Here is a 56,005-nt window from a genome sequence, read left to right as displayed (position 1 = left end):
CGGTGCTGCTGGTGACGATGTATCTGCGCGGGCTATGGCTCTCGCTCGCCGACAACCTGCCGCATTACGGCGTTTCTCTCGACGAGCCCGGCCGCGCGCGCGATTTTCGCGTGCCGCGCGGGGTGGGGGTGCTGCTCATGAATCATCATCTGCATCGCCAGCATCATCTGCATCCGACGCTGCCGTGGGTGGCGCTGCCCGCACTCGGGCGCGCCGAAGAGGCCGCGTCAATGCACGCGCGCATACCGTATTGGCATGCGGCGCTGCGGCAGTTCAGGGGATTGCAACAGGGTGTCGGGGCGCGCTGACGGCAGTCGCAAAGACGCGCGGCCGGCAGCGAACGCAGACGGATAGCGAATAGCGAGTGGCGGCGCAGCGTCGTGGCGCTACATCAGAGCGGGCAGCGTTTCGACCAGCACAACGGCGCACATCGCACCGATCAGCGCGCCGATTACCCGCAGTGTGTTGTGCTTGAATTCGGTTGCGCAGGGCACCGCGCCGAGGAAGAGCGCACCGGCGAGGGCCATCGGGATGATCATCAAGAAGTCGCCGATCGTGAAATAACCTTCCATGCTCGTCTCCTGTCCCATGCAAGTGGGTCATCTCGGCCATTGTGCGGGCCTCAATCGAGTATAGGAGAGGCTAGCGAAGAAGGCGGAACCCGTGCGTGGCCACGGCGCATGCATTGCGTCTCGCAGCCCCGTCTGGCGGCGCTTTGCGGTAGTGTGCGCGATGCGGCGCGCAGAACATGGGTGGCCCGGAAGTATTACGTTCAGCTTTCGTTTGATGGCGCAGAGACCCAGATGCGCGGCCAGGCTCCAGTCTCAGGCCGCGCCGGCACGCTCCCGGGCGCGCAGCCTCCGTGCCCCGGCCAGTCCGGCCACGAGCAGCGCTGCGACGAGCCCCGCCACGCCGCCCCAGCCCAGGCTGGCCCAGAAGTGCCCGCCGATCGACCCCATGATGCTCGAGCCGAGGTAGTACGCGAGCAAGTAGAGCGCCGCGGCCTGGCCCTTCGCCTCTCGCGCGAGGCGGCCGACCCAGCCGCTGGCCACCGCATGCCCCGCGAAGAAGCCGATGGTGAGGCAGCAGATGCCCGCCACGATCATGCCGAGCGACGTGAACATCGTGAGCACGACGCCCGCGAGCATCAGCACGATTGCGGCGATCAGCACGGGCGAGCGGCCGAACTTGTCGGCCATGCGGCCCGACCACGGCGAGGCCACCACACCGGTCAGATAGACGACGAAGATTGCGCCGATGGCGGCCTGGCTCATGTTGTAGGGCGGTGCGATCAGCCGGTAGCCGATGTAGTTGTAGAGCGTGACGAAGCTGCCCATCAGCACGAAGCCGAGTGCGAACAGCACGGGCAGGCCCGGCCGCGCGAAATGGCGCATGAGCGCCGCACGGTGATGGGCGAAGCCGAGGCCGCTTCTCGGCGCGAAATGGCGCGAGGGCGGCAGCAGCGCGCGAAACGCGAACATCGAGGCGAGCCCGAGCACGCCGATCACGGCCACGGCCACGCGCCAGCCGAACAGGTCGGTGCAGATGCCGGTGATCACACGCCCCGCCATGCCGCCGATGGCTGTGCCGCCCACGTAGAGGCCCATCGAGAGGCCGAGGCCGTCGGGGTGCATCTCTTCCGCGAGCCAGGCCATGGCGACCGCGGGCACGCCGCCGAGCGCGATGCCTTCGAGCGTGCGCAGCACGAGCAGCGTGTGCCAGTGGGGCATGAACGCGACGGCGAGCGTGAGCAGCGAGGAGAGCGTGAGCGAGGCGGTCATCATGCCGCGCCGGCTCCAGCCTTCGGAGACGAAGCCCGCCACGAAGATCGCGCAGGCGAGCGCGGCTGTGGTGAACGAGAGCGCGAGGCTGCTTTGCGCCGGGCTCACGCCGAACGCCTGCGAGAACGCGGGCAGCAGCGGCTGCACGCAATAGAGCAGCGAAAACGTGGCATAGCCCGCGAACAGCAGCGCGAGGCTAGCGCGCCAGAAAGCGGGCGTGCCGCGCTCGATATAGGGTATGGCGGATGATGCGGCGCTGGGCGCGGCGGTGTTGCGCCCGGCGCCCGGTGATGCAGTCACGACTCGAACTCCTCGTGCAAATTGGCAAAAGCGGGCAAAGGCGCAACGATACGCCTTCCGCACGATCCCTGCCTTGCCCGATTGCAGGCCCAATTGCAGGCCCGCCGCCGCGCCGCTTTATGGCGGTGTGCCGCCGCTCGCGGACTCGTGCGGATGCACGAGTGCGTCGTTGGTGGGCAGCGCCGCTGTGCTCCAGCCGCCGCCCAGCGCCTTCACGAGCGCGACGCTCGCCGCGAGGCGCCGGCGCGCGATGCTCACGGCCTGGCGTTCGTTGGTGAGCGCCGTGGTTTGTGCGGCCACCACGTCGAGATAGGTGATCGCGCCGCTCTTGTAGCGGTTCTCGATGATCGCGAGCGTGCGCTTCGCGGCGTCCACCGCGCGGTCCTGCGCGACGGCCTCCTGTTCGAGCACGCGCAAGGCCGCGAGGTTGTCCTCGACCTGGCCGAACGCGTCGAGCACGGTCTCACGATATTGCGCGACGTTCTCGTCGTATTGCGCGCGCGCCGCGTCGCGCACCGCGGCACGGCCGCCGAAGTCGAGCAGCGTGCCGGCGAGCGTCGGGCCGAGCGACCAGAAGCGCGCGGGCGCGACCAGCCACTGGCTGAAGTTGGTCGCCTCCAGGCCGCCCGTGACCGCGAGCATGAGGCTTGGGAAGAACGCCGCCGTGGCCACGCCCACTTGGGCATTCGCGGCGGCCACGCGGCGCTCGGCGGCGGCGATGTCGGGGCGGCGCTCCAGCAGCGTCGACGGCACGCCGGGCGGTGCGACCAGCGCCTGCGCCGTGAGCGGCGCGCCGGGCAGCACGGGCAGCGCGAAGGTGGACGGCGATTGCCCCGTGAGGATCGCAATCGCGTGTTCGAGCTGCGCGCGCTGCACGCCCAGATCGATCGCCTGCGCCTCGGTGGTCTGCAATTGCGTCTGCGCCTGGCCCACGTCGGCGTCGGTGGCGATGCCGCCGTCGTAGCGGTGCTGCGTGAGCGCGAGGGATTCGCGGTAGGCGCCGATCGTGTCTTCGAGCAACTGACGCTCGCGGTCCAGGCCGCGCAGCTCGAAGTAGTCGGTCGCCAGTTCGGCCTGCATCGAGAGCAGCACCGCCTGCATGTCGGCGGCGCTCGCCTGGGCGTTGGCCTGCGCGCTTTCGACGCCGCGCGCGACGCGGCCCCAGACATCGGGCTCCCAGGTGGCGTCGAGGCCGACGAGGTAGTCGTTGATCGTTTGACCCGCCGTCGACTTGAACTCGATGTTCTGCGAGGTCCGCGTGCGCGAATAGCCCACGCCCGCAGTGACGGTCGGGAAAAAGGTCGAGCGCTGCTGGGCGACGTTCGCGCGCGCGGCGCGAAAGTGCGCCTGCGCGGCCTGCACGTTCTGGTTTGCCTGCTCGACCTGCGCTTCGAGCGCATCCAGTTGCGGGTCGCCGTAGATCGACCACCACGCGCCGCGCGGCGCGGTGTCGGCCGGTTGCGCGTTCGTCCAGCCGGTGCCTTCGAGCTCCTTGTAGGTCGCGGCGACGCCGATCTGCGGGCGCACGTAGTCGGGGCCGACTTTGCAGCCCGCGAGCGCGGCGCTCAGCGCAACGCAGAGCATCGCGCGGCGCAGCGGGCCGCGCCGCGCGAAAGCGTTCGGGGCTGGAGTGCCGATAGCGTGCCGCACAGCCGCTTTCAAGCCGATCGATCTCACGACGCCGCCTTCCCGACGATGCGCACCGGCGTCCCATCGACGATCGAATCCTGCGGGTTCACGATCACGCGCTCGTTCCCGGTGAGCCCGGCGGCCACTGCCACACGCGTGCCGAAGTCGGTGCCGAGCGTGACATTGACGAGCTTCACGCGCCCGTTCTCGGCCACCGTCGCGACCTTCACGCCATCGGGCCGGAACAGGAATGCGTTGCCCGGCAGCGTGAGCGGCGTGGCGCTGCCATCGAGCGCGAAATGCACCTGCGCATAGGCGCCGGGCAGCAGCTCGCCGTCAGGATTGTCGACATCCACTTCCACAAGCAGCGTGCGCTGCTGCGGATCGACCGCGCCCGCCGTGCGCGCGACCACGCCCGGGTAGCGCTTGCCCTGCGTCTCGTTGAGCGTGAGGTACGCGTGTTCGCCCGGCCGGATCTGTTGCGCGTAGGCCTGCGGCACGTTCGCGTAGACGCGCAGACGGTCGGCCTGCGCGACATGGAACAGCTCCTTTTGCGTTCCGCCCGAGCTGCCCGCGTCGATCAGCGCGCCCACATCGGTGTTGCGCGCCGTGACGATGCCGTCGAACGGCGCGTTCACCTTCTCGTACGACTGCAGCTGCGAGAGCCGCGAGACGTTGTAGCGCGCCGCGTCGAGCGTCGCTTTTTTCGCGAGCATGTCGGCTTGCTTTTCGTCTGCGTCCTGCTTCGCCACCGAACGGGTCTGGAGCATTTGCGCCCAGCGATCGGCGGTCGTTTTCGCGAGCGCGTAGTTCGCCTCGGCATTCGCGAGATCGGCGCGCGCGGCGCGCAACTGGTCGTCGACTTCGGGCGCGTCGATTTCGGCGAGCAACTGGCCGGCCTTCACATGCGCGCCGATATCCGCATACCACTTGCGCAGATAGCCATTGGTGCGCGCGTAGATGGGCGTGTCGAGAAACGCCTGCACGTTGCCTGGCAGCACGAGATCGAGCGCGTGCGCGGAGCGTTGCGGCGTGACCACCTGCACGCTCAGCGTGCTCGCGCGCTGCGCTTCGCGCTCGAGCGCCGCGTGCGCGTTGAAACGCGACCAGATGCCCTGCGCGGCCAATGCGATCACCACGAGCGCCGCGAGCACGAGCGGCCAGCGGCGCGCACGGCGCGGGCCGCGTGGATCGCGTGGATCTTGCGGCGGCGTGTCAGCGTGGCCCGGCTGCATGGCGGCTCCGCGTCGAAGGAGAAAAGAGAATCGTCGTCATGATTTGGGCACTACGTTTTCGATGGCGCGCTGGCGGTGCTCGCCGAGCTTGCGGTACACGAGCGAGAACACCACGGGCACGAAGATGAGCGTCGCGAGCGTGCCCACCGCGAGCCCGCCGATCACGGCGCGCCCGAGTGGCGCGTTCTGCTCGCCGCCTTCGCCGAGACCGATGGCCATCGGCACCATGCCGATCACCATGGCGAGCGCCGTCATCAGCACCGGGCGAAAGCGCGTGAAGCCCGCCTCGATGGCGGCGCGAGCGGCGTCGCCGTGCTCGCGCAACTGCTCGCGCGCGAAGCTGATCACGAGAATCGAGTTCGCCGTGGCGATGCCGATGCACATGATGGCGCCCGTGAGCGCGGGAATGGAGACCGTGGTGTGCGTGAGGAACAGTATCCAGACGATACCCGCGAGCGCACCGGGCAGCGCTGAAATGATGATGAGCGGATCGAGCCACGACTGGAAGTTCACGACGATCAGCAGGTAGACGAGCACGATGGCGAACACGAGTCCGCCCAATAGTCCGGAGAACGAATTGTTCATCGTGTCGACCTGGCCGCGCAGGGTGACCGTCGAGCTCTTGGGCAAATCGGCATGCGACTCGGCGATGATTTTCTGGACGTCGTCGGAGACCGCGCCCAGATCGCGGCCATCCGCGCTCGCGTAAATGTCGATCGTGGTCTGCGCGTTGTAGTGCGTGACGACCGCGTCGCCGGACACGCGCCGCATGCTCGCGAGCGAGCCGAGAATGTTGCTGCGCCCGTTCGCGGTGAGCGGAATGTTCGCGAGCGACTGCAGCGAATCGATCGTGTATTGCGGCGCTTCGGTGATGACGTTGTAGCTCACGCCGTTCATGGGATTGAGCCAGAACGTGGGCGTGGTCTGCTGGCTGCCCGAGAGCGTGATGAGCAGGTCGCTCGCCACGTCTTTCTGCGTGAACCCCGCTTGTTGCGCGCGCGTGCGGTCCACGTCGATGAAGATGCGCGGCAGGTCGGCGGGCTGCTGGATGCGCGCGTCGGCGAGACCCGGCACGCCGCGCAGCTTCGCGAGCAGGCGCGCGGCGTACGCGCGGTTGGCGTCCACATCGCGGCCCATGATCTGCACGTCGATCGGCGCGGGCATGCCGAAGTTCAGCGTCTGGCTCACGATGTCGGCGGGCAGGAAGGCGAACTGGACGCCCGGGAATTCGTCGTTGAGCGTGCGCCGCAACAGGCGCACGTAGTCCGCGGTCGGGTGGTGGTCTTCGGCGAGCGAGATCAGCACGTCGGCGTCCGAGGTGCCGATCGTGCCGGTGTTGCTGTACGAGAGATTGATGCCCGAGACCGGCAGGCCGATGTTGTCGATGATCGAATGCAGCTCGCGCGCGGGAATCAGCTGGCGGATACGTTTGTCGATGCGGTCGGTGATGACGGCGGTTTCTTCCACGCGCGTGCCGGTCTTGGCACGCAGATGCAGCGCGATCGTGCCCGCATCCACTTGCGGAAAGAAGTCGCGGCCGAGGAAAGGCAGCAACAGCATCGAGACGCCGCAGCAGGCGAGAAACGCCGTAACGAACCACACGGGATGCGCGACGCGCGCCGCGAGAAACGCGCGATAGCGCACGCGCGTGTGCTCGAAACCGCGTTCGAACGCGAGGTGGATGCGCATGAACGGATTGCGCGTGCCCGCGTGCATGTGATGGAGGTCGGCGGGCTTGTGGTGGTAGCGCAGCAGATACTTCGCGAGCGTGGGCACGAGCGTGCGCGAGAAGAAGTACGACGCCAGCATCGCGAACACCACGGCTTCGGCGAGCGGGATGAACAGATAATGCGCGACGCCCGTGAGCAGGAACATCGGCACGAACACGATGCAGATCGAGAGCGTGGAGACGAGCGTGGGCACCGCGATCTGGTGCGCGCCGTCGAGAATCGCCTGTTCGAGTGTCTTGCCCTGTTCGAGCTGCTGGCTGATGTTCTCGATGGCGACCGTTGCGTCGTCAACAAGTATGCCGACGGCGAGCGCGAGGCCGCCGAGCGTCATGATGTTGATGGTCTCGCCGAGCGCCGCGAGCGCGATGATCGAAGTGATCATCGAGAGCGGAATGGAAATGGCGATGATGAGCGTCGCGCGCCAGTTGCCGAGAAACAGCAGGATCATGAGCGCGGTGAGCGCGGCGGCGATGAGCGCCTCGCGCAGCACGCCCTGCACGGCGGCGCGCACGAACAGCGACTGGTCGGCGACCGGGTCGATGTTGAACGAGGGCGGCACGAGATTGTGCAGCACCGGCATCATCGCCTTGATGCGGTCGACGATCTCGAGCGTGGATGTGTTGCCGCTCTTGTTGATGGTGAGCAGCGACGCGCGCTGGCCGTTCACGCGCACGATGTTGGTCTGCGGCACGAAGCCGTCGCGCACGTGCGCGACGTCGCGAATATAAATCGTGCCCGCCGCCGTGGTTTTCACGGGGATGTCGTTCAGCCCTGCTATGGTGCTGGGGCTCGCGTTCATCAGCACCGAATATTCGGCCGCGCCGATCTTCGCCGTGCCCGAGGGCAGGATGAGATTCTGCGCGCTGATGGCGTTCACCACGTCCATCGGCGAGAGGTTGTGCTGCTGCAGCGCGCGCTGGTCGATGTCGACCATGATCTGCCGCTGCTTGCCGCCATAGGGCAGCGGTGCGGAGGCGCCCGGCACCGTGGCGAGCTGGGTCTTGAGGAAGTTGTTGCCGTAGTCGAACAACTCCTGCTCGGTGAGCAGCGGCGAGGACAGCGACAGGCGCAGGATCGGCACCGTCGAAGCGTTGTAGCGCAGGATGAAGGGCGGGGTGATACCGGGGGGCAGCGAGCGCAGTTGCGCCTGCGAGAGCGACGTGACTTCGGCCAGCGCCTCGTCCACGTTGGCGTGCGGCTGGAAGAAGATCTTCACGACCGTCACGCCGTTAAGCGAGGTGGACTCGGTGTGCTCGATGTCGTTGACGGCCACCGAGAGCCCGCGCTCGTAATTGATGGCGATGCGCTTGGACATCTCGTCGGCGGGCAGGCCCGTGTAGGTCCAGATGACCGAGAGCACGGGAATGTCGATGTTCGGGAAGATATCCGTGGGCGTGCGCAGGATCGTCAGCGGGCCGACGATCAGGAGCAGCAGCGCCAACACGATGAACGTGTAGGGGCGCTTGAGTGCGAGCCTGACGATCCACATGAAACGGCAGCTTCCTTCGCGGGTGGCGGTGTTATGGCCGATATCAGCACACAGCTATCGCGCGGTGCTCGCGCAGTTGTCATGCTGTTACCGGATCGGGCGGCGGGCGAACGCGCGGGGCGCGTTGCGGCGCAATGGGCTGGCGGCGGCCTGTGTATCCAGCACGCGCCGTTTGTCTCCGTGTGTAGCCTTTTGGCAGGACTATAACGCCTGCCCGTAATAGTCAGAGTACTTTTGCAGCCGGCCCCCCACAAGCGTACCGGGCCGTGTTTACCATCTGTTACAGTCAGGATTTCGTAAGTCGAACGGGGGGCGCGAGCCGCCCCCCTATTTTTGCTTTGCGCAAGTTGCCAAAATGAGGCAAAAATGTGTAAACCGGTTGGGGCGCAAGCGCGAAAGAAGTGTGGGAGAAGCGTGAAAGCGGCTCGCCGGAGCAGGTTGGATGTGTGCGCAACATCGAAGGCACACCAGTTTTTGTCAGCACACTGACTGGCCTTTCCTGGGAGGAGGCCAGCAATGGAATGGGAACGGGGAAACATCATGCAAGTCGGTTCTATCGTCCGCACCGTGCATATCGCAGTGCCTCATGGCGCGCGCGGTATCGTGATGCGCATTCTCGGCGACATGGCCATGGTTACCTGGTACATCGGGGAACCTGGCGCGTCGAAGCAGCTCAACACCGAACCCTTTTTTCTGGTGGACCTGATAGACACGGGCGAACACGTCATGCCCGCCGGCGCGAACCTGCATTGAGCGCGCCCTGAATTTGGCCTGAATTTGCGCTGACCTCGCCGCAGCGGCGCTGCACGATGCACAATGCGCAGATGAACGATCCAACCACATTTGCATCCGGCGAGCCGCCGGACGCGGGCCCGGCCGCACCGTATGCTCGCCTCACGCCCGAGTGCGTCCTCGACGCCGTCGACGGCATCCTGATGCCCGCGGGCCGTCGCACCGACGGCCGCATGCTGGCGCTCAACAGCTACGAGAACCGCGTCTACCAGATCGGCGTGGAGGACGAAGCGCCGCTCGTCGCGAAGTTCTATCGTCCCGAGCGCTGGAGCAACGAAGCCATTCTCGAAGAGCACGCGTTTGTGGCTGAACTTGCCGCGCGCGAGATTCCCGCGGTGCCCGCCCTCGTGCTCGAGGGTCGTACGCTGCACGAGCACGAGGGCTATCGCTTCGCGCTGTTCGAGCGGCGCGGCGGCCGCGCGCCCGACCTCGACCGCAGCGAGACGCTCGAATGGCTCGGGCGCTTTATCGGGCGCATTCACGCGGTGGGCGCCACCCAGCCGTATCAGGCGCGGCCATCGATCGACATCGAAAGCTACGGCTACGAGCCGCGCGCGTACCTGCTCGAACACGGCTTCGTGCCCGCCGACGTGCGCGAAGCGTGGGAAGCGGTCGTCGCGCTCGCGCTGCAAGGCGTGGAGGCGGCGTTCGAGCGCGCCGGCGACGTGCGCAAGCTGCGTCTGCACGGCGACTGCCACCCGAGCAACGTGCTGTGGACCGAAGCGGGACCGCATTTCGTCGACTTCGACGACAGCCGCATGGGTCCCGCTATCCAGGATTTGTGGCTGCTGCTGCCCGGCGATCGCGCAGACGCCTCGCGCGCACTCGCCGATCTGCTCGCCGGCTACGAGGACTTCTGCGAATTCGATCAGCGCGAATTGCATTTGACCGAAGCGCTGCGCACGCTGCGGCTCATTCACTACTCGGCCTGGCTCGCGCGGCGCTGGGGCGATCCGGCCTTCCCGGCGGCGTTCCCCTGGTTCAACACGCAGCGCTACTGGGAAGAGCGCATTCTCGAATTGCGCGAGCAGATCGGCGCGATGCAGGAAGGGCCGCTCTGGCCCGTGTGAGTTGCGCGTCACTACATACGTGGCACGACGGTCTGCGGCTCCTCGATCTCCATTACGTTGGCAGCCGGTTTCGCCGCAACGGGCTTGACGATCAGCGGGGCGCGCAGGTCGCGCGCCATCGTTTCGAAGGTGGGCCGCATCTGCGCGAAGTCGGCGGGACTGCACACGTCGCTCGGAAAATGCGTGTTGCCCGTGCGCATCACGCGCAGCACGTTGGCGTGGGTGTCGAGCGTGTATTGCGAGCTGTAATCGATCAGCGTGGTTGCGGCGCGCTGCGGCGAGGGCATGTCGAGCACGCGCAGCCCCGGCGGCAACTCGATCCTCGTGCGTTCGGTCACGGCCACATTACGGCACACGAACGGCTGCGTGCGGCGCGTTTCGCCGAGCCAGTAGCGCAGATTGGCGTCGATGCCGCCCACGAGGCTCGTGAGCGTGGGCACCGGCGTGGTCATCAGCGGGTCGACGAAGCCGTCCAGCGTGCCCGTGAGCGTCACCACGAGCGGTCCTGAGGTGGCGTCGAGCGGGCTCGATGCGAGCATGGCGCTGCCGCGCAGGTTTGCGTTGCGCAGTTCCCATTGCAGCGATTCCTCGCGCTGCGCGGGCGTTTGCAGGCGCAGCACGCTGCGTGTTTGCTCCGCGGCCCAGCCCTTCGATTCCAGACGATAGACGAAGCGCGCCGTGCCATCGGGCGCGACGGTGATGTCCAGATCGCTGTCGCGCGCGGTCAGTTCGGTGGCCGGCGTGCGCATGAGCGTGCCGTCACCGGCGAGCACGGTCTCGCGGTTCATGTCCGTCGAAGGCAGATAACCGAACTCGACGTTATTCGCCGTGGAGTCCGAGAATAGCGCCAGGTCGGGCAGCCACGTGATGACGTGATTGATCACGCCGAAGCCCGGCACGGACGGCAGCGAGTAGATCGTGCCGCTGTTCAGGAGCGCGGGCACATTGCGCACGCCCACGGCGTCGAGCAGCGCGCCATAGAGCGCGACGTGGTCCTTGCAGTCGCCGTAGCGGTTCGCGAGCACCTCGGTCACGCGATGCGGCACGATCTCGCCGCGCCCAACATTGACCGCCACGTAGCGGATATTGCGGCGGACCCAGTCGTAGAGCGTTTGCGCTTTCGCGCGCGGCGTGGCATCGCGCGCTGTGAGCGTTTGCGCCAGCCGCACGATGGCCTCGTCGCGCGCATCCGGGTCGACGGCGGCTTCGCGGTACACCTTCGCGAATGCCGCGTAGTCAGGGAAGGTTGAGACCATCAGCCGGTCGCCGTAACTTACGTAGGAAACCGAACCATATTCGAGGCGCGCGAAATTCGCCTTGTCATAGCGGTATTCATAGCGCGTGCGGCCGTTCGCCGTGACCGGTTCGAGCACGGTGAAGCCGCGCGCGTCGGCGTAGAGCGGCACCTTCGCGGGCAAGTCGTAGATCACGCGGAAGTTGTGCGTGGGCGCCATGTCGGGCGGCGTGAAGTCGCTGAACCAGCCGGGCACGAGCGGCACGCGCTGGGTCTTGCGCCACGTGAGATGCACGCGCGCGCCGGGCTCGACGGCGGGGAACACGATGACCTTGTCCTGCACGTCCTGGAACATCGGGGCATCGAAGGAGCGCACTTCCTGCACGTCGCGAATCTGCTCGGGCCGCACGTCGTGGCGCTGGCCCTGGGCGTCCTCGGTCCATGCCTCCAGCACGTCGACGTGCGCCATGCCGCGGTTGAACCACACGTAATACTGGCCCGCGCGCGCGATGCCGGCTTCGGTGTTAATGCGAAGCGTGAGCGAGTCGACCTTGGTGAAGGAGCCGTTGGCGTTGATGGTGAAGGTCTGCGTCTCCGACTCGTTGGTGTAGGGTGCCTGGTCGGCGGCGTTGCGGACCGTGGCTGCGTCGGTCTCCGCAGTGGTCTCGATGGGCGCGGACATCTCCGCCGCATGTGCGCCGCAGGCCGGGCCGAGGACTGCCAGATAAAGAACGAGGACGTGGCGCATGACGGCGTTCCGTGAGCGGCGCAGCGGTTATGGGGACGGCTCTCGCAGGTATTCGGCGCAATACCTTCACTTAAAAGTCATGCAATTGGCTTGTCAAGCGGATCCCGCTCATTGCGCACGCCTTGTCTTTACGTTTTGCCTTCTATTTGTGTAATAATAATTATTCTCATTTTCAATCATTGGACTGGCACACGACTCCCGTGTGCCTCATCTGGAGTCGTGCCTTGAACGCCCGTCTTGACGAGCCTCTGATCGAACCCGCGAGCGCCGAAGCCGGTGCTGGCGTTCGCATCGATCCCCCGCACCGCGCCGCCCAGCCCTTCGACGCCGCCGATTTCGCCGAGCGGCGCAAGCGCTCGCGCCGCGCGACCTTCATCAAGTGGCTGCGCAAGGTGCATGGCTGGGTGGGGCTGTGGGGCGCCGTGCTGGGACTGCTGTTCGGCGTGACGGGCTTTCTGCTCAACCATCGCGCCGGGCCACTGCATATTTCGACGGGCGCGCCGCAGGTCACGCAGATGAAGCTCGCACTGCCCGCCGAGCGTCCCGCCACGCCCGAGGCGCTCGCGCGCTGGCTCCAGCAGGAGCTTGCGTTCGACGGCAAGCCTGGCAAGATCCGCCGCGAGCGCGCACATCCGGTCGCGTGGGGCGAGCGCAGCGTCGTGCAGCCCGAGTCGTGGCAGCTCATGCTGATGGGGCCGCGCCAGAGCGTCACCGCGGAGTACTGGGTGGGCGACAGCACCGTCGCCGTGCGGCGTACCGAGGGCTCATTCCTCGCGACGCTCACCAATCTGCACAAAGGCGTGGGCATGAGTATCGGCTGGGTGCTGCTCATGGACACCATCGCGGGCAGCCTCATCCTGCTTTCGCTGACCGGCGTGCTGCTGTGGACCGAGCTCAACCGCCGCCGCACCACGGGTGTCGTGCTCGTGGTGGGATCGGTGGCGGCTGCGCTGGCGTTCGGGCTGGTGTAACGCTCATTTGGCCCGCTTGCACCCGCCTGCACCCGCTTTCGCACACTTGCGCCCGCAACCGAAAACCCGCTTTGCGTGTACGCACTGCGCACCTTGATGGCAGACACGCGCCGGTGGGGCGTAGCATCGCACTCGTGAAAACCGCCAACGCGGAGTGAACGATGGTGCGGCTCATGATGATCCTGCTGGGCGTCGATTACCTGCGCGCACGTTGGCGTGGGGTGCTGGTCGTGGGCGCGGTGAGCGCCGCGATCGGCGCCGGGCTCTTCATCGACGCGCTCGATGGCGTGCTCTATTTTCGCGTCGCGCCGTTCGGCTGGCTGCTGCTCGTCGAAGGGCTCGCGACGCTCGCGGTTGCGTGGACCGGCATGGGCGGCCAGCGTACGCTGCGCTACGTGAAGGGGCTCGCGTTCTGCCTCACCGCCGGGCTCATTCTTTCGGGCTACCGGCATGCGTCGTTCATCCTCTCGATGGTGTTCGCGACGCTCTTTCTCGCCGATGGCCTGCTGCAAATCGCTTCCGCCTGGGTCGTGCGCTACCGCACCTGGAAATACGCGGTGGCGGGCGGCGTGCTCGAAATCGCCATCGCGATCTTTCTTTATCAGCCGTATCCCACGCATTACAAGGGCACGGTGCCGTATTGCCTCGGCCTCGCACTGTTCTTCACCGGCTGGAACCTGCTGCTGCTCGCCTTGCGCGCGCGGCGGCTCGGCGTGAATCCGGCGGTGGCTCAGGGCGGCGCGGCGGCGCTCGCGGCGAGCGCCGTGGGCGTGAAGGGCGGGGTTGGCGCGCGGCTCACGCAGACCGTGTTCGACGGGCCGCCCGGGGACCACGAGCGCGCGCTTACCGTGCACGTGTGGACGCCCGTGGGCACCTCGAAGGCAGAGGCGCGGCGTCAGCCGGTGATCGACCGCTATATCGCGGCCGTGGACCGCGACGGCGTGATCTCGACCGGGCACGCGGCGCTGGAGACACCCGAGAACGTCTACATCAGCCTGTATCCGGCCGTTGAGATCGACCGCTCGCCCGACGAGTTCTCGCGCCTCCTGCGGGCGACTGCCGAGAACGACGTGCCGGGCCTGTTCCAGCCCGATTACGCGACCGAGTCGAAGGCGTGGTGCCCGTCCACGCGCAAGGTGCGCATCCGCAACTACGATGCGCAGCGGCTCGCGCGCTTCTGGCAGCACTATCGCGCCGATACGACCTACAACCTCACGCACCGCAACTGCTCGAGCACGGTCTCGCACGCGCTGGAGGCGGCGCTTGAAGGCGCGACGCCGCGCGTGTGGGGCGGCGGCTGGCTCGCCTTCGTGCGGATGCTGGCGACGCCGGAGCTATGGGTGGCCGCGCAGGTGCGCAAGCGCGGCCAGACCATGGCGTGGACGCCCGGCCTGACGCTCGACTATGCGCGGGCGCTGAGCATGCTCGCCGACCCACGCCCGGCAGGGTGGACGCGCGCGATGCGGCTGGTGCGCACGCGGCTCGGGCGTGGGCTCAAACCGCACGGCGCACGCGAACGTAGCGGGAACTCCGGGGATGGGCGCGGCGCGGGCTCGCACGGCGCTTGAAGCGTCGTGCCTGCCGCGCCGAGCGGGGATCTTCAAGCGTCGCAGCTCGACCCGACGCTCGCGGCCTGCTCGCGCGCGGCCTTCGCGCCTTCGACCTGGAGCAGGGTGGGCAGCGAAACACCGTTCTTCGCCGCCGTGACTTCGGCCAGGATCGACACGGCGATCTCGGGCGGCGTGCGGCTGCCGATGTAGATGCCCACCGGCCCATGCAGCCGCGCGAGTTCGGCATCGTTCAGATCGAACTCCTTGAGCCGTTCGCGCCGCGCCGCGTTGTTGCGCCGCGAACCTAGCGCGCCCACGTAGAACGCGCGCGTCTTGAGCGCTTCCATGAGCGCGAGGTCGTCGAGCTTGGGGTCGTGCGTGAGGGCGATCACGGCGCAGCGCTCGTCGAGCTTCATGTCGAGCACGGTGTCGTCGGGCATGGTGCGCACGAGCGTGGTGCCGGGCACGTCCCACGTGTCGGTGTATTCCTCGCGCGGGTCGCACACGATCACGTGATAGTCGAGCCCCACCGCGATCTGGCACAGGTAGCGCGAGAGCTGCCCCGCGCCGATCACGAGCATGCGGTAGCGCGGGCCGTGAATGGTGAGCAGGCGCTTGCCGTCGAAATCCACGCCGTCGGTGGCGCTCGCGGGGCCGAGCGACGCCTGGCCACTGGCGATGTCGAGCGTGCGCGCGATCAGCTCGCCGCGCTCCACCGCTGCGAGCAGCGCGCCGATGCCCGACGCCAGGGTGAGCGGCTCCAGCACGAGCTGGATCGTGCCGCCGCACGGCAGTCCGAAGCGATGCGCCTCTTCCGCCGTGATGCCGTACTTCACGGCCTCGGGCTTGACGATGCCGATGCCTTCGCGGCGCACGCGGTCGATCAGGTCGTCTTCGATGCAGCCGCCCGAGACCGAGCCCACCACGAGGCCGTCGTCGCGCACGACGAGCATCGCGCCTTCCGGACGCGGCGACGAGCCCCACGTCTTCACCACCGTCACCAGCAAGGCGCGGTGGCCTTCCTCGAGCCAGCGTTCGCTGGATTTCAGGACTTCGAGATCCACGCTGTCCATGATCGTTTCCTCTTTTGCGGTTCATCGCCGTCCGCGCCTTCGGCGTCGCTGGCGGCTTGTGTTTCGGGGTTCTCTTGCGCGGCGGCTTCATCGTTTTGCGCGCCTCCACCGAGCTGCTCGGTGAAGCGCTTGAAGAACTCGGCGGCGATCTTGCGCGCCGCACCATCCACCAGACGCGAGCCGATCTGCGCGAGCTTGCCGCCCACCTGTGCGCTCGCGGTGTAGCTGAGCGTGGTGGCGTCGTCGCCGGCGGGTTCGAGCGTCACGCGCGCATCGCCTTTGCCGAAGCCCGCCGCGCCGCCCTGTCCCTCGAACTGGATCGTGTAGCTGCGCGGCGCGTCGATGTCGGCGAGCTGCATGCGGCCCTTGAAGCGCGCCTTCACGGGCCCGACCGCCGCAGTAAGGGCGACAGCATACGCGTTCTCGCCATCGGCATCGATGCTTTCGCAGCCCGGAATGCACGCCTTGAGTATCGCCGTGTCGTTGAGGGCTTCCCACGCGCGCTGCTGCGGCACCGGCAGCGTGTGGCTTTCGCTCAGCTCCATTGTCTCGCTCCTTGAATTGATCGGTGCGTTGATCCGTGCGGTGCGTCCTGCAGGCTGCGGCCGAACGCTTCCAGGCTCTCCAGATTGTGAACCCGATAGTGCGCGTCGACATGCGGCAGCATCGCCTGCACGCCGCGCGCTTTCGGCTCGAAACCGCGATAGCGCAGCAGCGGATTGAGCCACACCACGCGATGCGCGAAGCGGTGCAGGCGCGCCATTTCCTCGGCGAGCGCGCTGCCCGGATCGTGATCGAGGCCGTCGGTGACCATCAGCACGGTTGCCCGCCCGCCGAGCACGCGGCGCGCCCAGCGCCGGTTGAACTGCGCGAGCGTCTCGCCGATGCGCGTGCCGCCCGACCAGTCCGGCACCTGCGCGGCAAGCTGTGCGAGCGCGACATCGGGGTCGCGTTCGCGCAGCGCCCGCGTCGCGTGCGTGAGGCGCGTGCCGAACAGGAATACCTGCAGGCGCTCGCGCGATTGCAGCAGCGCGTGGCAAAAGTAGAGCACGGCGCGCGAATAGCTGCTCATCGACCCGGAGATGTCGAGCAGCAGCACGAGCGGCACGCGGCGCTCGACGCATGCGCGGTACTTCCAGACGGTCCAGTCGCCGCCCGCGCGCACGGCGTGGCGCGCGCTCGCGCGCAAATCGGCGTGGGTGCCGTGCGACGACGCCTTTAGACGCCGCGTGCGCTCGGTCGCGAGCGGCAGACGCCGTGCGCGGATCAGGTGGCGCAGCGCGCGCCATTCGTCGGCGGAAAGCGTGTCGAAGTCGCGGTGGCGCAGGCGCTCTTCTGCGCTGAAGCTCGCATGCGCGCGCAGTTCGTGTTCCTCGTGAGCCGGCGGTGCCGGATTGGCCGAGCGCGCGGCCGCGCGTGCCGCGAGCGCATCGGCGAGGCGATTGTTGCGGCGCGGCGGCGGCAATGCGCCCTGCACCTTCGGCAGCAGCAGCGCGCGCAGCTTGCCCTCCCAGTCGGGGTCGCGCCAGAACAGTTCGAACGCGGCGTCGAAGAGCTCGCGCTCGTCGGGCGCGGCGGTGAGCAGGGCGGCCAGCGCGGCGCGCACGTCGTCGCGGCGGGTGAGGTCGATGAAGCTCAGCGCCTCGAGCGCATCCACAGCGCGCGCGCTCGACATCGGCAAGCCCGCGCCGCGCAGCACGCGCACGAAATGCACGACGTTGCGCGCGAGCATCGGCGGCAGCGCGTGCGTGTGCTGTGTTTCATGGGGGCGGCTTGGCACGTGCAGCATCGGCGTCATTCCGCGGCCGCGAGCGTTTGCGCGATCCGCTGCGTGTCGAGCTGCGCGAGATCGTCCTGATACTTGAGCAGCACGCCGAGCGTATCCTGCACCGATTGCGGGTCGAGCTCGGTGACCGAAAGCGCCGCGAGCGCGCGGCACCAGTCGATGGTTTCGGCGATGCCGGGCGCCTTGAACAGATCCATCGAGCGCAGTTGATGCACGAACGCCACGGCGCGGCGCTGGAGTTCCGCGCTGGTTGCGGGCGCGCGCGCCGCGACGATGGCGAGCTCGCGCGCACGCTCGGGGTAGCCGAGCCACTGATAGAGGCAGCGACGCTTGAGCGCGTCATGGACCTCGCGCGTGCGATTGGACGTGACAACGACGAGCGGCGGCACGCTCGCGCGCACCGTGCCGTACTCGGGAATCGATACCTGGAAGTCCGAAAGAAGTTCGAGCAGGAAGGCTTCGAACGGTTCGTCGGCCCGGTCGATCTCGTCGATCAGCAGCACGCGGCGCGCGCCGGGATGATGCGGGTCCGGTTCGAGCGCTTGCAGCAGCGGGCGCTTCAGGAGGAATTCGTCGCGATAGAGCGTGTCGCTGCGCGGCTTCTCGCCCGATGCTTCGGCGAGGCGCAGCGCCATGATCTGGCGCGGATAGTCCCACTCGTAGAGCGCGCTCGCCGTGTCGAGCCCTTCGTAGCATTGCAGGCGCAGCAGCGTCGTGCCCGCGAGCGCGGCCGCGGCCTTCGCGAGCTCGGTTTTGCCTACGCCGGGCTCGCCTTCGAGAAAGAGCGGGCGCTCCATCTTGAGCGCGAGAAAGAGCGCCGTGGCCAGCTCGCGGCTCGCGAAATAGCCGTGCGCTTCGAGTTGCGAGAGCGTGTGGTCGATCGTGGCGGGGAGCATGGCAGGTCTGGAAATACGAGGGCAGTAGGTGGGAAATGCGGTGGGAAATACGCGGCCGCCCGCGCCACGCGTAGCGTGGGCGAGCGGCCGTGGGCAACGAGCCTAACCGAGCGCTTTGGTCACCGCGCGGGCCGTCAGCACCGGGATCAGGTGCGCGCGGTACGCCGCGCTCGCGTGCAGATCGGTGTTGAGATCGTCGGGCGCGATGCTTACCGCGCGCGCCGCGGCGGGCGTGAAGCTCGCCTTGAGCGCGTCTTCGAGCCCGCCCGCGCGGAATACCGAAGCCGCCGCACCCGTGATCGCCACGCGCACAGAACCATCGGCGAACTGCGCGACGAACACGCCCGTCAACGCGAAATGCGAGGCGGGGTTGTGGAACTTCTCGTAGGCCGCGCGCTGCGGCACGGGAAACTCCACCGCGACGATCAGCTCGTCGGGTTCGAGCGCGGTCTCGTACATGCCGAGGAAGAAGTCGTCGGCGGCAATGCGCCGGCGGTCCGTCACCACGGTGGCGTTCAGGCCGAGCACGGCGGCGGGGTAGTCGGCGGCGGGGTCGTCGTTGGCGAGCGAGCCGCCCAGCGTGCCGAGCGCGCGCACCTGCCGGTCGCCGATGCCCGCAGCGAGTTGTGCGAGCGCAGGCAGCGTGGCCTGGATCTGCGCGTTCGCCGCGACATCGGCATGGCAGACCGCCGCGCCGACCGTCACCGTCTTGGCGTCCACCTGCACGGTCTTGAGCGCCGGAATGCGCGTGACATCGACGAGCGTCGAAGGCTGCGCGAGGCGCAGCTTCATCGCCGCGAGCAGGCTCTGGCCGCCGCCGAGGAACTTGGCTTCGGGGTCGGCATTGATTGTTTTCACTGCGCCTTGCGCGTCGCTGGCGCGCTGGTAGTCGAATGCATACATGGTGCGCCTCCGCTCAAGGTTGTTGTGATGCCGACGCGGATTGCGCGGCCTGGATCGCCGACCACACGCGATGCGGCGTAGCCGGCATCTGCAGGTCTTTCACGCCGAGAGGTCCAAGCGCATCGACGATCGCGTTGATGACGGCCGGCGGCGAGCCAATTGCGCCCGCCTCGCCGCAGCCCTTCACGCCGAGCGGATTGTGCGTGCACGGCGTGCCCTTCGCGGTCTCCACGTTGAACGACGGCACATCCGACGCGTGCGGCATCGCATAGTCCATGTACGAGCCCGAGAGCAACTGGCCGCTCTCGTTGTCGTAGACGCAGCGCTCCAGCATCGCCTGGCCGATGCCCTGGCCGAGCCCGCCATGCACCTGGCCTTCGACAATCATCGGATTGATGACGTTGCCGAAATCGTCCACAGCCGTGAAGCGCTCGATGCGCGTCTCGCCCGTGTCGGGGTCGACTTCCACTTCGCAGAGGTACGCGCCCGACGGATAGGTGAAGTTGGTGGGGTCGTAGAACGCGCTTTCGTCGAGACCGGGCTCCAGCGTTTCGAGCGGATAGTTGTGCGGCACGTAGGCCGAGAGCGCGATTTCGGCGAAGGCCTTGGTGCGGTCGGTGCCCGCGACGCGGAACACGCCATCGGCGAACTCGATGTCTTCCACGCCCGCTTCGAGCATGTGCGCGGCAATCTTCTTTGCCTTCGCTTCAATCTTGTCGAGCGCCTTCATGATGGCCGAGCCGCCCACCGCGATCGAGCGCGAGCCGTAGGTGCCCATGCCGAACGGAATGCGCGCGGTGTCGCCGTGCACGATTTCGATCTGTTCGATGGGCACGCCCAGACGCTCGGATACCACCTGCGCGAAGGTCGTCTCGTGACCCTGGCCGTGACTGTGCGAGCCCGTGAAGACGGTGACCGAGCCAGTGGGATTCACGCGGATCTCGCCCGCTTCGAAGAGGCCCGCGCGCGCGCCCAGCGCCCCCGCGATATTCGACGGCGCGAGGCCGCACGCCTCGATGTAGCACGAGTAGCCGAGGCCGCGCAGCTTGCCGTTCGCCTTCGAGGCATCGCGCCGCGCCGGGAAACCCTTCACGTCGGCGAGTTCGAGCGCGCGCGAGAGGCAGGCCTCGTAATCGCCGATGTCATAAGTGAGGCCCACGGGCGTGGCGTACGGGAAGCTCGTGATGAAATTGCGGCGGCGGATCTCGGCCGGGTCGATGTTCATCTCGCGCGCGGCCGTTTCCACCAGCCGCTCGACCACGTAGGTCGCCTCGGGGCGGCCCGCGCCGCGATACGCATCCACGGGCACCGTGTTCGTGAACACGGCCTTTACCTCGGCGTAGATCGCGGGCGTGGTGTACTGGCCCGCGAGCAGCGTCGCATAGAGGATCGTCGGCACGCTGGAGGCGAAGGTCGAGAGGTACGCGCCCATGTTCGCCGTGGTGTGCACGCGCATGGCGAGGAACTTGCCGTCCTTGTCGAGCGCGAGCTCGGCTTTCGTCACGTGGTCGCGGCCGTGGGCGTCGGAGACGAACGACTCGCTGCGCTCGGCGGTCCACTTTATCGGGCGGCCGATTTTCTTCGCCGCCCAGGTGAGGGCCACGTCTTCGGCATAGAGAAAGATCTTCGAGCCGAAGCCGCCGCCCACGTCGGGCGCGACGATGCGCAGCTTGGTCTCCGGCAGTCCGAGCACGAACGCGGCCATCAGGAGGCGCTCGACGTGCGGGTTCTGGTTCGACACGTAGACGGTGTAGGCGTCGTCGTGGCGGCTGTAGCTCGCGTTCACGGCGCGCGGCTCGATCGCGTTCGGGATCAGCCGGTTGTTCACGATGTCGAGCGTCGTGACGTGCGCGGCCTGGGCGAAAGCGGCGTCGGTGGCGGCCTTGTCGCCGTGGCCCCACGTGTAGCAGGTGTTGTTCGGCACGCCGTCGTGCACGAGCGCCTGGCCCGCGTCGGCGGCATGCGCGGTGTCGACGGTGGCGGGCAGTTCCTCGTAGTCGATTTCGACCCGTTCGGCGGCGTCCTTCGCTTCTTTCAGGGATCCGGCGATCACGAGCGCGACCTGGTCGCCCACGTGGCGCGCCTTCTCGTGCGCGATCACGGGGTGCGGCGGCTCGTGCATGGGCGTGCCGTCGATGCTGTGGATCAGCCAGCCGCACGGCAGGCCGCCCACGTTCTCGGCGGCGAGGTCCGCGCCGGTGAACACGGCCACGACGCCGGGCGCGGCTTTGGCCGCGTGGGTATCGATGCTCTTGATGCGCGCGTGCGCATGTGGCGAGCGCACGAACACGGCCCAGGTCTGGGCGGGCAGGACGACGTCGTCGGTGTACTGGCCCGCGCCGGTGAGGAAACGATAGTCTTCCTTGCGCTTGACCGAGGCGCCGATCATGCGGGGCGTTTGGGAGTCGGGTGCGTTCATGGCGGTTCTCCCCTTACGCTGCCGATGATGTGGCTGCGCCCGCGCGCATGCCTTCGGCGCCTTCGAGCACGGCCTTCACGATGTTGTGATAGCCCGTGCAGCGGCACAGATTGCCGTCGAGACCCACGCGCACGTCGGCTTCGGTGAGGTCCGGTTTTTCAGTGGCGAGCGCGGTGGCGCTCATTACCATGCCGGGCGTGCAGAAGCCGCACTGCAGGCCGTGGCATTCGCGGAACGCCGCCTGCATCGGATGGAGCGCGCCGTTTTCACCTGCGGCGGCCAGCCCTTCGATCGTCGTCACCGCCATGCCCTCGCACTGCACGGCAAGCTGGTTGCACGACTTGATCGCGCGGCCGTTGAGATGGACGGTACAGGCGCCGCACTGGGCGGTGTCGCAGCCGACGTGCGTGCCGGTGAGGCGTAGTTGCTCGCGCAGGAACTGGACTAACAGCGTGTGGGGTTCGACTTCGGCGGTCACGGGCTTGCCGTTGACCGTCAGGCTGAGACTGATCGCCATTGACTGTCTCCTATATACGGATAGGGACCGGCCTGGGCCCGCATTCACCAATTGCCCCGTTCGTGCCGCCTGCTGTCTTTCGCCCAGGTTGCGCCGCGCGACGGGCGCGAGGCGTCTGCCGCGCGCGATGGCGGGCAGGCTGGGCGGAAGCGGGGTTTTGAGGGTCCGGCTGGTGCTTTGCTGTTCAGTGATGCCTGGATACTGCCTGGATGGTGCGTGATGCTTCGAGTTCGAGAATAATGCCTGGACAGTAAAGCATACTTTCCCGTTTCGCGCAGCGCGGGCTTTTACCCGCACGCACCATGCAAAACGGCCCGCGCCGGAGGCCGGGCGGGCCGTTGCAACTTGGAGAAACCGACTCGAAAACGGGCGGTCTTCAGTGCTCGTGCGGATGATGCGCGAGGCGCGAATGGCGGCGCGAGTAGAGGAAGTAGATCGCGAGACCGATCACCAGCCACACCACGAACGCGACCCACGTGATCCACGCGAGATTGAGCATGAGGAACAGGCACGAAGCCACCGCGAGGATCGGCACGACCGGCACGCCCGGGCAGCGGAACGCGCGCGGCAGATCCGGGTGAGTGCGGCGCAGGACGAGCACGGCGATCGAGACCATCGAGAACGCGGCGAGCGTGCCGATGTTGATCAGTTCGGCCAGCACGTTCAGCGGCACGAGCGCACCGATCAGGCCGAAGAAGATGCCGACGAGCCAGGTGGTGAAGAACGGCGTGGCAAAGCGCGGATGCACCTTCGAGAGCTTCGCGGGCAGCAGGCCGTCGCGCGACATGGCGAAGATGATGCGGGTCTGGCCGTAGCTCATCACGAGAATCACGGTGAGCATGCCAAGCACGGCGCCCAGGTCGATGAAGCCGGCGACCCATTTCTGGCCGGCCACCTGCAGCGCGTACGAAACCGGGTGAGCGATGCCGGCGAACTGCTGCCACGGCACGATGCCCGTGACGACAGCCGCAACGGCCACATAGAGCACCGCGCACACGATGAGCGACGCGATGATGCCCACGGGCAGATCGCGTTTCGGATTCTTGACCTCTTCGGCCGCCGAGGACACCGAGTCGAAGCCGATGAACGCGAAGAACATCACGGCGGCGGCGCCGAACACGCCGTCCCAGCCGTGCGGCATGAACGGATGCCAGTTCGCGGGCGTCACGTGGAACACGCCCACGGCGATCACCAGCAGCACGACCGTGACCTTGATCGCGACCATGATGTTGTTGATGCGGGTGGATTCGCGCACGCCGATGGAGAGCAGCGCGGTGATCACCATCATCACGAGGAAGGCGGGCAGGTTGAACAGCGTGAACGTACCGGGCACGGCGCCGGGCGCGGCGGTGAGGACCGCGGGCAGCGAGACCCCGAAGCCCGAGAGCAGCGACTGCAGATAGCCCGACCAGCCCACCGAGACCGCCGAGGTGGCGAGCCCGTACTCGAGCATCAGGTCCCAGCCGATGATCCAGGCGACCAGTTCGCCGAGCGTGGCGTACGAGTAGGTGTAGATCGAGCCCGCCACGGGAATGGTCGAGGCGAATTCCGCGTAGGCGAGCGCCGCGAAGCAGCAGGCCACGGCGGCGATGATGAACGCGAGCATCAGCGCGGGGCCGGCCTGCACGGCGCCGGTGCCGGTCAGCACGAAAATGCCGGTGCCGATGATGGCGCCCACGCCGAGAAAGGTGAGGTCCAGTGCGCCGAGTGTCTTCTTCAGGCCGGCGCCCTTGGCGCTCGCCTGCAGCATGTGTTCGACGTTCTTCTTGCGAAAGAGGGACATTTGGCGGGGAACTCCAGGTAAAGCGCCGGTAATACGCACTGGCGAGGAAACCCTGAATTTTAGTGGATCGGGGCAGGGCGGCCGGTGCAAGCGCGCAGGAGTGGAGCTGATTCGGTGCTGGGGAGAAGGTCGATTCCGCCGCGAAGCGGCACAAGCGCGTGCATTCTTTGCACGAAGCTCGCTGAAAAGGCGCAGTTCATTTCCGGATCGGCGACTTATGGTGGGAGCACGTTTTAGTGACGCATTCTTTGCGCCACGCATGAGGTGCGTCCGATCGCGAAGTGGTGGCGGGCTCAGAGCCCCAGCGCGGGCGCGATATCGACGAGCCGGTTGCTCATCACGTAGTAGGTGAGTTCGGCGTTGTTGGTGAGCTTCATTTTTTCGAGCAGGCGCGTGCGGTAGACGCTCACGGTCTTCACTGAAAGCGAGAGCGTGTGCGCGATGTCGGTGAGGCGTTTGCCCGAGGCGAGCATGCACAGCGTCTGGTACTCGCGGTCGGAGAGCTTTTCGTGCGGCAGTTGCTCGCCGTCGACAAGCACGTATTCGGCGAGTGCTTCGGCCATCGCCGGGCTCACGTACTTGCGGCCGCTCGTGACCTGCTGGATCGCAGCGATCATCTGCGCGGCGTCCACCGTCTTCGAGAGATAGCCCGACGCGCCCGCCTTCAGCGCGCGCACGGCGTACTGGTCTTCGCGATACATCGAGAACATCAGCACCGGCACGCGCGGCGCCTTTTTCTTTGCGCGCTTGAGCACTTCGATGCCGTTCATGTCGGGCAGCGAGATGTCGAGCAGCACCACATCGCAGACGTGCTTCGCAACGGCGGCGAGCGCTTGTACGCCGCTTGGCGCCTCGATCACTTCGCTCGCGACGCCACGGTCGAGCAGCAACTGGCGTACGCCCTGGCGCACCACCGCGTGATCGTCGACGAGCAGGACGCGCAGGGTCATGTGCGAAGGCCCTTCAGGTGGTCTGCCGCCCGTTCGGTGCGCGAGCGCGAGAGCAGCGTCTCCCAAAGGAAGCGTGCCTCGACGGTCGTGCCGGGGCGTGCCGGATCGGCGGCGGGGCGGCGGATGGCAGTGTGACGGGCCGCGGTGGTGTGCAAGGTGCCGCCGAAGGCGGCGCAGCGTTCGCGCATGCCGGCGATGCCATAGGCGCTGCGGCTGTTCGCGCTGCCCTGGCTACTCGACGAGGCTTGCCCGCATTGCCTTCTGGCGCGCCGCGCGGCTTCGCGCGAGAGGCCAACGCCGTCGTCGATCACGCTCACGATCAGTTCGCTTGGCGTGCTGGTCAGGCGCACTTCGACCTGGGTGGCCTGGGCGTGGCGAGCGACGTTAGTGAGCGCTTCCTGCGCGACGCGGAACACCGCGAGCGCCGCCTCGGCGGGCAGGCGCGCGAGACGCGCTTCGTCGTCGCGGGCGAATCCGGTGGCATGGGGCGCGGCGGCTGAATTTGCAGATGCGTTGACCGAGGCGTTGATCGACGAGTTGAGCGACGAGCTGAGCGACGAGTTGGCCAGGAAGCGCGCGGCAAGCCCGGTGCGCGAGGCAAAGCCGCGTGTCCAGTTCGCGAGCGCGTCGGCGAGGCCCGCGTGCAGTTCGGGCGCATGCAGCCCGTCGAGCACGTGGCGCACGGCATTCGTGGCGGAGTCCAGCGAGCGCATGACGAGCGCGAGCGCCTCGGCGCATTGAGGCGGCGCGTTGGCGGGCAGCCAGGTGTGGACGTTCGCAAGGGCGAAACGTGTGGCCGTCAGTTCGGCGCCGACGCTGTCGTGCAGTTCTTGCGCGAGCCGGTGGCGTGCGGCTTCGTCGGCGTCGACGCGGGCCGCGCCGGCTGCGGCGATCCGCTCCTGCACACGCGCGATCGCATCGAGCGCCACACGCGTGCCTTCGGGGCTGGCGAGGAGAGGGAGGCCGTCGGTCGCGTGGGCGGCACGCGCGCCCGGCGCATCCGCGCGAGGCGCGTCAGCATCAAGCGCCGCGCGATTCGACGTATCCATCCATCCCCCGTGATTTCCTGTTCAGGAATCGGTCCATTTCTGTTCTGGCTTGTGCGGCGGAGCGTAACGAAATTTACATTCAGTAACACCGTGGATTTGCCCCTGCGCAGCCTTCCTGCATGACCGATGGTGCGCCGCGATGATAACTGAAAAACCGGGAAACTTCAGTCAGGACAATACTTAGCGGCGAAATCCCAGAAACCGTGTGAAGTTGGTTGACGTCGCGCTCTGTAGGAAAAAAGCTGACACGGTGCTGGCGCGAAGTCTGCCCGAAATGTAACGAACGGGCATCACGCGGCGAGCGGCGTTGCGATCTGCGAGGGCCAAAAAAAACCGGAGCGCGAGGCTCCGGTTCCGGTGTCTGAGGCGGCGCTGGCTTTAGCCAACAAACGCCTTTTCCACGACATAGTGGCCCGGCTGGTTGTTGCTGCCTTCCGTGAGGCCGGCCTTTTCCAGCAGTGCGACGGTGTCGCGCAGCATGTGCGTGCTGCCGCACAGCATGATGCGGTCGCGCTCGGGCGAGAATCCCGGCAGGTCGAGGTCGGCGAACAGCTTGCCGGTGTCGATCAGCTCGGTGATGCGGCCGCGGTTGTCGAACACTTCGCGCGTCACGGTCGGGTAGTAGACGAGCTTCTCGCGAACGATCTCGCCGAGGTACTCGTGCTCGCGCAGTTCTTCGGTGATGAATTCCTTGTACGCGAGTTCGTCGACGAAACGGCAGGTGTGCGTGAGCACGATCTTCTCGTAACGGTCGTAAATGTCGGGGTCCTTGATGATCGACATGAACGGCGCGAGGCCCGTGCCGGTCGAGAGCAGCCACAGGACCTTGCCGGGCAGCAGGTTGTCGGCCACCAGCGTGCCGACCGGCTTCTTGCCGATCAGAACCTTGTCGCCCACCTTCAGGTGCTGCAGGCGCGACGTGAGCGGGCCGTCCGGCACCTTGATGCTCAGAAACTCGAGATGCTCTTCATAGTTCGCGCTCGCGAGCGAGTACGCGCGCATCAGCGGCTTGCCTTCGACCTCGAGGCCGACCATGGTGAACTGGCCGTTGTCGAAACGCAGGGCCTGGTCGCGCGTGCAGGTGAAGCTGAAAAGCGTGTCAGTCCAGTGATGCACGCTCAGAACGGTTTCTTCGGTGTGTTTGCTCATGGTTCCTGATGATGCGAAACAAGGTCCGCCGGACGGGGGCGTTCCTTCCGGCCGCGCATGACAAGTGCATGTAGGGCTCGGTTTGACGATGCGCGGCGTGCGCGTTGCTGTGCGCTCCGCTTGAATTCCCGCTTTGATTCGGCTTTGATTCGAACTCGTGCCCCGTTTTTGCCAGCTTGTTGGCCGTCCCATTGCGAACGAGGCGCAGTCCGCTATTTTAACGCGAGCGTGCCTTATGGGCTGCGCTGCGTCTAACGAGAGGGGTGACCTGCGTTAGGCAAGATGTCGCGGAGCGACAAAACCGGCTTCGGCGGATTGCGGCGCAAGGGCCCGAAAACTGGGAGTCCAGCCGCCCTTTGGATGGGCGGGTTCGCCCGTTAGGGCAGGCTCGAATGTTGGTCCGAATCATACCGGAAGGTTCGACGCGCCGCAGCAGAGACCCTGCTGGCGGGGCAGATTCGGCATGCGCGAGCGTGTCAGCGATCGGCGGCGAGCTTCGCGGCGAGACCGATCAGCGCCGCGCCGCAGAATGCGTCGATGGGGCGGCGCAGCCGCTTGTAGCTGCGTTGCGTGCGATGGTCGGCGAACAGCAGCGCGAGGCTCGAGTGATAGCCGAACGACATCGCCGCGACGAGCGCGAGCGCCGCGCCGTAGAACCACGCCGGCGGATGCGCGGGAAAGATCGCCGCGAACACGCTGGTCCAGAACACGCAGGACTTCGGGTTCGTGAGGCAGGTGAGAAACCCCGCGCGCCATGTGCGCAGCCAGGCGCGCCGGTCGGGCGGCGGCAGCGGGACTGCGGGCGCGGCGTGGTTGGCATCGACGGCATTCGCTTCGTTCGTGTCCCGGCGCGCGCCCGAGCGCAGCAGCTTGACGCCGAACCAGAGCAGATAGAGCGCGCCGGCGACGCGCACGCCGTGATAGAGCCACTCGATATGCTGGAGCACCGCTGCGAAGCCCAGCATGGCCAGCGCGGCCCACAGCGTGGAGCCCGTGCCCACACCGAACGCCGAGGCAATGCCGAGACTGCGCCGCCCCGCGAGCGAAAGCTGCGTCACCATGAAGAAGTTGGGCCCGGGGCTGACGAGCGCGAACAAATAGACGATGGCGATCTGAAGCAGCGTGGCGAAGGGGTGCATGCGAAGCCGGATGAAAAAAGCGCGCTCCGAGGGCGCGCGACGCGACATATTAGCGCGATTGGATTTGCAACTCGTGGGGGTTTTGCTGGCGTGCGCGGCGCGGCGCGGCGCGATGTGGTGTCCGGCCCTCGTGGCGTTATTCGAGCCGCAGCCGCGCCATGTACGGCAGGTGGTCGGACAACCAGGCCGTCTCCTGCGCGGGCTGGATCAGCTCGACCGGTTGCAGGCCGCGCACGAACATCTTGTCGAGCGCGAGCGCGGGCGAGAACGCCGGAAACGTGCGCGCCGGCTCGCCGAGCAGCGTCGCGACTTCGTGCAGGCCGTGCTCAGCGAAGAGCGGCACCGAGTCGTTGCGCCAGTCGTTGAAGTCGCCCGCGAGCACGAGTGGCCCTTGCGGCGCCTCCTTGGCGATCCAGTGGGCGATCCAGTTCATCTGCCGCAGGCGCGCGCTGCGCGTGAGCGCGAGGTGCGCGCACAGCAGCGTGACCGACTGGCCCGCCACGCTCGCGCGCGCGACGAGCAGGCCGCGCCGCTCGAAACGGTGCGCCGAGATGTCCCAGCGGCCGCCCAGATCGAGCGGATGCGGCGAGAGGATCGCATTGCCGTGCCGCCACGACGGCTTGAACACATTCGGCCCGAGCGCGATTTGCAGCTCGAGCGCGTCGGCGATTTCGGTGGCCTGGCAGTGCCAGACGTCTGCGAGTGGATCGCCGAGCTCCGCGCCGAAAGCCGTGGAGAGCACCGGTTGCGGCAGACGCCGCGCCATCGCCTCCTGAAGAAACCAGGCATCGGCGTGAGTGGACTGCACCCAGCGCCGCATGGCCTGCCAGGCCTGAAAGCCAAGCGGTGAGCGGCCCTTGTGCAGGTTCCAGCTCACCGCCACGAAGTCCCGGGTGTTGGCCGGCACTGCGTCGATGAGGGGTTGTTCGAGGTTTCGCATGCGCTTGTTACAACGAGTTCTTACGACAGTTTCGTGCAGTTTTTTGGGGGCCGATTCTCGTACCGCTGGCGGATCGCGCTTCGGTTCGGCTCAGTTCAGTTCAGTTTAGATCGGCGCCGACGAGCCGCGCGCTTCAGGCCGGCATCTCAGCCTCCGCCGGGCCGCCCCAAGGAGGCTGAGCGCCCTCTCGGGGGGGCAGCGAGCGAAGCGAGCGTGGGGGTCGTTTCATCTCAGGGCTGCTGGGACGGCGGGGCGAGGCTGGCGCGCACCCGGTACGTCAGTGCGGGATCCTTGTCGAGGATCGGCCAGCTGACCCATTGGCCGGCCGGCACCACGAGCCCCGGATGGCTAGCGTTCACCTGGCGCGGCTGCGGCGGCAGCGCGCAGCCGGATGGGCTTTGCCGCGTGGCGTTGCCTTCAAGCGTATCCTGGGCCTCGATCGAGAGGATCGACTGGGTCGCGTTCGCGCGCAACGGCGAGACCGTGATCGTACGCAGCAGGTCGATGCTGCCCGCGACCTGATCCTTGCAGCCGACCTGGTGCGAGACGACATTGTGATGCGTATCGGTGCGCGCCTGACCCACCGTGGTGGTGCCGTCGAACGAGTCGATCAGCTGGCCGTCGCGGATCACCTGCAGCGTCCAGGTGACCACCGGTTGCACGCCGGGTTGCACGTACGGCTGCGGCGTTGATGCCGGCTGGGCGTTGGGCAGCGGCGTGGATGCTGGCACTGGCTGCGCGGCAGGCAGCGGGACTGGCGGCGGTGCCGGCTGCGCAGCGGGGCGCGGCGCGGGTTGCTGGACCGGTTGCGGTGTCGGCGCTAACGGCACAGCCGGCTGTGGCGTCGGCTGCGCGGTGGGTTGCGGCGCTGGCGTATGCAGTATCGGGGGTTCTGTCGCAGGCCCCGGTTGGGCGATGGGCTGGGCGTTGTCCTGAGGAGCCGGTTGATACGCGGGTTCATAAGCCGGCTTGTGAACGGGCTTATGCGCGGGCTTGTGTACTGGCTTTGGAGCGGGCTTCGGTGCCGCCTGGGGCGCAGGTGCCGGGGCGGCCTGCGGTTTCGACTGGGGTTTCGATTGTGGCGCCGCCGGCTGCGCGGGTTGTGCCGCCGGCGGTTGCGCGGTCTCCGTAGACGGGGCCGGAACGGCGTGCACGACCGGCTGCGAGGCCGGAATCGCGGGCTGCACCACACCCTCCGTTCGTGTCTGCGCGCTTACGGTCACGAACGCGGCAGCGGCGGCGAACAGGGTAACGGCGAGGCAATGCTTCAACAACGTCATGTGGGCAGGCTCCATGCACGCGTGCCTTGCGAGCCGGTTGTGCCGGTTCGCAATGGCGGGGGCGGATTCCTTGAGACATTCGATCCTATACCGGGTTCGCAAACACTGGACCGCAACCGGGAATTTCAAATCCGCAGGGCGCGGCGCAGCGTCGATTGCGCCGCGCGTAACTATTTACAATATGGAGGCAACAGCGGCGCATTTCGAGGCCGATTCCGTAACCGATTGTTATTTTTCGCGCAACGATGGGTGGAATGCAATCGCCGACGCGTATCGATAGCCGAGATTTGCCAAGGCCCGTGCCCCACTCGGCAAGCATGCGCGATGGGTGGATTTGCACGCATATTCAATCCATATTCGATTCAAACCCGCCTCGCCCTCGGTCTACAATTTTTCTAATGGCGGCGTCAGGGAGGCGCCGCCGCCTAATTCGCCGGATGCGGACACAGCGACATGGATCAGATCGAATGTGTGGTGATTGGCGCGGGCGTGGTCGGCCTCGCGGTGGCGCGCGCCCTGGCGGCGCGCGGACGCGAGGTGATCGTGCTGGAGGCCGCCGACGCCATCGGCACCAGCACCAGTTCCCGCAACAGCGAGGTGATTCACGCGGGGCTGTACTACCCGCGTGGCTCGCTCAAGGCGACCTTGTGCGTGCGCGGGCGCGAGATGCTCTACGAGTACTGCGCGGCGCGCAACGTCGCGCATGCGCGTTGCGGCAAGTTGCTGGTGGCCACGACGCACGCCCAGGTCGCGCAGCTCGAAGCGATTCAGGCGCGCGGCAAGGAAAACGGCGTGTTCGATCTCACGCGCATCAACAAGACCGAGGCGCTGGCGCTCGAGCCCGCGCTCGAATGCGTGGCGGCGGTGTACTCGCCGCAGACGGGCATCGTCGACAGTCATCAGCTGATGCTGGCCCTGCAAGGCGATGCCGAACGCGATGGCGCCGTGATCGCGCTCAAGTCGCCCGTCGAGTCTGTCGACGCGAGCGCGAACGGCTTCGTGATCAGGACAGGTGGCGAAGCCGCCACCTCAATCCGCGCGGCCTGCCTCATCAACAGCGCAGGCCTGCACGCCACCCGGATTGCGAAACGTATCCGCGGGCTCGATCCGCGCCACATCCCGCCCCTTTATCTCGCGCGCGGCAATTACTTCAGCGTCTCGGGGCGCGTGCCGTTTTCGCGGCTCATTTACCCGATGCCGAACGAGGCCGGGCTCGGCGTGCATCTCACGCTCGATCTCGGTGGGCAGGCGCGCTTCGGTCCCGACGTGGAGTGGATCGATTCGATCGACTACGACGTCGACCCACGCCGCGCCGACGCTTTCTATGCGCAGATCCGCAGCTATTGGCCGGGCTTGCCCGACGGCGCGCTGCAACCCGCCTACGCGGGCATCCGGCCCAAGCTCTCGGGCCCTGGTGAGAACGCCGCCGATTTCGTGATTCAGGGTGGCGCGGCGCACGGCGTGCGCGGGCTCGTGAATCTGTTCGGCATCGAGTCGCCGGGGCTCACGGCGTCGCTCGCCATCGCGCAGCGCGTGTGCGAGGTAGCCGGGTTTGCCTGAGGCGCTTGCCCCAAATGACGAGTGGCACCCCGGCTCGCATCCCCTTATTACCAGGGTGCGAATTGCTTATGTCCGGAATACATGATGCACGTACGGCGGCTTCGTTGTTATTCTTCACGCCACGCCGTCGGCAGAACGGTGTGCCCACAATATTGGAGTACTGCTCATGAAATCGTCCCGCCGCAGCTTTCTGATCACGAGTGTTGGCGTTGCCGCCACCGTCGCGCTGTCGCGTCAGGCTTTCGCCGATGCGCCGAAGCTTGGTGAATCCGAACCCACCGCCGTGGCACTCGGCTACAAGGCCGACGCAACCAAGGTCGACAAGGCCAAGTTCGCGAAGTACGCCGCCGGCCAGGATTGCAGCAACTGCACGTTCTACCAGGGCAAGGCCACCGACGCCTACGCTGGATGCCCGATGTTCCCGGGCAAGCAGGTCGCAGGCAAGGGCTGGTGCAGCGCCTACAACAAGAAGGCCTGATAGGTCTGAGAAGTCCGAGCCCGAGCCGTCAGGCACGCGGGCTCGAAGCGGGTCGCCCATCGCCATCGTATTGCACGAATCGATGCGCGCGCACCGGCTTCACCCAGGCTGGCTTCGCGCGGGCCTAGGCACGCGCCATCAGCAGAGGCGGCCGCCGTCCGAACCACGGGCGCGCCGCTTCGAGCTGGGCCGCAAGGCGCAGCAGCAAGGCATCGTTGCCTTCCCGCGCCGCGAATTGCACGCCGATCGGCAGGCCCCGCGCATTCCACGCGAGCGGCACCGACATCGAAGGCTGCCCCGTCATATTGAACAGCTCGGTGCAGCCCGCCCACGCGAACGCCTTGTTCGCGGATTCCGTCAGCAGTTTTCTCATTAGCGCTTCCACCGGCATCGCGGTGACGGCACGCATCTGCATGCGTTCCGAAGGCGTGGGTTTCAGCTCGCCGATTTTCACCGGCGGCGCGGCCAGCGTCGCGCACAGAATCACGTCGAAACGCGTCATCAGGTCGGCGACTTGCGTCGTGATGCGCTGCTGCGTTTCGAGCGCGGCGGGCAGCGCCTGCTCGCCCAGCTTGCGGCCGATGTGCGCCATCGCCCATGTCGCGATCTCGAAATCCTGGCGGCGCGGCTTGGTGCCCGTGATCGTGTCAGCCTCGAGCACGTACTTTTCGGCCACCACCGACCACAGCATCAAGAACGCCTCGCGCGCCGCCGCGAAGTCCACGTTGAGCTTCACCGGCTCCACGTTGTGGCCGAGCGAGGCGAGCAGCGCGGCCGCGTCGTCGAGCGCGTCGCGCACGTCGGGCGAGAGCGCGTCGGCGAACAGCGGGTCGGTGATAAACGCGACCGCGAGCGGCTTGCCGCCGTCGAGCGGCTCGCGCGCCGCCGCGAGAAAAGTGCCCGGCGCGCCAGGCGCTCGCGCAGGGTCGCCGGCGAGCAGATCGAGCATGAGCGCGCTGTCACGCACGCTGCGCGACACGGCGAGGTCGACGCCCAGCCCGCCCGGAGATGGCGGCACATCCGAAGGCGGCTGGTTGGTGCGCGACGGCTTCAGGCCGAAGAGCCCGCAGCACGAGGCGGGAATGCGGATCGAGCCGCCGCCGTCCGAGGCGTGCGCGAGCGGCACGATGCCGGCCGCAACCGAAGCCGCGGCGCCGCCGCTCGAGCCGCCCGGCGTGTGATCGAGATTCCACGGATTGCGGCACGGGCCGAACAACTCGGGCTCCGTGTAGGGCATCTGGCCGAGCTCCGAGGCGCTCGTCTTGCCGAACAGGTTCAGGCCCGCCGCGCGGAAACGCTCGACCACGGGCGCATCTGCCGTCGGCACGTAATGGCGGTAGTGGCGGCTGCCGAGCGTCATGCGCAGCCCCGCGACCGCCACGCCCAGATCCTTGACGAGAAACGGCACGCCTGCGAGCGGCCCCTGCGCGAGGGCGTCGACGCCATTGCCGCCCGCCTCGATGCGCAGCGCACGCTTGCGCGCGGCGTCGTAGTCCTTGAGCACGATCGAATTGATCGCGGGATTGGCGGCCTCGGCGCGCGCGATCGCGGTGTCGAGCAACTCGCGCGCGCTCACTTCGCGGCGCTGCACGAGTTCGGCAAGGCCGATGGCGTCGTATTCCAGATAGTCGGACTGCAAGGCGCGCACTCCTTTGGGGGCGTCGTGGGATTGGGCGCACTGAAACAAAAGCGGCCATTGCAACGATTCTGCCGCAATGGCCGCTTCCTGTGCCGCGCTTGCGCGCCCTGGCGGTTTTATTGCAGGTGCTGTGCGAGGAACGCGAGCGTGCGACCGTGCGCGAGCGCCGACGCATTCTGGTTATACGACGCGCGCACCGAGCAGTTGAAGCCGTGATCGGCGCCCGGATAGAGGTGGAATTCGGCGTTGTCGCGGCCGGCGAAGCGCTCCTTCACCTGGCCCACTGCATCGAGCGGAATGCCGTGGTCGAGCTCGGCGTAATGGAACAGCATCGGCTGCTTGATCTTGTCGGCGAGGTCGAGTTGTGTGTGAATGCCGCCGCCGTAGTACGAGACCGCCGCGTCAATTGAGCCGCTGGCCGCGGCCAGATACGCGAGCCGGCCGCCCAGGCAATAGCCGATGGCGGCGACCTTGCCGCTGCACTCGGGCAGCTGGCGCACTGTGGCGGCTGTCGCGGCGATGTCCTCGACGACGAGATTCATGTCGGTCTTCTTCATCAACTCGATGCCGCGCTCGCGGTCCGCGCCCACATAGTCGAGCTCGACGCGCGGCGCGGTGCGCCAGAAGATGTCAGGGGCGATCGCCACATAGCCGTCGAGCGCGTATTGCTCGACCACGTCGCGAATGTGGCCGTTCACGCCGAAAATCTCCTGAATGATGACGATGCCCGGGCCCTTGCCACCCTTGGGCAGGGCGAGATAGGCGCCGAAACTGTCCTTGCCGGCGGGAATGTCGATCCACTTGGTCGATACGCTCACATTGCTCTCCTTCTACGCGAATAGGATGATCCGCAAAACGGGGAGCCAGTTTGCCATGGCGGCGCGCAGCCTGCAGCACGCTGTGCGCAAGGGAATCGTAATAATCGCGGTTAATCGCTTTTCGGGCGTGCGGCTTTTCTCGATGAGAGAAAACCCTGGAGTGCGCAACGATTCGTGTGTGCTGCGAATTAATCGAGGGCTGACTTTAATTTCAGCTAATCTCCGGGCGAGTGGGGGAATTCGAAAAGCAAACGTTATCGTGGCCGGCAGCGCATTTAACATTCCCCGCGTAACTCGCCAAAAATCTCGAAAAATATTCGGGCGCACCTTGGAAAATGCTTTTGAAAGGATTGCAAACTTCCTGTAAAACCCTTGCGTGGCAAGGCTTTTGGGCCGATTGACCAGGGTTTCGAAGTACTCAGGTGAAAGCCTATTGGTACTCGCCCCGATATCTGAAAAAAATACTCCAAATTAATTTGATCACCTACACTTGCGCGCAAGTATGGATGGGCGGTCTGCCACGAGCGGGCTTTTCGCCATACGGGCCAGGTGCATCAAGGATGCATCCGCGTGGTCGTCCGCACGGGGAGCGACACGTTCGGGGCGCGGGAGCACTGGGCGATTACGTTGCTGTTGGTTCGAAACCGGAGACTTACATGAATATCAAGCTTCACAAGCTGTTGCCGATTAGTGCGGCAGTCGTTTTGTTCGCGACGTTCGCAACGGCATCGAGCGCCGACGAAACGGTCAAGATTGGCCACGTCGCGCCGCTGACAGGCGGTATCGCGCACCTGGGCAAAGACAACGAAAATGGCGCGCGCCTGGCTATCGAGGAAATCAACGCGAAGGGCCTGACGATCAACGGCCAGAAGATAACCCTGGTGCTCGACGCCCAGGACGACGCAGCCGACCCGCGTACTGCCACGCAGGTTGCGCAGAAGCTCGTCGACGACAAGGTCGTCGCGGTCGTGGGCCACCTGAACTCGGGCACCTCGATCCCGGCTTCGAAGATCTACAGCGATGCGGGCATCGTGCAGATCTCGCCGTCGGCGACCAACCCGGCTTACACGCAGCAAGGCTTCAAGACCACTTATCGCGTGGTGGCGACCGACGCCCAGCAGGGCCCGGCGCTCGCGAACTACGCGGCCAAGACCATGAAGCTCAAGAGCGTGGCGATCGTCGACGACTCGACGGCTTACGGCCAGGGTCTCGCGAACGAGTTCGAGAAGACCGCCAAGTCGCTCGGCATGAACGTGGTCTCGCATGACGCGACCAACGACAAGGCCGTGGACTTCCGCGCCATTCTCACGAAGATCAAGGGCGAGAACCCCGACGCGATCATGTACGGCGGCATGGACGCCACCGGCGGCCCGTTCGCCAAGCAAGCCAAGCAGCTTGGCTTGCGCGCGAAGGTGCTCGCGGGTGACGGCGTCTGTACCGACAAGCTGGCCGACCTCGCCGGCGACGCGACCGACAACATCGTGTGCTCGGAAGCGGGCATGGCGCTCGAAAAGATGCCGGGCGGCAAGGCGTTCGAGGCGAAGTTCGAGAAGCGTTTCGGCCAGCCGATCCAGATCTACGCGCCGTTCACGTATGACGCGGTGTACATCATCGTCGACGCGATGAAGCGCGCCAACTCGACCGATCCGGCCAAGATCCTCGCCGCCATGCCGTCTACGGACTACAAGGGCGTGATTGGCGAGACGACCTTCGATTCGAAAGGCGACCTCAAGCACGGCGTGATCTCGCTGTACAACTACAAGGCAGGCAAGAAGTCGCTGCTCGACGTGGTGAAGATGTAAATTTCCACGCGGTCGATTTCATAGCCGCAAAGAGTAAAGCCCGCGGGTTTTTGGACCCGCGGGCTTTTGTTTTGGAAGGCGCAATCGCGCAATGAAAGGCGCTACGAACGGCGCAAGCCTCAAATCCCCAGCCGCCTGAGCACCTTCGGCCCGGCGAATGCCACGAGCGCGGCGCACAGCGCGACGACCGCAAGCCCGACGGTGAGATTGGTCACCTGCGTGATGCCGCCGATCACGACCGGCCCGAACAGCAGCCCGAAGTAAGCAATGCCCGCGACGTGCGCGAGGCCCTCGGCGGCATGGATGCCTTTCACGCGCGCGGCGGCGGCGAACAGCACCGGCATCATGTTCGCGAGGCCGAGTCCCATGAGCGTGAAGCCCGTGAGCGCGGCGAACGAATACGGCAGCAGCAGTGCGCCGATCATGCCCGCGCAGGCGAGCGAGGCGCTCGCGAACACGAGTTGCGGCGCGCCGAAGCGGGCGCGCACGGCGTCGCCGGCGAAGCGCGCGGCGGCCATGCCGCCCGAGAACGCCGCGTAGGCGGCGCTCGCCAGAGCGGGCGTCGAGAGCACGACGTCGCGCATGTAAACAGTGGCCCAGTCGTACATTGCGCCTTCGGCGATCAGCGCGATGAGCGCGATGCCGCCCAGCGCCCACAGCGCGGGCGTGCGCCAGCGGTTGCCGGTTTTGGCGTGCTCGCCGTGGGTGGCGTGCGGCACGTGCGGCAGCACGGCGGGGCACGAGACGACGAGCACGAGCGCAGCCACCACCGAAGCGAGGAACAGATGCAGCGCGGGCGCCATGCCGTGCGCGAGCAGCGCGCCGCCGACGGCGGCGCCGGCCATGCCGCCCAGGCTGAACATGCCGTGCAGCGCGGACATGATCGGCCGGCCGACAGCCTCCTCGACGGCGCTCGCTTCCGCGTTCATGGCGACGTCGAGCGTGGCCATGCCCATGCCGAACGCCGCGAGCACGACAAGCAGCATCCAGTAGTACGGCACGACGAGAATCAGCGCGCCGCACACTGACATGGTGAGGCCGCCCGTGAGGCAGGCGCGGCGCGTGCCGACGCGCGCGATCCATCCGGCGATGGTCGTCATGGCCGCGATCGACCCGCCCGCCACGGCGAACAGCGCATACGAGAGCAGTGCCGCGTTCAGATGGAATTTGTCGCGCACCGTGGGCACGTGCACGCCCCAGGATGCGTACATCATTCCCGCGATGAAAAAGAGCGCCATGGTCGCCACGCGCGCGCGCTGGCGCGTGGCGGCGGGAAGCGCGCGATGAACGGCATGGGGCGGCGTGGCGAGAGATGAATCGGGGAAATGGTCGGACACGGAAAATCCTGGGATGGACAACAGCGAATCAGCTATTTGAAAGGCAAGCGGAAATTCTAGCGAAGGCGCGCGCGGGCTGCTCGCGTCCGCGTGGCCTGTTCTAATAGTGGGATCGCGCTGCGCCCATCGACCACTCATCGATCGAGGACACCCTTGAAGATTCCCGCTCATGCTCCGCTGCACTTGATGCATCAGACCGCCACCGGCACGCTGGCCACTCACACGCGCGAACCGCTCGGCTTTCCGTACCCGACGCTGCTGCCGTTCGTGCCCGATGCGCGCCACCGCCCGGTCATCCTCGTGAGCCGGCTTGCTGAGCACACGCGCAATCTGCAGGGCGACTCGCGCGCGGGATTCCTCGTCGCGCAGACGAACGGCGACGATGTGCTGAACGCGCCGCGCATGACGCTGCTTGGCCGGTTCGAGCCGAGTGGAACCGAAGCCGGGGTGCAAGCCGATGCAGACGCCGAGTTTGACGCCGAAGCGCTCGCGCGCCGCTACTTGCGATACCAGCCGGACGCCGCGCGCTATCTCGCGCTCGGCGACTTCACATTCTGGACGATGCGTGTCGAGCGCCTGCGCTACATCGGCGGCTTTGGCGCGATGGGCTGGCTCGACGGCGCGGACCTCGACCCGCTTGACCCGCTCGCCGCCGACGAAGAAGAAGCGCTGATTCGCTTCTTCGAAACGCATCCGAAACGCCGGGACGGGCTCGCGCTGCTGGGCGTGGACCGCTACGGCGCGGACCTCGACATCGACGGCGTGCGCACACGCTATGTTTTCGACGCGCCGCAGAGCGACACGCAATCCTTGCATGCCGTGATAGCCGATTGCCTTGCGCGGCATGCAAGCTGAGTATTTTTTCTAGAAGGCGGCGAGCGCTGTTCGCTGCCGCTTCTAGTGCATTGTGCAATTTCAAGATAATACGTGGGCGCCGCCGGAAGCTCGCATGAAATGAGATGTTCGAGGTTTTTTTCTCAATTAATTTTCATGCCCTGCGAATTATGAGAGCGGGATTTATCTGAAAAATGGGATATTGGGCAAAAATACCGATTTGCACGAAATGGCAGATCTTCGTGGCCTGGCGCACCGTTCAGCGGCGACTAAAACGTTTTAATTATTTTTATTGCCCACGCTTTTCGTGACATTCGATTCTGTGTTAATCTCGCCTGCAATTTCCGAGGCAAATCACCTGTCAATGGGCATACTGACGCAAGATTGGTAGCCATTAATTAACAAACCACCAGGATACCTATGTCTTCCTACAAGGAACTCCTCGCGCAGCGAGAAAAGCTGGAGAAGCAGATTGAAGAGGCAAAGGCACGTGAATATGCCGAAGTCCTCGACGAGATCAAGCAGAAAATGGCCGATTACGGCATTACGCTGGCCGAACTCGGCGGCGGCCGCGCAGCCGGCAAGGGCGCCAAGGCAGCCAGCCGCTCGCGCGCAAGCGTTGCACCGAAATACCGTGACCCTGAAAGTGGCAGCACGTGGTCGGGCCGTGGCAAGCCGCCGCGCTGGATCGCTGGCAAGGACCGCGACGATTTTCTGATTCAGAAGTAAGTAAATCGCCTTCTGATGTTCTGGCGATGGGCCTTGCGGCCCGCAAGCGAAAAAGCCGCGCCGTCATGAGCCAAGCGCGGCTTTTTTGTTGCCCTCTTACCGATACCTTGCCAATGCCTTGCGACATGGTTCCTCTTGTGTAAACGCGAATACGAGGTGTTCTCGTAATCGGCTGATTTAAAAGAGGATTCCAGGGTTATCCCAATTGGTCATGGTAGGGCCATTACAATGGCGGCTATTCCACGCTCGCGCTTTGTAACGCATGTCCTCCACCACCGCCATTTCACCATCGGATAAACAGCGCGTCGCGCGCAAGACCACGCTTGTCAGCGTCGGTGTCAATTCGGTGCTGGTCGTGCTGCAAATCGCGGTTGGCGTGTTTGCGCATTCACAGGCCTTGATCGCCGACGGCATCCATTCGCTCTCCGATCTCGTTGCCGATTTCGTCGTGCTGTTTGCGAACCGCCATAGCGGCGCAAAGCCGGACGCCGATCACAATTACGGCCACAGCCGTTATGAAACGGTTGCCTCATTATTTCTCGGCGCATTGCTGATTGCCGTGGGCGTGGGCATGCTCGCGCGCGCCGGCACGCGCATTGCCAATCTCAGCGATATTCCGCCGGTTCATGCGAGTGCGCTGGCGGTGGCCGTGCTCGTGCTCGTCTCCAAGGAGGCGCTCTTTCGCTACATGCTGCGCGAGGCGCAACGCGTGCGCTCGGCCATGCTGATCGCCAACGCGTGGCATGCGCGCTCCGACGCGGCGTCATCACTCGTGGTCGCCATCGGCATCGTGGGCAGCCTCATGGGCGTGCGGCTGCTCGATCCGATCGCGGCGGCTATCGTCGGCTTCATGGTTGCGCGCATGGGTTGGGTGTTCGGCTGGGACGCGCTCCAGGACCTCTCCGATCGCGCGCTCGACGAAGCCACCACCGCCGACTTGCGCACCACGCTGGTTGGCACGCCGGGCGTGCTCGACGTGCACGAACTGCGCACGCGCAAGACCGGCGACCTCGCGCTTGTGGACGCGCATATCCTCGTTAATCCGCTGATCTCGGTTTCGGAAGGGCACTACATTGCGGAGATGGCGCGCGCGCGCCTGCTCAAGGACCCGCGCGTGCTCGACGCGCTGATCCACGTCGATCCCGAGGACGACATGCACGTGCGCTCGGTGGCGAACCTGCCGCCGCGCAGCGAAGTCGCGAATGCGCTGCGCGAGGCGCTCGCGGCGCACGGCGTGCGCGTGGAGGCGGTGACGCTTCACTACCTGAGCACGGGCCTCGAAATCCAGGTCGTGCTGGTGGCGCAGAGCGAAGCAGGACGACTCGACGGCATCGACATGCAGACGCTCGCGCGCAAGCTCGGCGCGAGCAAGGTGGAGGCAGTGCAAGCCGCAACGCCGGTGAAAGCGCCGGCGGAAGGCTCGGGACCGGCGGGAGCGTAGTGCTGCGTGAGCCAGCCGGGCCGAGCGTGGCTCAAAGGCTTAAAGCGCTTAAAGCGGCAATTGAGTATCGAACTTGATTTCCCGCAGCACGACGCTCGTGCGCACCTGCGCGACAGCCGGAATGCGGAAGATGCGCTCGTGCAGGAAGGTGTCGTAGGCCTTGATGTCCGGCGCGACGATCTTGAGGATGTAATCCGATTCGCCGGTCGTGCTGTAGCACTCGGTCACTTCGGGGCAGGTGGCGATCTCGCGCTCGAACGCCTCGACGCCGCCTTCGGTGTGCCGCGTGAGATGAATATGCGCGAGCGCGCAGACGTGCAGGCCGAGCTTCTCGCGATCGAGCAGCGCCGTGTAGCGCTGGATCACGCCTGACTGCTCCATGTCCTTGATGCGGCGCCAGCATGGCGTGCTGGAGAGGCCCACCTGATCGGAGATTTCCTGCACCGAGCGGCGCGCGTCGAGCTGCAAAAGGCGCAGGATCTTTTGAGAGAACGTATCGAGTGTCAAATGCGCCTCCATGTGCGTCGCCGTATTCCCGAATGTTAGAGGCCGGAAAAACGAAACGCAATGCAAACCGCGCTTGACGAGGGAGATTCCCTAATTTGATGTGCGGATGGCGGCTTTCTGCCCCGAGGTGTCCCCATCATCGGCGGTGGAGGCGGCGGCTTGCGCGGCCTGCTGCGCGCGCAGGTCGGCGAGCATGTTGCAGAAGAGCGCGCCTTGCTCGATAGCGTCGTCGAGCGCGACATGGGTGTGCGGGTGATCGTCGAACCAGTGCTTCGGAAAGCGCGGCTTGATGCACTTGCGGTACGGCAGGCCCGTCATGGCGAACGCGAGCGTCTTGATGTCGAGCGCCGACCACGAAAACGGGCAGCGCCCCGTAAAGCGCATCATGTACCAGAACATGAAAGTGAAATCGAAGCCTGCCGGCATGGCCACGAACACGGGCTTGCCGGGCAGCGCCTCCACCCACTCCACATAGGCATTGAGCGCTTCGGCCGGGTCCCGGAGATCCTTGCGGCAGGCGGCCCATGCCTCGGGCTGCGTCTCCCACCATGCTGCCTGCACCGGATGCGGTGTCGCGCCTTCGAGCGTGGCGAGATTCGCCGAGAAGGTAGCGATCAAACGCTTGTCGGCGGTGTAGGCCGCCGAAGCGAAGCTCAGCATCGAGTGCGGGCCGGGGATGGGACCGTCGGCCTCGACGTCGGTGCTGACGTAGATCTCTTCAATGGCGGCTTGATTCGCTGGATTCATGGGCTGGATTCGATAACAGGTTCGATACGTGCTGGCGAGCGTGGCCCGGCGCTTAACCCCAAGGCGCCTGGCTTGCGCCGCCCGAAACGCCGGGCACGCTGTCTGCTACATAAGGATTCGTGCGGCGCTCCTCGCCGAAGGTCGAAACCGGGCCGTGGCCCGGCACGAACGTGACGTCGTTGCCGAGCGGCCAAAGCTTCTCGCGGATCGAGCGGATCAGGTCCGCGTGATTGCCACGCGGAAAGTCGGTGCGGCCGATCGAGCCCGCGAACAGCACGTCGCCCACCAGCGCGAGGTCATGCTTGCGGCTGAAGAACACGACGTGCCCAGGCGTGTGGCCGGGACAGTGATAGACCTCCAGCTCCTCATCTCCAAATTGCACGGTGTCGCCGTCCGCGAGCCAGCGGTCGGGCTCGAACGCCTGCGCATGGCCAAAGCCGAAGCGCTCGCTTTGCTGCGGCAACTGATCGATCCAGAAGCGCTCGTCCTCATGCGGACCGATGATCGGCACGCCGAACTTTTCGGCGAGTTCCTTCGCGCCCGCGCAGTGATCGAGGTGACCGTGCGTGAGCAGCACCTTTTCGAGCTGCACGCCCTGGCGCGCGATCTCGGCTTCGATGCGATCGAGGTCGCCGCCCGGATCGACCACGGCGGCGCGCCGCGTTGCCTCGCAGACGAGGAGCGAACTGTTTTGCTGGAACGGCGTGACGGGAATCAGCGTGACTTTCATGCGCGCGGCTCTTGGATGACGTGTGTTGGTGGAGCTGGACCAAGCCAAAGACCCGATTGTACCGGGGCGCGCAAGACGTCGCCGGGGCTTGCCGGAAGGTATCGGTCAGCCTTGTCAGACAAGGCCCGCCGATGAGTGAGACAAACGGCTTTGTTACATCAATAGTGAAAAATCATGGAGTTTTCTACCTGGAAAGGATGGCAAGAATTACTTTTAGGTATAATGCGGTCCATCAAGCACGTTACGCGTGCGTTCAAAGGGCAATGTGACCCACTGTTTAAAACGGGTCTCGATGCATCGCCGTCAAGCAGTGCCGTCAAAGAAGGCTGGCTAAACAGGCTGCCTTACAAGATGGCAAATCAGGTGCCGATCCGTTCGGCACCGCACGTCTTGCCCAGCCAGGTGCTACGCGCCTGCCACGGCCTTGCTGCCGTGACGCTGGGTGGGGCCTACGCCGCCGTTCCTGTGCGCCGTGTGTTACCGGCGCGCCTGAACGTGTTCATCCGTTCGATGGCGGCATGTGGGGTCTGGTCAGGCTGCCGGGGACAGGCTGCGCCAGACGTGAAAGAAAACCAGCGGTTAGCGGCATATGGAGCTGCATCCGGGTATTGGCATTCGCTCGCCGTTTTTCATCGATCGGCGGGAGGGGTGTTCTTTTGCCTGCGACCGCCGGAGTCATCCACGAACGCGCAACCAAGGCGCGGGACGGCTCCGAAACATGATGGCTAACTTATGAAATTCGGACTTTCTCGACAACGACTCGGGAGTCTCGCAGCCGTGTCCGTGCTGGCCGGTTGTGCCATGCCGCCTGGTCCGCAGGACCATGCGCAGGGCAACGCGCTTAGCACCAAGGACGCGCACACGGCGTTTGCCGCTCCGCAGAGCTACGGCTCCGCGTTCGGGACGCTGCCGGCAGCGGGCGCCGGCAAGGACAGCTCGCTTGCCGACGCACAACCGATCGACGGCAACACGCCGGACGTCGGCTCGTTCCACCAGATCGGCCGCGCCTCGTGGTACGGCCGCGCGTTCCACGGCCGCAAGACCGCGAGCGGCGAGCGCTTCAACATGAAGGCGCTGACCGCCGCGCATCGCACGCTGCCGCTCGGCTCCTATGTGCGTGTGAGCGTGCCGAACACCTCGAAGTCGGTCGTGGTGAAGATCAACGACCGTGGACCGTACGCGCGTGGCCGCGTCCTCGACCTGTCCTATGCGGCGGCGAAGGTGCTGGGCCTCCAGCATGCCGGTACGGCGAAGGTGGACATCGAAGGTCTATCGCGCCAGGAAGCGAAGGCCGCGCAAGCCGAAATGCTGGCGGCAAACTCGAACAGCAACTGAGCTTCGCCACGCTGAGGTTACAAACATGAAGGGCCGCGTCGATATCGACGCGGCCCTTCGGTTTTTCTGGCGGGCTTTTCTGCTGTGTCTTGCAGCCGCATCGCCCGATGCGGCATCTTGCGGTTATCGACGCTTAGTTGGCGTCTTCCTCAGCATCTTCATCTCCGCCTTCGTTCTTCAGCTCGAGCGCGCGCGCATAGAGCGCGTTGCGCGACGCACCCGTGAGCGCCGCCGCGATCTTCGCCGCGCCCTTCACCGGCACTTCTTCCAGCAGCATACGCAGCAGCGCATCGTGATCGGCGTCGCCGGGCGACTGCGCGCTCGCGCCTTCCACGGTCAGCACGAACTCGCCGCGTTGACGGTTGGCATCGGCGGCAAGCCACGCTGGCCCTTCGGCCAGGGTGCCGCACCAGAGCGACTCGTGTAGCTTCGTCAACTCGCGGGCGATAAGCAGACGCCGCGTTGGGCCGAATGCATCGGCGAGTGCCTGCACGGTATCGACAATGCGATGCGGCGCCTCGTAGAACACCATCGCGTGCGCATGCGCCCCGAGCGCTTGCAGCGCGGCCGCGCGCTGCTTCGTCCTGGACGGCAGAAAGCCGAGGAACGTGAAGGTCGCGACCCAGTCGCCGGCTGCGGAAAGCGCCGTGGCGAGCGCGCTCGCGCCCGGCAGCGGCACGACTTGGAAACCGGCGGCGCGCACCGCATCGACGAGCTTCGCGCCGGGGTCCGAGATGCCAGGCGTGCCCGCGTCCGAGACGCAGGCCACGCGCTCGCCCGCGCGCAGATGCTCGATCACGCGCAGCGCCGCCTCGCGCTCGTTGTGCTCGTGCACGGCGACGAGCGGCTTCGAAATGCCATAGCGCGCGAGAAGCTGGCCCGTGTTGCGCGTGTCCTCGGCGGCGATGCGATCGACGAGGCCGAGCACATGTAGCGCGCGCAAGGTGATGTCGGCTGTGTTGCCGATGGGCGTCGCCACGACGTACAGCGTGGCGGCGGGATAGTGCTGGGTCTCGGCGAGTTCGAGGAGGGACGTCATGACACGGAACGCGCGAACGCAAGAAAAGAGGCCGTCATTGTGCCATGTGGGGGAAGGCGCGGCGGCGCAGGGTACGCGACAGCGCGAGGGCGGCAGATGCGTCTCGCGCACGCGCACGGACGCGGATGAGCCGGCGAGGCCACATCGCGACAACTTATACGCACGAGGCCGGTCCAACGCCGAACGCCGTGAGGCAGGTGCGCGCTTTGAATCGCACGCACTCGCTTTCTTGCAGCGTCAGCGTCTTGTGCTGGTCGCCCGCAACGTGCATTGCCGCGCCGGCGAACTGGACCTGGTGATGCGCGATCGCGACGGCACACTCGTTTTCGTGGAAGTGCGCGCACGCACGCGGCACGGTTACGGTGGCGCGGCCGCGAGCGTGGGCTGGCACAAGCAGCAGCGCATCTTGCGCGCGGCGCGCTATTACCTGGCAGGCCTCGCGATGAATGCGCACGCGCGCGAAGCATTGCCGACGGCGTGCCGCTTCGACGTGGTGACGTTCGACGGCGGACGTCTTGCGTGGTTGCGCGACGCGTTTCGCGAAGATGGGCGTTGAACGAGCGAAGCGCAAGCAGAAGCACGCGGACGCGTTCACACGCGACGCCGCGCGCAAAAAAGTGGCATGGAAAAGGCGTGCGGAAAAGAACACCGGAAGAGAAGGAGCGTGAGTGCGCTAAACTTGCGGCACCCCGCATTCACGCGGAATATTCGCGATACCCGCAGTACAGATTAGAGAGTCGATGTCCGTCGAACGAATTCAACAGCACTTTCGCGACAGCGCAGCAGTCAAGCTCGCCGCGATGGAAGCCCTGGCCGTGCCGATTGCCGCCGCGGTCGACACGATGTTCGCCGCGCTGGCGAACGGCAACAAAATACTCGCATGCGGCAACGGCGGCTCGGCCGCCGACGCCCAGCACTTCGCCGCCGAACTGATCGGCCGCTTCGAGCGTGACCGCCCGAGCCTGCCCGCGCTCGCGCTCACGACCGATGCCTCGGTGCTCACGGCGCTGGCGAACGACTACGCCTACGACCAGGTGTTCGCGAGACAAGTGCGTGCACTCGGCCAGCCTGGCGACGTGCTGCTTGCCATCACGACCTCGGGCAACTCGGCCAACGTGCTGGCCGCCATCGAAGTCGCGCATGAGCGCGAAATGATCGTGATCGCGCTGACCGGCAAAGGCGGCGGCATGGTCAACGAGGCGCTCGCCGACACCGACATCCACCTGAGCGTGCCGTCCGATCGGACCGCGCGCATCCAGGAAGTACACCTGCTAACGATCCACTGCCTGTGCGATGGCATCGACGCGATGCTGCTGGGCGAAGACTGACCGCGAAGGACGAAGGAGAGGGAGTTGATGATCAGAAACAGCAAGATGCGCGCGCTGGCCCGGACCACGCTGACGATCGGCTTCGCAGCCTCGCTGTGCGCGAGCCTGCAGGGTTGCTTCCTCGCTGTTGCGGGCGCGGCGGCGGGCGGCACGGCACTGGTGGCGACCGACCGGCGCACCGTGGGCTCGCAGACCGAAGACCGCGAGATCCAGGTGAAGGCGATCTCGAACCTCGGTAGCGGCCTGCCCGACAGCTCGCACGTGAACGTGGCCGTGTTCAACCAGCGCGTGCTGATAACGGGCGAAGTGCCCGACGAAGCATCGAAGCAGAAAGCCGAGACCATCGTGCGTGGCGTCACGAACGTGGGATCGGTCATCAATGAACTGGCAGTGCAGCCGGCGAGTTCGTTCTCGTCGCGCGCCAACGACTCGTATCTTGAAGGGCGCGTGAAGGGCGAACTGGTGGCCTATAAGGACATCTCGGCGAATAACTTCAAGGTGGTGAGCGAGCGCGGCATTATCTATCTGATGGGTCTCGTGACCACCCAGGAAGGCAATATTGGTGCGAATGCTGCGAGCACGGTGCCCGGCGTGATGCAGGTGGTGAAGTGCTATCAGTACATTCAGCCGGCGCAAGCGGCAGCGGCGAATGCATCAGGTAGCGGGAATGGCGCGACGACGGCGCCGACGAGCGCAGCCGATGCGCCGACTGTGGGCGCGGTGCCGGATTCGGGGGTGAGCTCCAAGCCGCTCGATTTGCAAGCGCCCGCGCCGGTGAAGGATTCCGCACCGGTTCATCCGGGTAACAATGGGGCGACGATGTGATGGTGATGCGTTCTTTTATTGTGACTGGGCGGTGGGTTGCTGGAGTGGTGGTGGTTGCTGGCGTTGTTGGAGGGGCTCCGGCTTTTGCTGCTGATGCTGGGGTGGCTAATGGGGCGGTTGTTGCGCGCTCCAATGCCTGCATGGGGTGTCATGCGGTGGATCGGAAGCTTGTTGGCCCTTCGTTTAAGGATATCGCTGCGAAGTACAAGGGTGATGCGGGGGCGCAGGCCAAGCTCGAGAAGAAGGTGCGGGATGGGGGCGCTGGGGTGTGGGGCGCGGTTCCTATGCCTGCTCATCCTCGGATGAGTGCGGGGGATGTGAAGGATGTTGTGGCTTGGGTTTTGGCTGGGGCGCCGGATTCTTCTGCTGCCAAGTAACGCGCTCGTTTTCGCGGGCTCTTGAGGCTTGAGGTCGCGCAATTTTGGTGCTTGGCACAAGCGAAAATTGCTGTGCTAGAATCGTTTGGATAGTGGGGCGGTAGCTCAGCTGGGAGAGCGTCGCGTTCGCAATGCGAAGGTCGGGAGTTCGATCCTCCTCCGCTCCACCAAAAATTTCAATAAAAACAACGCACTACGTCTTGCGATGTAGTGCGTTGTTTTGCTTTGTGTCGCAGCTTTTTGCAGACCGGTTGTGGCAAATTTGTGGCGGGCCGGTCGTTGCGTTCGACGCTCGGGATGAGGTGGAAAAAATTTGCTCGGAAATTACCGTGATCGCAGCGGTTGAACCGACGAATCTTGCATGCATTCGCAACCCACTGCGGCCAAGTGCATGAATCGCCTTGGCCCACCCCGCCAACATGCAAGCGCTCTTAACCGTCGATCAGCTTTCTGAATACCTGCGAAAATCTGTCGCTAGCATTCGCAGCGACGCCACCCGCAATCCGGCTGCACTGCCTCCGATATGTCGCATTCCCGGCACAAAACGGCTCCTATGGCGAGTTGAAGATGTCGAGCATTGGTTGGCGAGTCACGTCGCAACCGAGGGCGCATCGCAGGCGATGCAGCCAGCCATGGAGCATGCCCGGCGAGGGCGGCCTACCAAGGCGGAGCAACTGGCACGAAAGAAGCGGCTCTCGGGTTCGAAGCCCTCAAAATTGTCGCCTGCGGCGAGGGGCTAGGATTTGTGCCTACGTCACGACGAAGTTGTTCGTATAGAGCGACTAACGAATCCTCGCGCTTCTCGGGATTTCTTCCTTGCAGATATCCTCGGCTTCGCGCTGAAAGCCGACGCGACCAGCATGGAAGTGCCGATCTTCTCGCTTTCCACGCGACCGGACCTTTCAATCGAGCAGTGGACGAGCCAGGACGGAAAACGCCGGATAACGGTTACGCCGAGCGCGCTTGGGCGTGCAACGCAACATGACAAAGACGTCCTAATTTATGTGACTTCGCAATTTACCGCGGCCGTGGATCGACAATTGCCGGACACGAACTACCGAACGGTTCGCTTCATGGCATACGATTTCTTCAAGACCACTGGTCGCGGAACAAGCGGGGCAGAGTACAGGGCACTGAAGCTGTCTTTGAGGCGATTGCACGGCACCACTATTACGACCAACATTTCCACAGGCGGGATACAGATAGACGAAGGATTTGGGCTCATTGACGGATGGAGAACTATCGCAAGCCACGACCGGCCGGGGACGATGATTGCCGTGGAGATCACATTGTCGATCTGGCTATTCAACGCTATACGGTCCTTCGAGGTATTCACACTTCACAAGGACTATTTCCGCCTGAGGAGACCGATCGAGCGACGTCTTTATGAACTCGCACGAAAGCACTGTGGACGTCAGCCGACCGCGCGAATTGGACTGGAACTGTTGCGACAGAAAGCCGGTAGCAAGGCGAGTCCCAAAGAGTTTCGGCGAATGGTGCGCGAAGTGATGATCGCCGACTCGTTGCCAGAATATCGGCTGATCTTGAGCCAGAGCGACATTGTCACGCTTTACACCAAGGATCATCGCAAGCTGGCGCGCGCACTTTCCGGACATTTGCCGAACAGGTTACCCATCGTGGTATCACCCACCAAGTAGCAAAATGTCGCCATGACACACGTGTTATCGCCCACCCTTTCCTGTGGACAGGCACGTGTTATCGCCCACCGACGTATCGTGATTTCGCCCACCTCTTGTATTGCCGGCGCCGCGCTGCAGATGATGTTCACGCCATTGCACTGCTCTGTAACGCGCGCGCGTTTTTTTAACGTATATAATCTTTAACGCGTATCATCTCCTCAAGTTGTGGAAAATAGGTTTCGAGACGCTTGCGGATAGCCGGACTGGCGAATTTGTCGAGCCAATCGAGGTAATCCCGCAGCTTGAACTTGGAATCCGACGAAGCTGACCTGCAAATGTGTAAGGTTTCCATTCTGTCTTCTTCGGAGCAAAAATCGCGCGGCCACTTGGCGTAGTGTTCAATGTCGGCTAGGGAAACGCCGACTGACTTGCGATAGGAAGGCTCGTACTTCAGGCGGCGAATCTCCATCTCAGTGAGTTCGCCGTTGATCGCGCCATATACGCAAAATGAGCTGAAGGTGTTGAAGGCGTCAAACTGATCCCACAGCTCCACGGCGTCCATGCACATGCGAACGCACCGGTATGCGCCGACTCCGTCGGTTGCGCCAAGCGAGTTCACCGCGTTATGTAGGCGATACAACGCAATGGATTCAGCCAAGTCCCGCAATTCAATTTCTTCGTCACGAAACTGCCGGCGCCGCAAGAGCAGACTGCATTCGAAGTTATATAGAGATTCCTCGAACGACAATTCAGGGCTGGTGAATAGTTCACCTGGGTCGACTTCGGGATCCGGTCGGTATGGCATATCGTAAACAACACAGGAGCAGATCGTCCAAAGCTGATCAACAGGCCCCCAAAGAGCCTGCCACAACCTATCTGGTCCCTCCAGAAAATATTGAGGCGCGTCTGGAAACAGCTTCGATAACTGCTTCAATCCTTTTGGAGAAAGCGCTTGCTGTCCTCTGACGATTCGATACCATTTTTTTTGCTCCTTCGTCGCCGTGACCTGTTTGATCCTTTTGTTGGGTTTGCGGCTTGGAGCCTCCTCGCCCGTCCATGAGGCGGTTGCCTCATCAAACCACTGGGCAAACTGATTCGGATTTGCGGAGCCTGTCCGTCTCATCAACTCATGCATCAAGACGACCGTCCTAACGCAGTTTCGCCGTTTTTCTTCTGTGGCTGATGGCCGAAAACCATTTTGCATATGCTGAACTTGTCCCGTAGCTATAAAAGGTGAGCTTTTTGCGATGAAGTTTACCTCTTGCTCAACGACCACAGCTCGTACGAGACGGTCTCCGAGCGTCCGGATCTCCTATCGCCTGACCTATCACTTCGACATCGTCCGTTTCATTGCAGCCCAGAGGCTCTTTTCGTGCCCGAATGGTCACGGTAGTATGCAATCACGACCCAATTAGTCGCAAATCTCGCCGACCAAGGAGCCGACGTATGAATGGTTTTCGACGATCCCGGCATGTGCCTCGAACCGATATGGATGCGCTGTTTCGTGAGGTGATAGCAAGGGGGCCGGAAGCAGCGTTGCCACAAAACCTGCCCGATAAGTGGTTGCGTGCGATTGTCCGGGACGCGAGGAAGGCGGCAATCTCCGGTGACAGGGACCTCGCTCGCAGCGCGATGGTATTGGCCTTCACACTGGCCGATGCCACGGTGGATAAAGCCGTACTTGACGAGCGGCTTCCCGACTGCCTCGCTAGCTATCAGCTCGCCTTGATCGAAGAGCTGATCGGGCGGCAAACCGGGATTTTTCCGCGCCAGTATTCACTGTCGGACATCTTTGCGTGATTCGATCGCGCCCGTTCTCTGGGAAATCAAGGTTCTTGATGACCAACGTCACCATGCTCCCCAAAGACGAGCTTGCTAAGCGCCATGCAACGGTAACCAATGCCATCGCCACGCAGAGGCTCGAAGGGCTGGAGATGAATCGCGAGACGATCGCGGATCTTGAAAGCTGGGCGCGCGGGGAAATCGAACTGACGACGGCGCGTGAACGCGCCCTGGCTCGCATTGAAGCCACGAGACTGCGCCGGCTGGCTGAAGGCGCGTGGCCTCCGGCCGCTGATCCGCTGGCTGACTAGCGAGACGCAACGCCAACTTCCGGTCGTCAGCCGGGGACCGCGTCTTGACTCTTGTTCCCGCCACGTTCCCATTTTGTTCACTTCATGTTCACGACGTATCGTGGGCGTGAATTTGTGTTCACACAGCGTTCACTTGATGTTTCCTTTTCGTTCACTGAGATAGGGGATGCGGCTTTGCCGCATCCCCTATCTGTTCACGATTTGTTTACGCTGCGTTCACCGGTGGGCGTGATCTCGGCGGGAACGGCGAAAACCGGGGCTGTTATCCAGAGCTTTGCCCGTCAAAGCTGAAGCTAGACCCGAAAAGCAGACCAGAGTGGAACATAAAGGACGTAACACACTTTTCTCTTTTTTCCGCCGAAACCCTTGATTGGCGGGCGAGACAGCGTATTACAGCGGGCACAATTTCAGCCGTTTTGTGTTCCATTATGTAATACGCCGCGTTTGCCGTCGGACAGTGTGCAAATGATGGGCGAATGGTGTGCAAACGGTGAGTGCATGGTGTGCACACGCACGGACGGTGTGCAAGCCGTGGGCGGACGGTGTGTACATGGTGAGCAAGAAGGTACGTGCCGGGTAGGTGGGCGCGGCGCTCGCGATGCGCGTGGAGGATGTCTACGTGCAGCACCGGCGCCTGTGGGTGCGCCTGCGTGAAAAGGGCGGCAAAAGCCAAGCGATGCCCTGTCACTACACACTCGAGGCGTACCTGCACGCGTATCTTGAGCATCTGAGCGGCACCGGCATTGCCGGCGACCAGAAGGGCCCGCTGTTTCACACGATCGCGCGCGGCACCGGACGGCTGAGCGCGACCCCGCTGCCGCAGGCGAACGCCCATGCGATGGTCCGGCGCCGCGCGGCGGCCGCCGGCCTCGCGACGAAGATATCGGCGACCACACCTTCCGCGCGACCGGCATCACCGCCTACCTGAAGAGCGGAGGCACGCTCGAGAACGCCGCGGCGATGGCGAACCACGCGTCAACGCGCACGACGCAGCTCTATGACCGGCGCCACGACGACATCAGCTTGGATGAGGTCGAGCGTATCCGCCTATAGCGAAAGCATTACGCCGTAGCCCTACGGCTCTTTTCAGGGTCCGAGACCGACCGAACGCGGTGTCGCAAACTCGTCGGGTTCCTTGCCGGCTGGGAAGGCCACTACGTAGAGCACACTGGTATCGAACGGTTTGCCGTCTGCGGACTCGCCGTTGAACCGTAATCGCAGCTTGCGCTCGGCGTACCGGAGCGATACGCCAGAGGCCTTGAGCGCGTCGATGTGCTGCTGCAGCTCGTCATATACCTCGAACTTCTGCGTCTCGGAGTAGCAGTCGCTGACATCCCGAAACTCGCGCATGAAGTCGATCAGCGTCGCGAATTCTTCGTCAACCTCACGGGGCAGGTCGAATCCCGGCGTCGAGAGATCCATGCTGTGCATCTCCGCAAGGCGCACCAGTTGCCGCCCAGTTTCGAGCGGTAGGGCCTTGAGTGTGATGTGTTCGCGCTCGAACTTTTCCTTGGTAGCCTGCAGTTCTTCTGGCGTGGGGATCGAAAACGGCTTGTTCAGCGCGTCGATGTCTTCGAATTCGAAGGCCCGAGCGATCGCGCGGCGGCTATCGAAGCCGGAAGTCTCGCCGCGTTCAATACGCTGGATAGTGCGCACGTTGAGGCCGGAGAGTTCGGCCAGCTACTCCTCCTGCGACCATTGCCGCATTTCGCGGAAGAGCCTGACGACTGCAGCGAGCTCGCTGGCTGTCAGCAGGCGGGGCTGTGATTGCTCCATGTGTGTCATCGTGATTCCCCATTAAATGGACGCCTTAATGATGTGATGCGAGGAGTCGCGGCAACACGACAGCGCCCCGACACGGGAGCGACGGGCATTACGTCCAGTTCCAACCTCTCCATCCTGAAGACTGCAAATCACAATTCAGGATTGTGATAACCTCTATCCTGAATCCAGATTCATCAAAAGGGTTACGAACAGTCACCCCCTCCCATCGCAAGGCACCATGCGCCCCGAACAGATGCTCCCCGCCGAGAAGCAGGCCCTCGACAACCTGCTCAAGATCGCCCAGGGCGACACCGGCCAGAGCCGCCGCGTCGCCGACTTCCTGCTGGCCTGGTGGAATGCCGGCCAGTGCGGCAGCTACGACCTCACGACCGCCTGGGGCCTCGATGACGACATCATGGAAGACGCGTGCGTGGTGTTCCGTCTCGCCTCGCGGGCGGCCAGCTACCCGGACACGCTGGGCTATGGCGAGCACTTCGAAGCCGTGGTGCGCGCGTGGCGGCCCGAACTCGTGAAGGAATGAACATGGCAACCGAGACCATCGACCAGAAAACCCTGTCCGGCCTCGTCGAGGCGGGCGCGGTACGCGCCGCACACGTGGTCGGCCAGCGTGGTGGCTGGGGCGTGCTGTTTCGCTACGGCATGACCGAGCGGGCACTGGCGACCCAGCGCGGCAACGTCCGCACTTGGGCGAATTTCGAGACGCTGGCCACATACCTGCGCGAGCTAGGCATCGTGCGTTTCGAGGTGGACGCCGCGCAGTACGATCCAGTCGCCCCGCGCTCGAGCGCGGAACAGTCCAAGGCCGAGCGGGCGCGCGAACAGATGAAGGCCGCGCACGCGGACGCCGCCTACAACCGGTGGTTCCGTGAGACCGTCCGCGCCTCGATGGCTGAGGCCGACGAACCGGGCAGCGTGAAGGTGTCGCATGACGCCGTGGCGGCCCTGCTGCGCGCCGGCGACACCGCAGGCCTGCGCGCCCTGGCCGAAGGCAAGGCGGCCACGCCAGCCACGAAGCCGAAGCGGACGGCCCGTAAATGACGGTGACTGTCGAATGGACCGCGACAGCACTGCTCAACCTTGCTGACATTCTCGATTACGTGCGCGAGCAAAGCCCGCAGGGGGCCGACACGCTCGCGGTGGAAATCCAGGCCAAAACCGGCCGCATTGCCGCCGATCCGAAGCTGTTCCGCGTGGGCCGCGTGCGCGGCACGCGCGAGGCCGTGGTGACGGAAAACTATCTGTTGGTGTATCGCATCGTTGGCGACGTGGCGCAGATTCTCAATGTGCTGCACACGCGGCGGCAGTGGCCAGCGCACAAGGGAAGGAGATAGGGCATGCCCGAATATCAGGATATCTTGGAGGGGGTGCAGGAAGTCGATGCTGGCCGGGTGTTGCCGTTGGAAGTGGTACAGCTCGCGTTCGAGCTGCGGTTCGCCATCGAAGACACACCGGACCCCGAGCGGGTCCGGACTGAGGTCTTGAAACTGCTCTCGCGCTCATCCGCACCTGGCCAGTCATGAAACCGGTATGAAGACGGACGCACATATCATCGGCTACCTGCGGCATCGTGCGCGTCGGCACAAGCGCGACATCCGTGGCCTGAAGCTGGCCCGGATGATGGGCATGACACTGCCCATGCTGAAACGGAAGAGCCTCGCCGGTATGCCCTGGGGCGTGACGACAATGTGGTGGGACGGCGGGATGGAAATGGCGATGCGTCTGACGCCGATCCGGTACGCAAGGAAGGTGTCGTTTTCGTCAGATCGCCCGCACTTCTGGCGCGATCACAAGGGGCGCATCTATGCCATGAAGGAACTGCGCAAGGGTGAACGCCGCCATCGCCCGAAGCCGGGTTCGGCGTTCGAGTGGCGGCAGCTTGAGCGCAAGCATGAAGCCGGCGGGGGGGCGTGGCGCACAAGGGAAGGGGACAAATATGCTCGAATATCAGGATAAGGTCGTGCAGGACGTGGCCGCCTGCACCTGCGACCGCTGCCAGCGCCGCATGACGCCTGTTGTCGCCAGGAGCGTTTTCCGAGTGTGAGGGAATCAAGGCAGAAATCGTATTCGGCCGGCATGGTTGCGGATATAGCAAGATCTGACGTTATTTCGCTGTTCGTGCACTTGGGGACGATATCGCCTACTGCGGGCACGTGAATCGCAAAGTCGATTCGTCTGTTGCGCCCACCTGTGCCAGTGCGCCAGGCGCAGGAGATGGTCCGCGTCGGCGGGTCACTCTGCGGGGCGGCGCAGTCGGCTGATTTTTCGCTCAATACGGGCTATGCAACGAGGCAGATCTGACTTGACCTCATGTTCCCAGACGCGGATGACCGACCAGCCTTCCTCGCGCAGCGTGACCGTGTGTCTGATATCGCGAGCACGGTTGCCCGCGATCTTCTCTTTCCAGTATGGGGCAAGCTTCATCTCCCATTCGTGGAACGTAAGCCCCCGGTAAAGTCATCTTGAATGAGTAAGGCTCGAAGGCGAGGATCGTGTCCATCTAAATTTTTAATGGACAGGTGTACACGATGGACGAGATCGAGGTGATGCA

56 protein-coding genes, 1 tRNA gene and 1 pseudogene (1 of these 58 cut by a window edge) are annotated in these 56,005 nt (G+C 65.1%); 28 read left to right on the top strand and 30 right to left on the bottom strand.

All coding sequences use genetic code 11. From position 1 onward, the window contains the following. Window positions 1-308, top strand: partial view of a fatty acid desaturase gene (locus HV773_RS25095; RefSeq protein WP_129560911.1) — the 3' portion only. Its footprint begins 718 nt before the window's first position; 308 of the gene's 1,026 nt are visible here — the last part of the coding sequence; the start codon falls outside the window, past its left edge; it ends in the stop codon at window positions 306-308. 78 nt (window positions 309-386) lie between these two features. Here HV773_RS25095 and HV773_RS25090 read toward each other — a convergent pair whose 3' ends face one another. The 5 genes from HV773_RS25090 to HV773_RS25070 form a co-directional block, all read right to left on the bottom strand. Next, window positions 387-572: a hypothetical protein gene (locus tag HV773_RS25090; RefSeq protein WP_129560912.1), complete on the bottom strand. Its 186-nt coding sequence runs from the start codon at window positions 570-572 to the stop codon at window positions 387-389. 252 nt (window positions 573-824) lie between these two features. Then, entirely contained in the window at window positions 825-2,081 is a 1,257-nt protein-coding gene (locus HV773_RS25085; RefSeq protein WP_129560913.1) for an MFS transporter, read from the bottom strand. 117 nt (window positions 2,082-2,198) lie between these two features. After that, window positions 2,199-3,665, bottom strand: coding sequence for an efflux transporter outer membrane subunit (locus HV773_RS25080; RefSeq protein ID WP_129563243.1), 1,467 nt, complete (start codon window positions 3,663-3,665; stop codon window positions 2,199-2,201). Between the two features lie 89 nt (window positions 3,666-3,754). Next, the gene (locus HV773_RS25075; RefSeq protein ID WP_129560914.1) at window positions 3,755-4,945 is read right to left on the bottom strand and encodes an efflux RND transporter periplasmic adaptor subunit; all 1,191 of its coding nucleotides are present in this window, start codon (window positions 4,943-4,945) and stop codon (window positions 3,755-3,757) included. Window positions 4,946-4,981: 36 nt separating this feature from the next. Next, window positions 4,982-8,164 carry an efflux RND transporter permease subunit gene (locus HV773_RS25070; protein WP_129560915.1) on the bottom strand — a complete coding sequence of 1,061 codons (3,183 nt, stop codon included), beginning with the start codon at window positions 8,162-8,164 and terminating at the stop codon, window positions 4,982-4,984. A 540-nt stretch (window positions 8,165-8,704) separates the two neighbouring features. Between HV773_RS25070 and HV773_RS25065 the strand changes: the two genes are divergently transcribed. Together HV773_RS25065 and HV773_RS25060 are read left to right on the top strand one after the other, a co-directional pair. Beyond that, window positions 8,705-8,917 (top strand): hypothetical protein, encoded by a 213-nt coding sequence (locus tag HV773_RS25065; protein ID WP_129563244.1) that lies wholly within the window; start codon window positions 8,705-8,707, stop codon window positions 8,915-8,917. 71 nt (window positions 8,918-8,988) lie between these two features. Then, window positions 8,989-10,026 carry a serine/threonine protein kinase gene (locus HV773_RS25060; protein ID WP_129560916.1) on the top strand — a complete coding sequence of 346 codons (1,038 nt, stop codon included), beginning with the start codon at window positions 8,989-8,991 and terminating at the stop codon, window positions 10,024-10,026. An 11-nt stretch (window positions 10,027-10,037) separates the two neighbouring features. Here the strand turns inward: HV773_RS25060 and HV773_RS25055 are convergent, their stop codons facing one another. Beyond that, entirely contained in the window at window positions 10,038-12,008 is a 1,971-nt protein-coding gene (locus HV773_RS25055) for a DUF3857 domain-containing protein (protein ID WP_129560917.1), read from the bottom strand. Between the two features lie 248 nt (window positions 12,009-12,256). Here HV773_RS25055 and HV773_RS25050 point away from each other — a divergent pair, with 248 nt between their 5' ends. Both HV773_RS25050 and HV773_RS25045 read left to right on the top strand, forming a co-directional pair. Beyond that, window positions 12,257-12,979, top strand: a complete 723-nt coding sequence (locus HV773_RS25050; RefSeq protein WP_377730833.1) for a PepSY-associated TM helix domain-containing protein — start codon at window positions 12,257-12,259, stop codon at window positions 12,977-12,979. A gap of 161 nt (window positions 12,980-13,140) precedes the next feature. Then, window positions 13,141-14,547 (top strand): HdeD family acid-resistance protein, encoded by a 1,407-nt coding sequence (locus tag HV773_RS25045; RefSeq protein WP_129560918.1) that lies wholly within the window; start codon window positions 13,141-13,143, stop codon window positions 14,545-14,547. A gap of 32 nt (window positions 14,548-14,579) precedes the next feature. Here HV773_RS25045 and HV773_RS25040 read toward each other — a convergent pair whose 3' ends face one another. From HV773_RS25040 to HV773_RS24975, 14 genes are all read right to left on the bottom strand, one after another. Further along, window positions 14,580-15,602, bottom strand: a complete 1,023-nt coding sequence (locus HV773_RS25040) for an XdhC family protein (protein WP_129560919.1) — start codon at window positions 15,600-15,602, stop codon at window positions 14,580-14,582. Continuing rightward, window positions 15,575-16,147 carry an SRPBCC family protein gene (locus HV773_RS25035; RefSeq protein WP_129560920.1) on the bottom strand — a complete coding sequence of 191 codons (573 nt, stop codon included), beginning with the start codon at window positions 16,145-16,147 and terminating at the stop codon, window positions 15,575-15,577. The genes HV773_RS25040 and HV773_RS25035 overlap by 28 nt, the downstream gene beginning before the upstream one ends. After that, entirely contained in the window at window positions 16,138-17,391 is a 1,254-nt protein-coding gene (locus HV773_RS25030; RefSeq protein WP_129560921.1) for a vWA domain-containing protein, read from the bottom strand. Before HV773_RS25030 ends, HV773_RS25035 begins: the two co-directional genes overlap by 10 nt. Before the next feature lie 5 nt (window positions 17,392-17,396). Continuing rightward, complete coding sequence (locus HV773_RS25025) at window positions 17,397-18,284, bottom strand: AAA family ATPase (protein WP_129560922.1); 888 nt, start codon at window positions 18,282-18,284, stop codon at window positions 17,397-17,399. Window positions 18,285-18,386: 102 nt separating this feature from the next. Beyond that, window positions 18,387-19,187: an FAD binding domain-containing protein gene (locus HV773_RS25020; RefSeq protein WP_129560923.1), complete on the bottom strand. Its 801-nt coding sequence runs from the start codon at window positions 19,185-19,187 to the stop codon at window positions 18,387-18,389. A gap of 13 nt (window positions 19,188-19,200) precedes the next feature. Continuing rightward, window positions 19,201-21,606, bottom strand: a complete 2,406-nt coding sequence (locus tag HV773_RS25015; RefSeq protein ID WP_129560924.1) for a xanthine dehydrogenase family protein molybdopterin-binding subunit — start codon at window positions 21,604-21,606, stop codon at window positions 19,201-19,203. A 13-nt stretch (window positions 21,607-21,619) separates the two neighbouring features. Then, window positions 21,620-22,123 (bottom strand): (2Fe-2S)-binding protein, encoded by a 504-nt coding sequence (locus HV773_RS25010; RefSeq protein ID WP_129560925.1) that lies wholly within the window; start codon window positions 22,121-22,123, stop codon window positions 21,620-21,622. A gap of 376 nt (window positions 22,124-22,499) precedes the next feature. Next, window positions 22,500-23,906, bottom strand: coding sequence for a branched-chain amino acid transporter BcaP (gene bcaP / locus HV773_RS25005; RefSeq protein ID WP_129560926.1), 1,407 nt, complete (start codon window positions 23,904-23,906; stop codon window positions 22,500-22,502). Window positions 23,907-24,199: 293 nt separating this feature from the next. Next, on the bottom strand, window positions 24,200-24,856 hold the full coding sequence (gene rqpR, locus HV773_RS25000) for a response regulator transcription factor RqpR (protein ID WP_129560927.1): 657 nt from the start codon (window positions 24,854-24,856) through the stop codon (window positions 24,200-24,202). Beyond that, a complete protein-coding gene (locus HV773_RS24995) occupies window positions 24,853-25,905 on the bottom strand; it encodes a sensor histidine kinase (RefSeq protein ID WP_129560928.1) in 1,053 nt (350 codons plus the stop codon). Before HV773_RS24995 ends, rqpR begins: the two co-directional genes overlap by 4 nt. Window positions 25,906-26,283: 378 nt before the next feature. After that, entirely contained in the window at window positions 26,284-27,054 is a 771-nt protein-coding gene (locus HV773_RS24990; RefSeq protein WP_129560929.1) for a ferredoxin--NADP reductase, read from the bottom strand. A gap of 476 nt (window positions 27,055-27,530) precedes the next feature. Beyond that, window positions 27,531-28,193 carry a LysE family translocator gene (locus tag HV773_RS24985; protein ID WP_129560930.1) on the bottom strand — a complete coding sequence of 221 codons (663 nt, stop codon included), beginning with the start codon at window positions 28,191-28,193 and terminating at the stop codon, window positions 27,531-27,533. 136 nt (window positions 28,194-28,329) lie between these two features. Beyond that, entirely contained in the window at window positions 28,330-29,133 is an 804-nt protein-coding gene (locus HV773_RS24980; RefSeq protein ID WP_129560931.1) for an endonuclease/exonuclease/phosphatase family protein, read from the bottom strand. Window positions 29,134-29,363: 230 nt separating this feature from the next. Continuing rightward, window positions 29,364-29,846 (bottom strand): hypothetical protein, encoded by a 483-nt coding sequence (locus HV773_RS24975; protein ID WP_227875428.1) that lies wholly within the window; start codon window positions 29,844-29,846, stop codon window positions 29,364-29,366. A gap of 1,020 nt (window positions 29,847-30,866) precedes the next feature. Between HV773_RS24975 and HV773_RS24970 the strand changes: the two genes are divergently transcribed. Both HV773_RS24970 and HV773_RS24965 read left to right on the top strand, forming a co-directional pair. Beyond that, window positions 30,867-31,973 carry an NAD(P)/FAD-dependent oxidoreductase gene (locus tag HV773_RS24970; RefSeq protein WP_129560932.1) on the top strand — a complete coding sequence of 369 codons (1,107 nt, stop codon included), beginning with the start codon at window positions 30,867-30,869 and terminating at the stop codon, window positions 31,971-31,973. Between the two features lie 166 nt (window positions 31,974-32,139). Next, window positions 32,140-32,451, top strand: a complete 312-nt coding sequence (locus HV773_RS24965) for a high-potential iron-sulfur protein (protein WP_129560933.1) — start codon at window positions 32,140-32,142, stop codon at window positions 32,449-32,451. A gap of 124 nt (window positions 32,452-32,575) precedes the next feature. Here the strand turns inward: HV773_RS24965 and HV773_RS24960 are convergent, their stop codons facing one another. Then, a complete protein-coding gene (locus HV773_RS24960) occupies window positions 32,576-34,090 on the bottom strand; it encodes an amidase (protein WP_129560934.1) in 1,515 nt (504 codons plus the stop codon). A 116-nt stretch (window positions 34,091-34,206) separates the two neighbouring features. Next, the gene (locus HV773_RS24955; protein ID WP_129560935.1) at window positions 34,207-34,908 is read right to left on the bottom strand and encodes a dienelactone hydrolase family protein; all 702 of its coding nucleotides are present in this window, start codon (window positions 34,906-34,908) and stop codon (window positions 34,207-34,209) included. Between the two features lie 25 nt (window positions 34,909-34,933). Here HV773_RS24955 and HV773_RS24950 point away from each other — a divergent pair, with 25 nt between their 5' ends. After that, window positions 34,934-35,275: a hypothetical protein gene (locus HV773_RS24950; RefSeq protein WP_129560936.1), complete on the top strand. Its 342-nt coding sequence runs from the start codon at window positions 34,934-34,936 to the stop codon at window positions 35,273-35,275. A 289-nt stretch (window positions 35,276-35,564) separates the two neighbouring features. Beyond that, window positions 35,565-36,710 (top strand): branched-chain amino acid ABC transporter substrate-binding protein, encoded by a 1,146-nt coding sequence (locus HV773_RS24945; RefSeq protein ID WP_129560937.1) that lies wholly within the window; start codon window positions 35,565-35,567, stop codon window positions 36,708-36,710. Window positions 36,711-36,829: 119 nt separating this feature from the next. Here the strand turns inward: HV773_RS24945 and HV773_RS24940 are convergent, their stop codons facing one another. Beyond that, window positions 36,830-38,047, bottom strand: a complete 1,218-nt coding sequence (locus HV773_RS24940; RefSeq protein ID WP_227875344.1) for an MFS transporter — start codon at window positions 38,045-38,047, stop codon at window positions 36,830-36,832. 153 nt (window positions 38,048-38,200) lie between these two features. Here HV773_RS24940 and HV773_RS24935 point away from each other — a divergent pair, with 153 nt between their 5' ends. The 3 genes from HV773_RS24935 to HV773_RS24925 all read left to right on the top strand — a co-directional run bounded on the left by HV773_RS24935 (window position 38,201) and on the right by HV773_RS24925 (window position 41,051). Beyond that, complete coding sequence (locus HV773_RS24935; protein WP_129560938.1) at window positions 38,201-38,902, top strand: HugZ family pyridoxamine 5'-phosphate oxidase; 702 nt, start codon at window positions 38,201-38,203, stop codon at window positions 38,900-38,902. A gap of 399 nt (window positions 38,903-39,301) precedes the next feature. Next, window positions 39,302-39,610: an H-NS histone family protein gene (locus HV773_RS24930; protein WP_035523518.1), complete on the top strand. Its 309-nt coding sequence runs from the start codon at window positions 39,302-39,304 to the stop codon at window positions 39,608-39,610. Between the two features lie 262 nt (window positions 39,611-39,872). Further along, entirely contained in the window at window positions 39,873-41,051 is a 1,179-nt protein-coding gene (locus HV773_RS24925) for a cation diffusion facilitator family transporter (RefSeq protein ID WP_129560939.1), read from the top strand. Between the two features lie 48 nt (window positions 41,052-41,099). Here the strand turns inward: HV773_RS24925 and HV773_RS24920 are convergent, their stop codons facing one another. From HV773_RS24920 to HV773_RS24910, 3 genes are all read right to left on the bottom strand, one after another. Beyond that, window positions 41,100-41,570 carry an Lrp/AsnC family transcriptional regulator gene (locus tag HV773_RS24920; protein WP_174220033.1) on the bottom strand — a complete coding sequence of 157 codons (471 nt, stop codon included), beginning with the start codon at window positions 41,568-41,570 and terminating at the stop codon, window positions 41,100-41,102. Between the two features lie 78 nt (window positions 41,571-41,648). Further along, entirely contained in the window at window positions 41,649-42,305 is a 657-nt protein-coding gene (locus HV773_RS24915) for a 3'-5' exonuclease family protein (RefSeq protein ID WP_129560940.1), read from the bottom strand. Between the two features lie 52 nt (window positions 42,306-42,357). Continuing rightward, the gene (locus tag HV773_RS24910; RefSeq protein WP_129560941.1) at window positions 42,358-43,035 is read right to left on the bottom strand and encodes an MBL fold metallo-hydrolase; all 678 of its coding nucleotides are present in this window, start codon (window positions 43,033-43,035) and stop codon (window positions 42,358-42,360) included. 732 nt (window positions 43,036-43,767) lie between these two features. Between HV773_RS24910 and HV773_RS24905 the strand changes: the two genes are divergently transcribed. Next, window positions 43,768-44,370 carry a septal ring lytic transglycosylase RlpA family protein gene (locus HV773_RS24905; protein ID WP_129560942.1) on the top strand — a complete coding sequence of 201 codons (603 nt, stop codon included), beginning with the start codon at window positions 43,768-43,770 and terminating at the stop codon, window positions 44,368-44,370. Window positions 44,371-44,503: 133 nt separating this feature from the next. Here the strand turns inward: HV773_RS24905 and rsmI are convergent, their stop codons facing one another. Continuing rightward, window positions 44,504-45,409, bottom strand: coding sequence for a 16S rRNA (cytidine(1402)-2'-O)-methyltransferase (gene rsmI, locus HV773_RS24900; protein WP_129560943.1), 906 nt, complete (start codon window positions 45,407-45,409; stop codon window positions 44,504-44,506). Here rsmI and HV773_RS24895 point away from each other — a divergent pair. The 6 genes from HV773_RS24895 (at window position 45,408) to HV773_RS24870 (ending at window position 49,597) form a co-directional block, all read left to right on the top strand. After that, window positions 45,408-45,965, top strand: a complete 558-nt coding sequence (locus HV773_RS24895) for a YraN family protein (protein WP_129560944.1) — start codon at window positions 45,408-45,410, stop codon at window positions 45,963-45,965. The two genes, rsmI and HV773_RS24895, sit on opposite strands and share 2 nt — an antisense overlap. Window positions 45,966-46,149: 184 nt before the next feature. Then, complete coding sequence (locus tag HV773_RS24890; protein WP_129560945.1) at window positions 46,150-46,737, top strand: phosphoheptose isomerase; 588 nt, start codon at window positions 46,150-46,152, stop codon at window positions 46,735-46,737. Window positions 46,738-46,767: 30 nt separating this feature from the next. After that, window positions 46,768-47,562 (top strand): BON domain-containing protein, encoded by a 795-nt coding sequence (locus tag HV773_RS24885; protein WP_174220072.1) that lies wholly within the window; start codon window positions 46,768-46,770, stop codon window positions 47,560-47,562. A gap of 5 nt (window positions 47,563-47,567) precedes the next feature. Continuing rightward, window positions 47,568-47,939, top strand: coding sequence for a c-type cytochrome (locus HV773_RS24880; RefSeq protein WP_129563247.1), 372 nt, complete (start codon window positions 47,568-47,570; stop codon window positions 47,937-47,939). Between the two features lie 94 nt (window positions 47,940-48,033). Continuing rightward, window positions 48,034-48,109, top strand: a tRNA-Ala gene (locus HV773_RS24875). Between the two features lie 573 nt (window positions 48,110-48,682). After that, window positions 48,683-49,597: a replication initiator protein A gene (locus tag HV773_RS24870; RefSeq protein WP_281365298.1), complete on the top strand. Its 915-nt coding sequence runs from the start codon at window positions 48,683-48,685 to the stop codon at window positions 49,595-49,597. A gap of 166 nt (window positions 49,598-49,763) precedes the next feature. Here the strand turns inward: HV773_RS24870 and HV773_RS24865 are convergent, their stop codons facing one another. Then, window positions 49,764-50,717: a hypothetical protein gene (locus tag HV773_RS24865; protein WP_175197029.1), complete on the bottom strand. Its 954-nt coding sequence runs from the start codon at window positions 50,715-50,717 to the stop codon at window positions 49,764-49,766. 308 nt (window positions 50,718-51,025) lie between these two features. On the opposite strand from HV773_RS24865, the gene HV773_RS24860 reads away from it, so the two are divergent. The 4 genes and pseudogenes from HV773_RS24860 to HV773_RS24845 all read left to right on the top strand — a co-directional run. Next, window positions 51,026-51,379 carry a hypothetical protein gene (locus HV773_RS24860; RefSeq protein ID WP_175197028.1) on the top strand — a complete coding sequence of 118 codons (354 nt, stop codon included), beginning with the start codon at window positions 51,026-51,028 and terminating at the stop codon, window positions 51,377-51,379. 38 nt (window positions 51,380-51,417) lie between these two features. Next, entirely contained in the window at window positions 51,418-51,672 is a 255-nt protein-coding gene (locus HV773_RS24855) for an antitoxin VbhA family protein (protein WP_246282389.1), read from the top strand. An 84-nt stretch (window positions 51,673-51,756) separates the two neighbouring features. Continuing rightward, entirely contained in the window at window positions 51,757-51,963 is a 207-nt protein-coding gene (locus HV773_RS24850) for a hypothetical protein (protein WP_175197026.1), read from the top strand. Between the two features lie 289 nt (window positions 51,964-52,252). Then, window positions 52,253-52,725 (top strand): annotated as a pseudogene (locus HV773_RS24845) (tyrosine-type recombinase/integrase); the annotation flags it as partial. A gap of 33 nt (window positions 52,726-52,758) precedes the next feature. Here HV773_RS24845 and HV773_RS24840 read toward each other — a convergent pair. Continuing rightward, a complete protein-coding gene (locus tag HV773_RS24840; protein WP_246282387.1) occupies window positions 52,759-53,328 on the bottom strand; it encodes an XRE family transcriptional regulator in 570 nt (189 codons plus the stop codon). Window positions 53,329-53,674: 346 nt separating this feature from the next. Here HV773_RS24840 and HV773_RS24835 point away from each other — a divergent pair, with 346 nt between their 5' ends. Genes HV773_RS24835 through HV773_RS24815 form a run of 5 tightly spaced genes read left to right on the top strand, consistent with a single transcriptional unit; the run spans window position 53,675 to window position 55,410 of the window. Beyond that, window positions 53,675-53,977 (top strand): DUF7673 family protein, encoded by a 303-nt coding sequence (locus HV773_RS24835; protein ID WP_175197025.1) that lies wholly within the window; start codon window positions 53,675-53,677, stop codon window positions 53,975-53,977. Window positions 53,978-53,979: 2 nt separating this feature from the next. Beyond that, window positions 53,980-54,495 (top strand): hypothetical protein, encoded by a 516-nt coding sequence (locus HV773_RS24830; protein WP_175197024.1) that lies wholly within the window; start codon window positions 53,980-53,982, stop codon window positions 54,493-54,495. Next, window positions 54,492-54,788: a type II toxin-antitoxin system RelE/ParE family toxin gene (locus HV773_RS24825; protein WP_175197023.1), complete on the top strand. Its 297-nt coding sequence runs from the start codon at window positions 54,492-54,494 to the stop codon at window positions 54,786-54,788. The genes HV773_RS24830 and HV773_RS24825 overlap by 4 nt, the downstream gene beginning before the upstream one ends. 3 nt (window positions 54,789-54,791) lie before the next feature. After that, window positions 54,792-54,977, top strand: coding sequence for a hypothetical protein (locus HV773_RS24820; protein WP_175197022.1), 186 nt, complete (start codon window positions 54,792-54,794; stop codon window positions 54,975-54,977). Window positions 54,978-54,984: 7 nt separating this feature from the next. Continuing rightward, window positions 54,985-55,410 (top strand): hypothetical protein, encoded by a 426-nt coding sequence (locus HV773_RS24815; RefSeq protein ID WP_175197021.1) that lies wholly within the window; start codon window positions 54,985-54,987, stop codon window positions 55,408-55,410. Window positions 55,411-55,686: 276 nt separating this feature from the next. Here the strand turns inward: HV773_RS24815 and HV773_RS24810 are convergent, their stop codons facing one another. Beyond that, entirely contained in the window at window positions 55,687-55,878 is a 192-nt protein-coding gene (locus HV773_RS24810; RefSeq protein ID WP_175197020.1) for a DUF559 domain-containing protein, read from the bottom strand. Window positions 55,879-56,005: the final 127 nt, after the last annotated feature.

Origin of the sequence: Paraburkholderia caffeinitolerans, from assembly GCF_902859945.1 — a bacterium.
In the GTDB taxonomy this organism is placed as follows: Bacteria; Pseudomonadota; Gammaproteobacteria; order Burkholderiales; family Burkholderiaceae; genus Paraburkholderia; species Paraburkholderia caffeinitolerans.
This window is presented reverse-complemented; position numbering and strand designations above follow the sequence as displayed.

Coding starts and splice junctions, on each gene's coding strand:
- HV773_RS25090 (WP_129560912.1), bottom strand. CDS start 572: ATGGAAGGTTATTTCACGATCGGCGACTTCTTGATGATCATCCCGATG.
- HV773_RS25080 (WP_129563243.1), bottom strand. CDS start 3,665: ATGCTCTGCGTTGCGCTGAGCGCCGCGCTCGCGGGCTGCAAAGTCGGC.
- HV773_RS25075 (WP_129560914.1), bottom strand. CDS start 4,945: ATGCAGCCGGGCCACGCTGACACGCCGCCGCAAGATCCACGCGATCCA.
- HV773_RS25070 (WP_129560915.1), bottom strand. CDS start 8,164: ATGTGGATCGTCAGGCTCGCACTCAAGCGCCCCTACACGTTCATCGTG.
- HV773_RS25065 (WP_129563244.1), top strand. CDS start 8,705: ATGCAAGTCGGTTCTATCGTCCGCACCGTGCATATCGCAGTGCCTCAT.
- HV773_RS25060 (WP_129560916.1), top strand. CDS start 8,989: ATGAACGATCCAACCACATTTGCATCCGGCGAGCCGCCGGACGCGGGC.
- HV773_RS25055 (WP_129560917.1), bottom strand. CDS start 12,008: ATGCGCCACGTCCTCGTTCTTTATCTGGCAGTCCTCGGCCCGGCCTGC.
- HV773_RS25045 (WP_129560918.1), top strand. CDS start 13,141: ATGGTGCGGCTCATGATGATCCTGCTGGGCGTCGATTACCTGCGCGCA.
- HV773_RS25040 (WP_129560919.1), bottom strand. CDS start 15,602: ATGGACAGCGTGGATCTCGAAGTCCTGAAATCCAGCGAACGCTGGCTC.
- HV773_RS25035 (WP_129560920.1), bottom strand. CDS start 16,147: ATGGAGCTGAGCGAAAGCCACACGCTGCCGGTGCCGCAGCAGCGCGCG.
- HV773_RS25030 (WP_129560921.1), bottom strand. CDS start 17,391: ATGCTGCACGTGCCAAGCCGCCCCCATGAAACACAGCACACGCACGCG.
- HV773_RS25025 (WP_129560922.1), bottom strand. CDS start 18,284: ATGCTCCCCGCCACGATCGACCACACGCTCTCGCAACTCGAAGCGCAC.
- HV773_RS25020 (WP_129560923.1), bottom strand. CDS start 19,187: ATGTATGCATTCGACTACCAGCGCGCCAGCGACGCGCAAGGCGCAGTG.
- HV773_RS25015 (WP_129560924.1), bottom strand. CDS start 21,606: ATGAACGCACCCGACTCCCAAACGCCCCGCATGATCGGCGCCTCGGTC.
- HV773_RS25010 (WP_129560925.1), bottom strand. CDS start 22,123: ATGGCGATCAGTCTCAGCCTGACGGTCAACGGCAAGCCCGTGACCGCC.
- bcaP (WP_129560926.1), bottom strand. CDS start 23,906: ATGTCCCTCTTTCGCAAGAAGAACGTCGAACACATGCTGCAGGCGAGC.
- rqpR (WP_129560927.1), bottom strand. CDS start 24,856: ATGACCCTGCGCGTCCTGCTCGTCGACGATCACGCGGTGGTGCGCCAG.
- HV773_RS24995 (WP_129560928.1), bottom strand. CDS start 25,905: ATGGATACGTCGAATCGCGCGGCGCTTGATGCTGACGCGCCTCGCGCG.
- HV773_RS24990 (WP_129560929.1), bottom strand. CDS start 27,054: ATGAGCAAACACACCGAAGAAACCGTTCTGAGCGTGCATCACTGGACT.
- HV773_RS24985 (WP_129560930.1), bottom strand. CDS start 28,193: ATGCACCCCTTCGCCACGCTGCTTCAGATCGCCATCGTCTATTTGTTC.
- HV773_RS24980 (WP_129560931.1), bottom strand. CDS start 29,133: ATGCGAAACCTCGAACAACCCCTCATCGACGCAGTGCCGGCCAACACC.
- HV773_RS24970 (WP_129560932.1), top strand. CDS start 30,867: ATGGATCAGATCGAATGTGTGGTGATTGGCGCGGGCGTGGTCGGCCTC.
- HV773_RS24965 (WP_129560933.1), top strand. CDS start 32,140: ATGAAATCGTCCCGCCGCAGCTTTCTGATCACGAGTGTTGGCGTTGCC.
- HV773_RS24950 (WP_129560936.1), top strand. CDS start 34,934: ATGATCCGCAAAACGGGGAGCCAGTTTGCCATGGCGGCGCGCAGCCTG.
- HV773_RS24945 (WP_129560937.1), top strand. CDS start 35,565: ATGAATATCAAGCTTCACAAGCTGTTGCCGATTAGTGCGGCAGTCGTT.
- HV773_RS24930 (WP_035523518.1), top strand. CDS start 39,302: ATGTCTTCCTACAAGGAACTCCTCGCGCAGCGAGAAAAGCTGGAGAAG.
- HV773_RS24925 (WP_129560939.1), top strand. CDS start 39,873: ATGTCCTCCACCACCGCCATTTCACCATCGGATAAACAGCGCGTCGCG.
- HV773_RS24920 (WP_174220033.1), bottom strand. CDS start 41,570: ATGGAGGCGCATTTGACACTCGATACGTTCTCTCAAAAGATCCTGCGC.
- HV773_RS24915 (WP_129560940.1), bottom strand. CDS start 42,305: ATGAATCCAGCGAATCAAGCCGCCATTGAAGAGATCTACGTCAGCACC.
- HV773_RS24910 (WP_129560941.1), bottom strand. CDS start 43,035: ATGAAAGTCACGCTGATTCCCGTCACGCCGTTCCAGCAAAACAGTTCG.
- HV773_RS24905 (WP_129560942.1), top strand. CDS start 43,768: ATGAAATTCGGACTTTCTCGACAACGACTCGGGAGTCTCGCAGCCGTG.
- HV773_RS24895 (WP_129560944.1), top strand. CDS start 45,408: ATGACACGGAACGCGCGAACGCAAGAAAAGAGGCCGTCATTGTGCCAT.
- rsmI (WP_129560943.1), bottom strand. CDS start 45,409: ATGACGTCCCTCCTCGAACTCGCCGAGACCCAGCACTATCCCGCCGCC.
- HV773_RS24890 (WP_129560945.1), top strand. CDS start 46,150: ATGTCCGTCGAACGAATTCAACAGCACTTTCGCGACAGCGCAGCAGTC.
- HV773_RS24880 (WP_129563247.1), top strand. CDS start 47,568: ATGCGTTCTTTTATTGTGACTGGGCGGTGGGTTGCTGGAGTGGTGGTG.
- HV773_RS24860 (WP_175197028.1), top strand. CDS start 51,026: ATGAATGGTTTTCGACGATCCCGGCATGTGCCTCGAACCGATATGGAT.
- HV773_RS24855 (WP_246282389.1), top strand. CDS start 51,418: ATGACCAACGTCACCATGCTCCCCAAAGACGAGCTTGCTAAGCGCCAT.
- HV773_RS24850 (WP_175197026.1), top strand. CDS start 51,757: ATGTTCACGACGTATCGTGGGCGTGAATTTGTGTTCACACAGCGTTCA.
- HV773_RS24835 (WP_175197025.1), top strand. CDS start 53,675: ATGCGCCCCGAACAGATGCTCCCCGCCGAGAAGCAGGCCCTCGACAAC.
- HV773_RS24830 (WP_175197024.1), top strand. CDS start 53,980: ATGGCAACCGAGACCATCGACCAGAAAACCCTGTCCGGCCTCGTCGAG.
- HV773_RS24825 (WP_175197023.1), top strand. CDS start 54,492: ATGACGGTGACTGTCGAATGGACCGCGACAGCACTGCTCAACCTTGCT.
- HV773_RS24820 (WP_175197022.1), top strand. CDS start 54,792: ATGCCCGAATATCAGGATATCTTGGAGGGGGTGCAGGAAGTCGATGCT.
- HV773_RS24815 (WP_175197021.1), top strand. CDS start 54,985: ATGAAGACGGACGCACATATCATCGGCTACCTGCGGCATCGTGCGCGT.
- HV773_RS24810 (WP_175197020.1), bottom strand. CDS start 55,878: ATGAAGCTTGCCCCATACTGGAAAGAGAAGATCGCGGGCAACCGTGCT.